We start from the raw sequence: 57,671 nt of genomic DNA, 5'->3' as shown, positions 1-57,671 counted from the left end.
TGAAGTTTTGCTGGCAGATGTGGAGAAACGAGAACTTTTTTATGAGTATCTTTGTGGTTTCGGCAAACATCTTGCCATTGCGCTGGAGTCGGAACAGATTTACCATGCGCTCAAGACCGGTGAACTTGAACGTTATAAAAGAGATATGAAGTTTTGGCAAGAGTTGCGCAAGTCGGTCAAGCTGCGCTATTCCGCTAGTATCGATCACAAAGAGTATGAACCGAAAATGCAGAAGTTGATGGATCAGTATATTGCTGCTGAAGAAGTGATCCGCATTACCCATCCTGTGGATATCTTGGATGAACAACACTTTGAAGAAGAGCTCAAGCGCCTTGGTTCGGATCGAGCCAAAGCCGATGCCATCATGACGCGCATCTCCAAACGCATCAATGCCAAGTGGGATGAAAACCCGTCGTACTATAAGAAGTTTTCTGAGCGCATTGAAGCAACGATTCAGGAATATAAGGACAAACGCATTTCGGAAGCGGAATATCTCAAGCGCATGATGGAGATCAAGCAGGATTTCCGGCGAGGCTACACGGGGGTGGAGTATCCCGAGTGCATCCGTCAAAACTCCCATGCCCAGGCCTTTTATGGCGTTATCTGTGAAGAAGCGGACGAATACAGTGTTGACGATGGTCGGACGGAAATCCTAGCACTGCTGGCCATGGACATCACGAGCATCATTGAAAAACATTCCAAAGTGGATTGGCACAATAACCCAGAGGTGCACAACAAAATTGCCCAGGAAATCGATGATCTGATGTACCGCTATGAAAAGCAGCATGGGTTGCATCTTTCCTATGATCAAATTGATAAAATCATCGAAAATGTGAAAATGGTTGCACGTACACGATACTAGGGGATGCATGATGGAAAAACAAGAAGTTTGCTGGCATGGCCGGACGATCACCTTTGAAGTACAGCGCAAAAAAGTGCGCAATATCAATCTGAATGTAAAGCCGGATATGACCATCATGGTGTCGGCCAATGAACGAGTACCGCTGGAGGTTTTACAGGCATTTGTCCACAGCAAGGCCGCATGGATTTTCAATAAAACCGCTTATTTTCATGATGCTCAGCCGGAAACGATCCGGGAAAAAGCGTATGTAAGCGGTGAGTCGTTCAAATATCTGGGCAAACAGTTGCGGTTGAAGGTAGCGGAAGGGGCGCCGGAGGGGATGGCTATCGCCGGGGCTACCTGCAACTCACCGTGCAAGACAAGCAGGCTGTCGACCGAAAAGCCTTGCTTGTCCAGCAATGGTTTCGAGAAAAAGAAGAGAAGGTTTTTCTGGAAGTATTGATGCGGATCTTTCCGGTGGTTGAGAAATATGGGGTAAAGAAACCAGCAATTATGATTCGAACGATGAAGGCCCGGTGGGGTTCCTGTATTAAGGATAAGGGAATCATTGTGCTTAATTCGGAACTGATTAAGGCACCTAAGTATTGTATTGAATATGTGGTGCTTCATGAACTGGTGCATTTTATCCATCGAGATCATAATGCGGATTTTTATGATTTTTTGACGAGTCTCATGCCCGATTGGAGAGAGCGGAAGCGGATCCTGGATGAAGAGGTTATACGGAGTTTGTGAGAAGTGAAGGGGGGAGACGGATGGCCATTGGCGGGACGGCATCTTTAGGGCATATGGAATATCAAGACCTGGAGATTTTGCGGAAGAAAAATCCCGCTTGGCGTTTGTTAGTTTCGCACCAGGCGGCTTTTGTTATCGCTTTTCTTTATAAAGAGTTTATTTTGAGTAACCGACGCGCTGTCGCTGAGACAGAACTAATCGGTCAGTTGGATAGTTTTATTTATTTTCTTAATCAAGGACGAAAAGAGCCGTTGTTCCCGCGCTCGGGACGTGATTACCTTGATGAATGGGCAAATGATGACCATGGGTGGTTGCGAAAATTTTACCCTACAGGGCAAGATGAACCTCATTTTGATTTGACATCAGTAGCTCAACGAGCGATTGATTGGATCATTAGTCTAGGTCAGCAACAAGCGTTTATTGGAACAGAATCACGGCTTATTACCGTTTTTAATCTTTTGCATCAAATCGTTGAAGGGGCAGAAACAGATCCAGAACGAAGGATCGCTGAACTGGAGCGGCGTAAAGCAGAGATCGAAGCAGAAATCAATCGTGTAAAAAATGGACAGATCGATGTAATGGATGAGACTAAGATTAAAGAGCGCTTCTGGCAGGCAACAAAGACTGCACGGGAAATACTTGCGGATTTTAGGGCTGTAGAGCAAAACTTCAGGGATCTGGATCGAGGTATGCGTGAACGCATCGCTACTTGGGATCGAGGCAAAGGAGAACTTCTGGAAACGATTTTTCAGGAACGTGATGGTATTTCCAATTCGGAACAGGGAAAGAGTTTTAGAGCTTTTTGGAATTTCTTGATGTCAACTTCTTATCAAGACGATTTTAGGGATACTCTTGATAAGGTATTACATTTAAAGCCTGTTCAAGAATTAAAAATAGCATCTGAAATTATTGATATCAACAACGAATGGATGGATGCTGGGGCTTATGTTCAAGAAACTGTTGCCGCGCTGTCACAACAATTACGACGGTATGTTGATGAGAACTACTTGGCCGAAGAACGGCGGATTATTCAGTTGGTTCGTGAAATAGAAAACCACGCTTTAGAGATTCGCAATGATCCGCCCCGGGAATATTTCATAAATATCGATGGGTTGAAGCCGGAATTTAACTTGCCTATGGACAGGCCATTGTTCATACCGCACCAGCGACCGGAAATCAAAGATGACAGTCTTAATATCGGGCTAGGGGACATTTCAGCAGAAGCGCTTTTCTCTCAGATTTACGTAGATAAACAAAAATTAGCTGAGCAAATTCAACGCCTTTTATTGGAGCGGGATTCCGTTAGCCTGGCTCAAGTGATTGCCAAGTTCCCTTTAGATTTAGGTCTCGCGGAACTGGTTACGTATTTTGTCATTGCGAGCGAAAGCCAACAAAGTTTTATTGAGGATGAAACAGAGGAAATCTCGTGGGAAGATGAAACCGGTAAGGTGCGGATAGCACGACTTCCAAGGATTAATTTTGTTCGATCATTGATGAAAATATAGTTGCAGGAGGGCATGGATAAGAATGAGTCATTCAGATACTGTGGCCTTTTCTCGTGCTTTAGTGGCACTCTGCAAAAACGTGGTATATAAGGAAACGGAACCACGACACTGGGAAGTGATCTTATCACAACGACATAAACTCGAAGACTATGTAAGTAAGCTTGGTTTGACCTTGATCGTTGATGAGATGGATGGATATGGGTTCCTGAAACAACGTTCATATGGATCTGATGAAGAAGAAATACCACGATTGATTCCACGGCATCCTTTGAGCTATCCCGTTAGTTTGCTATTGGTTCTCTTGCGTAAACGATTGGTAGAGTTTGATTCGGCCCATGGTGACCAGCGACTGGTTGTGAAAAAAGAAGAAATTGTTGAACAAATGCGGCTTTTTTTGCGAGATACTACGAATGAAGCAAAACTCGTCCAGGAGATTGAAAAACTTATTGAACGGGTTGAGAGGATGGGTTTTTTGCGGCACTTAAAAGGCGGTAATGATGGGGTTTATGAGGTTCAGCGCATTTTACGGAGTGCCGCCGATGCACAGTGGCTAAGTAATTTTAAGGATCGGCTTGAAGAATACAAGCGTTATGCAGAGGGAGGAGCGGCAACGCCGGAAGGAGACGATTAGATGAACTTGTTTGACTTTGTAGACGAAAAGCAGGGTCTGTTATTTGATACAGCGCCTCAGGGGTTCCGTTTGCAAAAGTTAGAAGTATACAACTGGGGCACCTTTGATAAAGAAGTCTGGACACTGTCTCCAAATGGAGAAACAGCGTTATTAACAGGGGATGTAGGGTCGGGGAAGTCAACATTAGTTGATGCCTTGACTACTCTTTTGGTGGCTCCGAAGAAAGTTACCTACAACAAAGCTGCTGACTCCAGTGCTAAAGAAAGAACGGTGAACTCCTATGTCAGGGGTTATTTTGGGCAGAAACGAAGTGAAGAAGGAACAGGGAAGGCGGACGCATTGCGGGATGTGAATAATTATTCCGTCTTGCTGGCTACGTTTCAAGATCGGGGACTACACCGGTATGTAACTTTGGCTCAAGTTTTTTGGTTTCAGGATGCACAGAAAGCACCTGCGCGTTTTTATGTTGTAGCCGAAAAAGAGATGCAGATTGCCGAAGATTTTGCCAAGTTTGGCCGGGACATTAAGGATCTAAAAAAGCGCTTGCGAAAAACTGAGCTTGTTCAAGTTTTTGAAGACTATTCTGCATATGCAGCTGTCTTCCGGCGAAACTTTGGTATAGAGCAGGAACAAGCATTAGATCTGTTTCAACAAACAATTTCGATGAAAAAAGTAGAAGCGCTCACGGGATTTGTCCGGACGAATATGTTAGAACCCCCTGGAACAGAAGAAGAGGTACAAAAGCTTATTTCTCACTTTCATGATCTGGATCGTGCGCATGATGCAGTTTGTAAGGCTAGAACACAGATTGAATTGGTTAAACCAATTGTTGAGCTTGGTAAAGAGTATAGAGAACTGCAAGAACAGATAGAGTTTTTGGATAGGGTAAAAATGGCGGTTGTTCCATGGTTGGCTGAAAAGATTGTTCGTCTTTTATCTGAAGAAATTGTTGCGATTGAAAAAAAGTTAGCAGTAGCAACTGCGCAGCGTGAACAAGCAGACGCTAGGCTGCAAGAAACGGTAGATAACATAACGACAACTAAGGTGCAAATTCAGCTCAATGGTGGAAATGCGATTGAACAAATTAAAGAACAAATTAATCAAGAAAAAAAGATTTTAGAAAAAAGATATGAGACATTAAAACGATACTCTGTGCAAGCAGAGCAACTGCGGTTGGCTGTGCCCAGTAATATAAAGTTGTTTATTGAAAATAGTCGTGAACTTCTAAATATTAAGTTGCAGGAACAAAAAACACAAAAGATATTATATGACGAATTGATTGATTATGGAGGAAAGCTAAAAAAATCTAGAGAGGAATTAGACCAAGTATTATCAGAGTTAGCATCGTTGCGTTCTCGAAAGTCCAGCATTCCTCGTAAGCATATCGAAATACGTAAACAACTGTGCCAAAGTATTAATGTATCAGAGGATGAATTACCCTTTGCGGGTGAGCTTATAGAAGTAAAAACAGGTGAAGAAAATTGGGAAGGTGCTATAGAAAGACTTCTAAACAGTTTTGGACTATCTTTGCTAGTACCAGATAAGTATTATATGGACGTAGCAAAATGGGTGGAACAAACATCGTTGGGTATACGCCTCGTATATTATCGGATGCAACAGGAAAGTGTCCGGATTCACGCTGAAAAGCCTCGCCCATCGTCTGTGATTGAAAAGTTGATGATTAAGCCGGACTCATCTTATATATCTTGGCTTGTCAGTGAACTACGACAAAGATTTTCCCATGTCTGCTGTGAAGATATGAATGAGTTTCGCCGTGAAACTCAAGCCATTACTAAAGCCGGTCAAATCAAAACTAATGGAAAAAGGCATGAAAAAAACGATCGCCATGAACTAAATGATCGCCGGCGATTTATATTAGGCTTCTCCAATCAGAAGAAAATCGCTGTTTGGGAAGAGTTGGCGGTAAATTTAAGAGATGCAATTAAGCAAATTCAAAAAGACATTGATGAAACTGAGGAAAAACAGCGTGCTAGCCAAGTTCGATTAAATGCTGTTAATGAATTAGAGCAGCATAGAGATTTTTCCGATATAGATGTAGAATCCCAGATGAAACAAATAGATGAAAAGGAGCAAAAAAAGAAGGAGTTAGAAGAAGAAAACAATCTTTTGCATGCCCTACAAAAGCATTTAAAACTATTGGAAGTGCAAAGTATAAATCAGAAACAGGCATCTGAAGAAGCGCAAGGTAAGGTAATTTCCTTAAAACAAGATAAAGAGCGTTGTCTGGATATGTTGACGAGCGCAAATGAAACTGCTGAGAAGGCTTCAGTTGCTATGCGGCACAAAGAGTTTCCTTACCTGGACAAGCATAAGCAAATTGCTCTAGGGGAAAAACCGATCACTGTTAAGCACGTCAACTTGTTTGAACGGAGTTATCGGGATTGGTTGGAAGAAAAACGTAAAAGCTTATCGCAACGAAGCACTTCGATAACATTTAAAATAACCCGGTCAATGATGGATTATTGTAATAAATATCCAGATGAGGCCAAAGACCTCGATGCTACTATCAACTCCTTACCGGAATTTGAACGTATTTTGGGGCGACTTGAGAAAGATGGACTCCCAAAGTTCGAAAAACGTTTCAAAGAATTATTGCGCGAAAATACTATAAATCAAATTGCCTTGTTTCAAGGTAAATTGAAGCGGGAACAACAGACGATCCAAAAGCGTATTGAGCAGATCAATGCTTCGCTAAACAGCATTGACTATAATGATGGACGCTATATCCGGATTGAATATGAGGAAACCTATGATGTTGATATCAAGGAGTTTCGGGCGCAATTGAAAGCGTGTACGGAAGGCGCATTGACTGGATCCGAAGATGAACAATATGCCGAAGCTAAGTTTTTGCAGGTAAAGGCAATTATAGAACGATTTAAAGGGCGTCCCGGTGAAACGGAAGTTGATGCGCGTTGGACAAATAAAGTCATTGATGTGCGTAATTGGTTTACTTTTGCCGCATCTGAGCGGTGGCGCGAGACTGATGAAGAATATGAACACTATGCCGACTCTGGTGGCAAATCAGGGGGACAAAAAGAAAAGTTGGCCTATACGATTTTAGCGGCAAGTTTGGTCTACAACTTTGGCCTAGGGCTTCAAAAGGGAGGGCGCCGTTCTTTTCGATTTGTTGTAATTGATGAAGCTTTTTTAAAAAGTTCTGATGAGTCAGCCCGATTTGGATTGGAATTGTTCAAAAGACTGGATCTACAGCTTTTGATTGTCACGCCGTTACTGAAAATACCCACCATATCGAAATTCATTTCTCATGTGGGCTTTGTGCATCATGATGATCAGCAACATCGTTCCAAGCTACGTAATATTTCGATTGAAGAGTATGAGCAAGGACGGCAAGCGCAAGGGAGGTAATTTAATTTGTCCCACTGGTCAGATCCGAAGTGGATAAAAGATGAGGTCGCTCGGAAATGGGCATCAGGCCGTATTCTACGATATCTGCTGAAGGATGACGGATTATTTCCCATACGCATTCCTCTGAAAAGACCACAAAATTCAGATTTGAACGAGCGTTTTGTGGAAGTTTCTCAATGGATAGAACTGCTTAAGGAAAAAAGCAAGAAGATTAATAGCCTAGGCTATGAACTGGAAGAAAAAGAATTCAATCATCGACTGCTGGGGCGAAATCAATTACCGACACATGCAATAATCCCGACTGTAGACGATGCTTTGTATTTATTGAAGAAGCAAAACGAAGCGGCAAGATTTAGACACCTTGCAAAAGAAATCTTGGCTAAATGGCCTGTTTTGCATGAGTGGATTGAAAAATATCCGCACAAAGTTCTTACTGCTGGTGAGCAGTGGGACGGTATTCTAGCAGTGTTGAAATGGTTTTCAGAGCATCCATCGGGTGGTTTGTATTTAAGGCAAGTAGATATTTGTGGGATTGATACCAAATTTATTGAAAAGCGAAAAAATCTTTTGCAGGAATTACTCGATATCATCTTACCGGAGGATGCAATCGTAAAGACGGCTGGATCTTTTGAAAAGCGTTATGGGCTAAAAGAAAAACCAAAGCAGATTAGACTGCGCTTTTTAGATCCTGAACAGTATTTGCATGGTATTTCAGACATAGCTGTTCCTGTAGAACAATTGGCACAGTTTGATCTACCTTCATCCAGAATATTCATTACGGAAAATGAGATAAATGGACTGTGCTTTCCGGAGGTTAAAGATAGTGTGGTTATCTTTGGCCTGGGTTATGGAATTGATTTATTGAAGTCCGTACCATGGCTACGTACAAGAAGGATATATTACTGGGGTGACATCGATACTCACGGGTTAGCCATGCTTGATCAAGTTCGCAGTTTTCTGCCGCAAACAAAATCAATGTTGATGAATGAAAACGTTCTATTAGCACATCAAGAATTATGGAGTATAGAATCGAAACCTTTCATAGGGCGGTTAACTCGACTGACGGCAGAAGAGCAAATGGTGTTTTGCCAACTTCAAGATAATATATGGGGCAAGGGTGTTCGGTTAGAACAAGAACGAATTGCTTTTGGTCAGGTGCAAAAGGCGATACAAATGATATTGGATTGAGGCAATAAATCAGGATAGTGATGTGTAAAATCGTCTAATTATAAAAATATATGAAAATAGAAAGACCCTTCTGCATTAAAGCAAAAGGGCCATAAAACTAATCCAAGACTTTTTCTACGGAAAGCTTCGTGACTAGTTTTAATTTAGGTAAACTATTTTTAGAGTAGACTGATGCCGACCGCACGTATTTTGACAAGCCTTTTGGCATATCTTTTTGCTTTATGGCGTCATAACCGAATGGTTGTAGAACGACTTTAACCATTGTTCCTAATGCTTGTTTGGTAAAATCATCAGTTAAATCAAATGTATTTTGTTCACCAAACAGTTCTTCAATCTGCTGAATACATGCCGAAAGGGCGGGTTTATCTGCTTGGCTCGTTAAGATCATCTTGTTAACGTTTTCAAGATCAGAAAGTAATTCAAAGATCTTTTCTGCTATCACGTTGTTAGTGTACTTGGAGTACTTCGGGTAGGAATCGATAAAATCCCTAAAATCACTCATGCCATTGTCTTTCATGAAAAATCCTCCTTAAATCTTTTTTGATGCCCTGAATCAGATATGTGATTATAGACATCTGAAATCACATATCTGATTACAATTCTACCTTTGCCCTTGAATTCTATCAAGGGCAAACATCGGTCCGGGTAAATTTTTTATTAAAACCACGGGTTTTGTATAAGCCGTGAAGCAAGAGAAGGCGTCTCCTTGGCGCATTCTCGGCATGATGTTGGGCAGAATATCTGTACTAAGAAGCAACGGGAGGAAGTTCTATGCAAAACGCGGTATTTCTCAACTTGGCCAAGCTAGATTTTGATCAACAACTTGATTTCGCACCGCTGATGAAACTGGCCAAGGTCACCAGCTACAGCGACAGTCGTGCCGAGGAAATCATCGAACGGGTTGCGGATCAGCAGATTGTGATCACAAAAGAGCTGCCGGTCGGGCGGGACTTGATTGAAAAGTTCCCGCCTTCAGTAAAGCTGATCGTCGAAGCCGGCACCGGGTATAACAATATTGATATCAAAGCGGCCCGGGAAAAAGGCATCACCGTCTGCAATGTTCCCGGCTACAGCACCGAAGCGGTGGCCCAGTTGACGATTACGCTCATGCTCAGCCTCATGTCGTCGCTGCCCAAGCAGCAGCGCATGATTGAACGGAAGGATTACCGCAATTTTACAGAGCATTTGCAAGTGCCGCACCGAGAGAGCCTGGGTAAGATGTTGGGCGTGATCGGCAGTGGGACCATCGGGCGGCAAGTGATCAAGATCGCCTTGGCCCTAGGGATGGATGTTCTCACCTATAACCGGACGCCGCAAACGTGGGAGATGCCCCACGTTCGGCAGGTATCGTTGGGTGAACTGCTGGGTCAAAGTGATGTGGTGACGATTCATTGCCCGCTGACGCCCGATACCAAACACTTGATCAATGAGGAACGTTTAAAATGGATGAAGCCCACGGCCGTGCTGATCAATACGGCGCGAGGGCCCATCGTCAAAGAAGATGATCTGATCAAAGCGCTCCAAGAGGGCACGATTGCCGGTGCCGCTTTGGATGTGCAGAACCCGGAACCGCCGTCGCCGGACAACCCTTTGTTCGCCATGGACAACGTGATTCTTACGCCCCATATTGGGTGGAAGACGCTCGAGTCGCGGCAGCGCTTGATTGGGATGATGGCCGACATCATCGCCGGATTCCTGGCCGGTAAGCCGGTCAACGTCGTTAATTAAGTGCTTATTTTGGGGGCCGGTTGTAGCCCTGTTCACCGTAGGGCGCTAAAGCCGTCAGCCACTTGGCTTCCATGGCGTCGAGGGCATCGCGCCACTCCTCTTGGGGGATTTCTTCCGCTTTAAGCTGTTCCAGAATGTCAAAGGAAAAAGCCTCCTGACCGTAACGGTTCCAGTCTTGTTGCAGGTCACGATCGCGGTGGCATTGCATTTGCAACTGAAAGCGGTGGCTGTTGAATTTGCCGGGCAGGTTTGTGGAACTGCCCACCAAGATTTTGCCGGTGACGCCGTTTTTGATCTGGTAAACGCCCATCGGCCGGGGCGTTTCTTTATAGAGGCGCTTCAGTTCTTTACGTCGGTTCATTAGAACGGTCTCCTTTCGCGGTCGTTGCTCTGTTAAGATTTACGCCAGTAGGCGCTACCATCGGCGGTGCGGTCCAAAAAGCCGTATTCGATCAGGTAGCGCCGGAGCAGTACGTAATCGTGATAAAGCGGCTTGAGGATGTCGTTGACTTCTTTTTCTGTATAGGTTTGTTGCGGAGCAAAATGGGTGGCGAGTTGCCGGATGATGGCGACACGCTTTTTTTCTTTTTGGGGGAAATGATCGAGCGGGCCGTCGGCGCCGGCCTGGAAATAAGTCGCCAGGATCTTGGCGTTTTCCTGTTCCGTGATAGCAAAGCGTCTGTCGGGCGGCTGATGGCTGGGAGGAAGGTCGATGAAGCTTGGCTTTTTCGGTGGTTGTTCCGCCAGGAGTTCCATGATCGCGAGAAAGATCTTGGCTTGTTTCTGTTTTTCCCGCAAGGAAAAACGGTGGTTGCGGATGGTGGAGGTGCTACCGGCCTGCAAGGCCTGGGCGACGTCGCTGTCGCTGTGGCCGGCGTAAAAGAGTTCCAAGAGCGATTTTTGATGCTCGGTCAGCCCGATTAGTTTTTTATCAAGCTGAAGCAAGCTGTGAAAAGGGGAACCGTGGCTTTCGGCGATGTGGATCGCCATGTACTTTTTGGCTTCGTAGAGTTGATCGCCATGGCGATAGATGACGCCGTCAGCAATGCGGTGGCCGCAAAGGAGGCAGAGAAAAGTATCGCTGGTGCGATCATGACAAAAGCCTTGCTTGAGTTCCGCGAGGGAAGCTTGCCAAAACTGTTCCGGCAGGTTGCCCAAATCAAACAACTCCTTATTACATCTATCTATAATATAGACATTATAAAGTTATGTTTGTAATTTTACAAGACATCCTGACCGGGTGATTGTTGCCGTCGCTGCCTGCTTTTGGCTCGATGGTTGAGCGGCCCGATGGTTGATCGACTCGATGGTTCTTCGGCTCGATGGTTGAGCGGCCCGATGGTTGTTCAAAAAAAGTGATGATGGTCGGCTTACACTGTGGAATGATTAATTTTCCTGGAGAGCAGGGTTGCCGGAAGGAATATCGAAGAATATAGAGTCGATCATGCGCTGCTGTAGCAGGGAGAATGAGTTTAGACGGTAGGAAGAAGTTCGAGTTTAGAGGAGGCGCAAGAAGCTTGGTCATTCATGATTTAGCCTATCGCGGGGCGACGGAAGCGGTGGCGCTGCAATGCAAGGAACAGCGGATCACCTACGGGCAGATGCAAGCGCTGCTGATCCGGTATCGCAATTATTTTTATCATCGGGGCATCCGTCCGGGCGATAATGTCGGGCTTTTTTACAAGAACTCGCCGGAGTTTGTACTTAGCTATTTGGCCATTGTCAGTCTCGGTGCTGTTGTGGTGCCCTTGAATATTCAATTTACGGCGCGGGAAATCACTTATATCGTACAGGATGCAGAAATGAAGCACGTCGTCACGATGCGCCCGCTCGACTTGAATGAACTGGCTTCGTACAATGAGCTGCAAGTGGTTACGCAACTGGTCTTGCCGGAGCTTGCCGGGGAAATGGCTGATCCCGAGATCGCCGATGCGCCGGCGGTGGCGGTGGAACCGTCGAACCCCTGCGTGATTCTATATACTTCGGGAACAACAGGGCGACCAAAAGGGGCTGTGTTGTCGCACGCCAATCTGCTCAGCAATGCGCAGGCGGTGACCCACCTGGGAGCGGTGGAGGCTAAGGACAACGTGCTTTGTGTGTTGCCCATGTTCCACAGCTTTTCCTGGACTTGTGCCGTGCTGACACCGCTGCTCAATGGCGCCACGATCACGATCATGGAAGCTTTTCATCCCAAAGAAGCGATGGCCACGCTCCGTTCGGCTGGCGTGACGGTGGCTTTTTGTGTGCCGGCCATGTTCGGCTATTTTACTTCGCTTGGTACGCCGGAGGATTTTGCCGGGATGCGTGTCTTTGTTTCCGGCGGGGCGTCACTGCCGGTGGAGATTTATCACCAGTTCCAGCAAAAAGCCGGCGGAACGCTGATCGAGGGGTACGGTTTATCGGAGGCATCGCCGGTGGTGACGATGAATCCGATCGGCAAGGGCAAGCCCGGCTCTATCGGCACGGCGCTGCAGGGCGTAGAAGTGCGCATCGTCGATGGACAAGGCAACGATCTGCCGCCGGGCGAAGTCGGTGAGTTGATCACCCGTGGTCCCAACGTGATGAGCGGCTATTATCATCTGCCGGAAGAAACGGCCAAAGCGCTGCAGGGCGGCTGGCTGCACACCGGTGATATGGCCTACGCTGATGCCGAGGGTTATTACTATATCGTCGATCGCATCAAAGATCTGATCATCGTCGGCGGTTTGAATGTGTACCCGCGGGAAGTAGAAGAACTGCTTTACCAGTACCCGGCCATTGCCGAAGCGGCCGTCATCGGGATTCCCGATGCCTCGCGCGGGGAAGCCGTCGGCGCTTTTGTCGTTCTCCGCGAAGGCCACCACTTCAAGAAAAAAGATCTCATGGAGTTCTTGCGAGCCAACTTGGCCGTCTATAAGCTGCCCCGGGAGATCACGATCGTGCCGTCCTTGCCGAAAAATGCGACCGGCAAAATCCTGAAAAAAGAGCTGCGGGCGCAGGTGCAGGGGTAAGTGATGCGTACCGATGCCGGACTGCCGGAGGTGCGCAGTCGCTTAGGGAGCTTGGCGTAGGTCGTCCCGGCAGCAGCAAAAAAACCGTTCATCGCACTCCGCTGACGGAGGGATGAACGGCTTTTTTATGTTACGTTAGGTTTATAGGAACAAGGAAATGATGACCACGGCCAAAACCATCAGTAGCATCATCAAAAAGTCTCCCGCTTCCGGTGCTTCCAGTCGGTAGTGGGTTCGTCCCGGTAAGCCGAAGCCTCTTGTTTCCATGGCCATGGCCATGCGTTCGGCCCGCTTAAGGGAGATGCTGACCAGCGGCAGGGCCAGGGGGAAGAGGGAACGAACGCGGGAGAAAGCGCCGCCACTAAAATCATGGGCACGGGCTTCCTGAGCTTGCCGGATAAGATGAACTTCTTCGATGAAGGTGGGAATAAAGCGCAACGCCGTGATGAACAAAAAAGCGTAGTCGTAGGGAACCTTCAAGTATTCCACGAGGGAAAGAACGGTGCTGCGTGTGGGCGTCGTCATCAAAAAAAGCAAGAAACTGCTGACGATGACGAGCATGCGTAAAGCCATGGTCACGCCAAAGAGAATCCCCTGATCGGTGATAGCAAGACCGGCAAAAAGCGGTACCAGTGCCGTACCTTCCGAATAAAAAAGCACTTGCAGCACAATGAGTACGACGGCCACTTTCAGCAAGCCTTTCATCGCACCGAGCAGTTCCTGATGGACGTTGGCGACGGCGGCGATACCCAGTAAGGCCAGTTGCAGGATGACCAGCGGCACCGGCGTACCCATGAGCATGCTCAAGGTCAGCACGGTCAGCGCACCGGCCAATTTGGTCAGGGCATGCAGCTTGTGCACCGGTGAGGTGGCAGGGATGTATTCAATGCTTAGGGACATGCGGCATTCCTCCCCGGCGTTGGATCAACGTGGACCGATGGGCCTTGTTGGATGCGGCTAGCCAGCGCGGCGGCCAGGGACTCCGCTGTGGGTACTGATGCTGTCAGCCCGAGTTCTTCCAGGCGGTGCTGAAGATCGATGATCGGCGGGCGGCGCAGACCGGCGATCTGGAGCAACGACGCTTGCCGGAATAACTCATCGGGCGACCCATCGAGCAGCAGTTGGCCGTCACCGAGGACGAGGACACGCTGGGCCTGTTCCTGGACCAACTCCATATCGTGCGTGATCAGCAAGATCGTGTGCCCTTGCTGGTGCAGTTGCTGTAAGATCGCCATGATCTGGCGGGATTCTTGGTAGTCCTGGCCGCTTGTCGGTTCATCAAGAATGAGCACGGGCGTTTTCATGGCCAGTACGGAGGCGATGGTGGCACGTTTGCGCTGGCCACGGCTCAATTCCGCCGGGTCGCGATCGACGTAGGCGGCCAGATTGACGGCGTCCAAGGCGCTCGCCACCCGTTGATCGAGTTCCTTGCCGCTTAAGCCGAGGTTACGTGGGCCAAAAGCGACTTCGTCAAAAAGGCGTCCGTGAAAGATCTGATGATCGGGATTTTGAAAAACATAACTGACGGTGCGGGCCAGTTGAGCGACCGAAACACGGCGTGTATCTTGTCCGCCCACGAGGACGGTTCCTGCTGTCGGCTTCAAGAGCCCGTTAAAATGTTTGGTTAAGGTCGTTTTACCGGCACCGTTGCGGCCGATAATGGCGACCATTTCCCCAGCGTGAATGGTTACGTTGACCGATTGCAAAGCACACCGTCCGGTGCGGAAGGTGTGCTTGAGTTGCTGGGCTTGCAGAAGCGGGTGACCGGCGGGGAACACGTCCATCAAAGGACCTCCTTGCAGGGGTTAGAAGTTTTTCGCAGGTGAAATCGGCAGAGAGGGCGGCAAAGGGATCAGCAAAAGCGTGATCTTCACTGTTGTATTTTTCAGGGTGATCAGGAGCCAGTAAGTAAGGCTTGACTGAGGGTATACGCTTCGTCGACGGTCAAGGGGACCGGCGGCGCACCGGGAGAATCGAGCGGCGGCAACGCGCCTTCCTTGACCAGCGCGTGCATCAAGCGTGCCGGAACGGGCAGTTCAATGCCCAGTTGCGTAAAAACATCGGCTTGGCGCAAGACCTGCCGCGGCGGGCCTTCCAGAACGATGCGTCCTTGATCCATGAGGACAAGCCGGTCGCAAAGGGGGGCGAGCAAATTGATTTTTTGCTCGACGATGATCACCGTGATTCCCCGTTGCCGGTGCAGTTCGGAAAGCACATGCAGCACCGCTTCCGTACCATCAGGGTCAAGTTCCGATGTGGGTTCATCAAGGATGAGAATGGACGGGGCCAGGGCTAAAGCAGCGGCGATAGCGACCCGTTGTTTTTGACCACCGGAAAGACGGTTCGTAGGGTGCTGGCGCAAATGGGCGATGCCGCAATCGTCGAGAGCATGCTGGATGCGCTCATCCATCTGGGTCGGGTCGACACCGGTATTTTCTAAGGCGAAAGCGATTTCTTCTTCGACGATGGGCGAAACGATCTGCCCTTCCGGATCGTCGAAGACACTGCCGATGTAGCGGGCGAGGTGCGGGGTGCTGACGCGGCCCACCGCCGAGCGACCGGCGGACGTTTCCAGGTAGACCGCGCCTTGCAGTGTTCCCGGCTGAAAGTGCGGGATAATGCCGTTGATGCAGCGCAGCAAGGTGCTTTTACCGGCTCCGGTAGCGCCGGTGATGGCGACAAATTCACCGGGCTCGATCGTCAGTTGAATCTCTTTCAATGCCTCTGTGGAGGTGTCAGGGTAGGCAAAGGAAAGGTTGTCGATGGTGATCTTGGGCAAAGTGGCACCTCCCGAGGGTTAAGATTAATTACAGGCGCAGGAGTTTTTTCGCAGGAACAAAAATCGCTTGGGCGATGATCGCGTTGAAGAAGGTCACCGGCAGCACGACGCTGATAAACGCACCTTGGGCGACGGCCGGCGGCAGGCCTAAGGCGATTTTGTTGATGACGACGTAGAGGGTGCCGCTAACGAGAGTACCGATGACGGTCGCCGCCAGGGGCATGAAGTTGAAGGAGCCAAATTTCACACGAGCCATGGCAGCAACAGCGATGGCACAGGCGATGGCACCGGCCGGTTCGGTGATCAGGTTAATATAGGGGATGGGCGATTTGGATGAGATCATGCTGACAGCACCGCCGACGAGGCCGATGGCCAGCGCTTCACCCAGCTTAGGCCGGATCAAGATGATCGACAGGCAGTACATGGCGATGACAAAGTTGGGGGTGATGCCGAAGATCGACGGCGACACCATGCGGAGAACGGCGCCGATGGCGATCAGCATGGCCACAACGGCCAACTGTTTGCTGCGCCCGGCGTTCGGACGACTTACAGCGATCTCTTCCGGCAGCAGCGCCGGCTGTTGTTCTAAACTCATGATCATTTCCTCCTGTTTTTTGCATCATGGGGGGAATGGACGATACATGGGCGAATGAGCGATACATGGGGGAATGGACACGGAAAAAGGGTCAACAATGCAAAAAAGCCAGACCAACGAATTGGCCTGGCGTGAGTAAACAGTGCAATAACTCCCGCTATCCCTGCAAAAGGGGACCGGGGCTCAACTCAACTCGGCTCAACTCCTTCCCTATGCAATTGTCAGGAACCATGGGTATCGGGGTTCATACTTCTCTCAACTTAACTCTACTCGGGACACGGCTCATCGTACTCCCGCTGTTCTTCCTCGAAGAACACTAGCAAGAATATAACATAGGCTTCGGTGAAAAGCGATAGGGGCAGGAATTTTTTTCTGAAAAATTTTTTTGAAAATTCGGGCCTTGGCTTTGCCCGAGTTGCTTTCCCGGGTTGGCTTTCCCCAGTCTGTTATCCGGCGATCCGGTAGCGGCACGTAAGGCCGGCTTCGATGAAACCTTTGATCAAGCGGTTGAACTCTTCTGGCGCTTCCACAAAGGGCATGTGCCCCGTATCATCAAAAACGGCCAGCTTGGCGCCAGGAATGCGGTTGACCATATCGATGGCGCAGCATGTCGGTGTTACCCAATCGTGCTGGGCAGCGACGATCAAGGTGCTCGCCTGGATGTGATGAAGATGAGGCGTCAGATTGAAGTGAGGGATTTCGTGACGAAACATGTACTGGCACACTTCGAAGGAACCTTGGCAACGGGCGCACATTTCCTGCATGGTTTGCCGGGAGGTGCGGTGAAAGTATAAGGGCAAGCACTGTTCCCACCAGTATTCATATTCCGTTTCACTGTTGAGATGGCCGGCAAAAAGCAAGGGCAGGAGATTGCGCTGGGTAGGGTTTGCTACGGATGCGGCGGATTCGGCAACACGGCGCAAGCAGTCGGCGTTGGCCGTTGTATTGGCTAAGATCAGGTGGGTGGCATGGCGCGGATAGCGAAGGGCATATTCCATGGCGACCATGCCGCCGAAGGAGTGGCCTAAGAGCATAATGTCGTCGAGACCTAAGTATTGGCGCAAGGCTTCCACATCATCGGCCATCTGGGCAATGGTATAGGTGGAGGGGTGGCAGCGTTCGGAACGACCGTTGCCGCGATGATCGATGTACACCAGTTGCATGTCCTCGGCAAGCGGTGACAACCACGGCTTAAAATCGCTGTGATCGCTGCCCGGCCCGCCATGGAGGAGAAAGCAAACCGGCTTGCGCCGCATCGATGGGCCTTGGACAACATGGGAACTTCCTTCGATATCAAAAAATAAACGGATGCCATTGACTTGTGCAAACATCGATAACCGCCTCCTTCATAAAAAAAAGCAGAGGTAACCAAGGGGAGAAAGAGCCCCGTTGATCGCCTCCGGTGTTTCCGGTGAGCTTCATATTACCGCTATTCTATATAACCATATCAACATTGTCAACAAATAATCTTGTCGAGAAATAAGTTACCGCAAAAAGGGGCAACGGGAAGCCTTGGCGAAAAACGATGAGGAAGATGAAAAAGGTGAGGTTGATGAAAAGGGTGCAAGGAAGGTGGGGAAGTTTTGAAGTTGCTGATCGATGCCGATGCTTGTCCCAAAAAGGTGCTGCAGATTTGCCGGGACGTCGGTAAAAAATACGCCATCCCGGTGTGGACGGTGGCCAGCTTTAATCACCAAATTATATCCGATCACCATGTCATCGTCGGTAACGGTCCGCAGGAAGCCGATATGAAGATCATCAACTTGACCGATAAGGGGGATGTGATCGTCACGCAGGACTGGGGCCTGGCGGCGATGGTTCTGGGCAAGCAGGCGGCTTGTATCAGCCCGGTAGGCCGAGAATACCGGGCCGATACGATCGAGTTTATGATGGAGGAACGGGAGATCAAAGCCAAGTTTCGCCGCGGCGGTGGCCGAACGCGCGGGCCGAAAGCGCGTTCGGACGAAGATGATCAGCGCTTTGCGGCCCAGTTGGAAGCGATCCTCAACCGTTAGGCAGCATTTTACCCAGCGGCCCTTGCTCGTCGATGATGTTTTCCAGGGCATATACGGAAATGGGGAATGCCGGTAGGCCATAGGGGCGCGGAGTGATCTCATACATCTGAAAGTAAATGACCAGGGCTTTATCGGCGATATAATAGTCTTGGTCCGGACGAATCGTCGTGAACTCGGTAGTTAACTGGATCTGGCGCTCTTTGATTTGTGCTTGGATATCGGCGGAGATGGGCGTGATATAGTCGCTGCCCTCTTTGAACAAACTCTGTAATGAATAGGTTTCACCAGTGTGGGTATCGAAGGTCAACGAGCGGATGATCGTCAGGCCGTTGGCGGCCGGATAAAAGTAGGTATAATTCGTGAAACTCATGCTGAGGATGCCGCGCTCATTGGTTTTGACCTCATAGGAACCGACCATCTGAGCCCGTGTGGGGTTTTCGTAATAGCCTTGCTGATAGATGATGGCATATACTTGGCGAAAGATCGTTTGATTGATCTTTTGCTGTACCGTGGGATTAGGCAATCCGATCACCTGGGGATAATGAAGTTGAACGTTGGCCGTCATGATCGGTACGGTGATGAGGGAGACCGGGAGTTCCATGGGCGCCACCTCGATTGCATATTTTGCACCAGTCTATTCGAGGTGGTGTCCGATGGTGATGCGCTTACTGTTTGGTCTTTGGTGTCGATTATGATAAAATGTCCTATAATCCACAGTAATGCTTGGCAATAAGACGAAAAAAGCCCGGACAGATCGTGAGAACGCACTTCAAGCGTGAAACATAAGAATCAACGGTTAGCGAAGGGTGTCGGGGAGGGAACCGGATGTCAATCGGATCGAATTTTATTAAGAACATTATCATTGATGATCTGGAAGCAGGCCGGGTCAAGGAAGTAGTCACACGGTTTCCGCCGGAACCAAACGGCTATTTGCACATTGGCCACGCCAAATCGATTTGCCTTAACTTTGAAATGGCCGATGCTTTTAACGGCAAAACACATTTGCGCTTTGATGACACGAACCCGGTGAAAGAAGACACAGAGTATGTTGAATCGATCAAAGAAGATGTGCGCTGGCTCGGGTTTGAGTGGGATGCTCTTTTCTTTGCTTCGGACTACTTTGAAGAAATGTATAACCGGGCTGTCCTGCTGATCAAAAAAGGCAAAGCCTATGTCTGTGACCTCTCGGCCGAAGAGATCCGCGCCACGCGGGGAACCTTGTCCGAGCCCGGTACGGAAAGCCCCTATCGGGGTCGGTCGGTGGAAGAAAACCTGGATCTTTTTGAGCGCATGCGGGCCGGCGAATTCCGCGACGGTGAGAAGGTACTGCGCGCCAAGATCGACATGGCCTCGCCTAACATCAACATGCGTGACCCTGTCATCTACCGCATCGCCCATGCATCCCATCACAACACCGGCGACAAGTGGTGCATCTATCCGATGTATGATTTTGCTCATCCGTTGGAAGATGCCGTGGAAGGGATTACCCACTCGATTTGCACACTTGAGTTTGAAGATCACCGGCCCCTTTATGACTGGGTGATCGAGGAGTGTGAAATGCCCTGTCAGCCGCACCAGTATGAATTTGCCCGTCTCAACCTGACCAATACGGTGATGAGCAAGCGCTGGCTGAAAAAGCTGGTCGACGAAGGCGTCGTCGACGGCTGGGATGATCCGCGGATGCCGACAATCAGCGGCCTCCGCCGTCGTGGCTACACACCGGAGTCGATCCGGGCCTTTGCCCGGGAAATCGGCGTAGCCAAAAGCAACAGCGTCGTCGATGACAAGATGCTGGAGTTTTTTATCCGGGAAGATCTGAAGCTTAAAGCACCTCGCACGATGGGTGTGCTGCGCCCGCTCAAAGTGGTGATCACCAACTACCCGGAAGGGCAAGTGGAGTGGTTGGAGACGGAAGTCAATCCGGAAAATCCGGAGATGGGCATGCGCCAGATTCCTTTTTCCCGGGAGATCTACATTGAGCAAGACGATTTTATGGAAAACCCGCCGAAAAAGTATCACCGCCTCTTCCCGGGCAATGAAGTGCGCTTGAAAAGCGCCTACTTTATCCGCTGCGAAGAAGTGATCAAGGACGCCGACGGTCAGGTCGTGGAGCTGCGCTGCACCTATGATCCGGCGACGAAGAGCGGGCTCGATTTTACAGAGCGCAAGGTCAAAGGGACGATTCACTGGGTCGAAGCGACCCATGCGGTGGCGGCGGAGTTTCGCTTGTTTGAGCCGCTGATTCTCGATGAGGAAGCCGGCGGGGAGACGGCGTCCTTCTTGGAGCGGGTCAATCCGGCGTCCTTGGAAGTCGTGCAAGGGTTTATTGAGCCCAATATGCGCGATGTGCAGGGGCAGGATAAGTTTCAATTTTTCCGGCATGGCTATTTTAATGTGGATAACAAATACTCGACAGCGGAGCGGAAGGTCTTTAACCGTATCGTTTCACTGAAGAGTTCTTTCCAGTTGCCGAAGTAAGCTGTCTTTCATTTCAATTTCATAACGGTGACATGAAAAAAATGCTGTCCTTGCTTATCAAGGGCAGCATTTTTAGATTACAACTCTTCAAGGAGCTTCTTGGCTTCCACGTACATGACGATACCAGCGGCCACTTTTTTAGCTGCTTTCATGGCCAGAACGACGGTGGCCGGCTCGTGGACGACGTCGCCGCCGGCAAAGACGCCTTTGCGGGTGGTCATGCCGTAAGGCTTTTCGCGGGTGATCACATAGCCGTGCGGGTTGACTTCGATGCCGCCGGTGGTGGAGATGATGCGGGCGGCCGGCCGCTGACCAATGGCCAAGATGATTTTATCGGCGCGCAGGGTTTCTTTTTGGCCGGTAGCGATGAGGCGGCGCCGGTCATCATTGGTGAATTCCATCGTTTCCAGTTCGATGCCGGTCAGCATGTCGTCGCCGATGCATTGCGTCGGCGATGACATCCAGCGAAATTGCACGCCTTCGCTTTGGGCCGATTCGTATTCGCTTTGCAGGGCCGTCATGTCGGCTTCACTCCGGCGATAGATGACGGTCACGCGGGCGGCACCAACGCGCACTGCTGTACGGGCGGCGTCCATGGCCACATTGCCGGCACCGACGACAAAGACGTGATCGCCGATGGAGACGGGGATCTCACGATGACTGACTTTGCCGGCGTTGGCGAGGGCGACGATGCGCAGGAAGTAGGCCGCTTGCATGACGCCGGGCAGTTCATTGCCGGGAACATCGAGCGTTTTGGGCACGGCGGTACCGGTGCCGATAAACACTGCGTCATAGCCGTCGGCAAAAAGATCGTCGATCGTCAGATCCTGGCCGATGAGGACACCGGTGCGAAAGGTAACGCCCAGGTTTTCGATCTTGCGGATTTCCCGGCGAACTACTTCTTTATTGAGGCGAAAATCGGGAATACCATACATCAGCACACCGCCGGGCTCTTCCAGGGCGTCAAAGACGGTGACGGCAAAGCACTGCTTGGCCAGATCGCCGGCTACAGTTAAGCCGGCCGGGCCGGAGCCGATGACAGCCACTTTGCCTTTGTTGAGGACAGGACAGGCCGTCGGCTGAGTGATGGCCATCTCGGCGTCAAAGTCCGCAATAAAGCGCTCCAGCTTGCCAATATGAATGGGTTGGCCTTTTTTGTGCAGGATGCAGCGGCCCTCGCATTGCTTTTCATGGGGACAGACGCGGCCGCAAACGGCGGGGAGGTTGCTGCGGCGAGCGATGATGGCACTGGCTTCACCGATGTTGCCGAGGGCCAGGGCGCGAATAAACTGGGGAATGTCATTTTCAACGGGACAGCCCTGGCGGCAGGCCGGCTTGGCACATTGGAGGCAGCGTTTGGCTTCGGCAATGGCTTGGCGGGGTGTATATCCCTGGTCGAGTTCCTCAAAGGATAATTCGACGCGATCAAAATCGCTTTGCTGGTCGATGATCATCTCGCTCACTCGCTTTCTGTTGGCGTTTATGCCGGTGGTCGGTACTCACCGGTGGCTGTTGAGATTGAGTATTCCCGCTGATGGTGACGATTCCTGCCGGGAGCGGGGATCAAATTAGACAGGAATCCATTTTGGATTGGGGTGTATTGGATTGTATTTTAGGTAGGGGAATGATAGGATCGATCTAAACATCGATAAGGACATCAAAGGGGAGGGGCCAGGATGGTACAGGAGCGCAAGTATCAGTTCTCGTGGGATTTGCTCGGGGACATCGAAAAGGGGCGCCCTAATCTAGGCAGGATGGTCCCGGTGGAAGTCTACCGGTTGATGCAGTTTACTTTTCGTGATGTGATGGAACAGCATGTGGGGACGGAGCAAACGGACCAGATGTTTTTTGAAGCCGGTAAGTTGGCCGGACGGGAGTTTTGCCGAAAACAATTGGGCACAATCACCGATTTTCATGAATTTATTCAACAGGTGCAGCGATCTTTGCGGGAGATGGGCATTGGGATTTTTCGTGTGGAAAAGGCCGATCTGGTGCGCAGGGAATTTGAGCTCACCGTGGCGGAAGACCTGGATTGTTCCGGTTTGCCCGAGTTGGATTACGAGATCTGTAAATATGATGAGGGCTTCATCGCCGGGGTGCTGGAAAGCTATGGCGGAAAATCTTACACTGTCAAAGAAAGCGATTGCTGGTGTACCGGGGAACGGGTTTGCCGTTTTATGGCGAAAGAAGAAGGGTAATGTAGGTAGCCGATGGATGAATGGGATGTAGAAAAAGGAGAATGGCTTGACCTGGTTGTGAAAACCTTGCGCCGCGCTTTTTTTGAGACCAAAGCGACGGAAGCGATGCCGCCAGAGTTGCAAGCCCATGAAGAATTTCAACGTCTTTACCGAGATTTACAGACGATTTGCCATTTTGCCACGTCCCTGGCCGGTGGTGAATTGTCCGAAAGTCTCCGCCTGCGGGGCTCACTGGCAGGGTCGCTGAAGATGCTGCAGGGCAATTTGCGGCACTTGACGTGGCAGACGCAAATGATCGCCAAGGGGGACTTTTCCCAACGGGTCGATTTTATGGGGGCCTTTTCGCAAGCCTTTAACTCGATGGTGGAAGCACTGGCGCAATCGCAAAAGGCATTGCGGGAAAGTCGGCAGCAATACCGGCACATGGTGGCAGTCGCGCCGTTTCCGTTGGTCGTTACCAGCATGATCGATCATCGCATCATTTTTATCAATGACAAAGCGGCCCAACTGTACGGTGTGACTGCCGAGGAAGCCATCGGCAAGAACGCCCGCGATTATTACCGAGAATCGGCGGATATGCAGTTGATCCTGGAGGAATTGGCGCTGCATGGCGCGGTGGAGAACCGAATTATCCAGATGCGCAATGATCGCGATGAAGTTTATTTTGGGCTGTTATCGGCCGTGGTGTCCACCTTTGCCGGGGAGCCGGTGCGGTTGGTGGCCATCAATGACATTACGGCGCGTCACAAGATGGAAAACGAACTGCGTCGCATGGCAACAACCGATGAATTGACGGGCTGTTTTAATCGCCGTTATTTTATGGAATTGGCGGAGCAAACGTGGCAAACGTGGCAAACGCAGCGGGCCGATTTCTCGCTGGCCTTGCTGATGCTGGATCTGGATCATTTTAAGAGTATCAATGATCGCTTTGGCCATGCCGGTGGGGATCAAGTATTGCGTACTGCCTGCCAGCGACTCCGGTCGGTCTTGCGTGATGGTGATATCCTCGGACGGATCGGTGGGGAGGAGTTTGCTGTTCTTTTGCCCGGTTGCGGGCGTGACGGAGCTTGGATGGTGGCGGAGCGGCTACGCCGGGCGATGGTCGAAGGCGAAATGGTATTAGAGTCTGGTGAACGCCCAGTGGTTACGGTCAGTGTGGGCGTGGCCGTGCCGGAAGATGCGGGCCAAACCTTCAGCGATCTCTTGCGCTGTGCCGACGTAGCCTTATACCGGGCCAAGGATAGGGGGCGCAATTGTGTCCAGGTGTGGTCCCCCGCGCATAGCGATGATGCTCAGTAAGGGGGCGGCGATCCGGTGAAGGGGAAGTGGCCCTGGCGCGAACGGTGGGCGATGGCGACGCTTTTTGTTACGCTGTTTTTGGTGATGGTTGGATTTGGGATTCTGCTGCCGATCATGCCCTACTTTGTGCTCAAACTGAACGGTGATGCTGTTGCCTTTGGTTTTTTTACGGCATCGTACTCGATCATGCAGTTTTTCTTTGCGCCGATCTGGGGACGGTTGTCGGACCGGCTGGGACGGCGCCCGCTTTTGCTGATGGGCCTCGGCGGCTATGGGATTTCCTTTATCTTGTTTGGTTTATCGACGGAACTGTGGATGCTCTTTGTGGTGCGGTCCTTTTCCGGCATGATCTCTTCGGCTACCTTGCCGACGGCCATGGCCTATGCGGCGGACTGTACACCGCCGGAACGGCGCGCCGGTGCCATGGGGATGTTGGGGGCGGCGATGGGCTTAGGGATGATTTTGGGACCGGCGCTGGGTGGTTGGTTGGGCGGGTACAGTTTTGCGCTGCCTTTTTTTGTGTCCGGTGCGCTGGCGTTAATCACGGTGCCCTTTGCTTTTTGGCTGTTACCGGAGTCGCTGCCGGAGGGGGCGGCGATCCAGGAGCCGCAGCGATGGCATAACGTTCTGCGGATCGGCCGGCACCGGCAGTTCACGCTTTTTTTGCTTTCCTTTGCGGTCAGCTTTACGATGGCGCTTTTTGAAGGAACCTTTGCGATTTTTGCCTTCGAACGCTTTGCCTTTGCGACGCAGCACTTGGGGATGATGTTTGCCGGCTTAGGTACGCTGGGGGTGATCGTGCAAGCGGGCTTGGTCAACCGGTTGGCCCGGCGCTTTGGCTGTGTGCGCTTGGTGGCGGCGGGGCTGGCGATGGCCATGACGGGGTTGGCGCTGATGGCGGTCGTGCCGACGTTGCCGGCCATGGTGGCCATGACGGCGCTTTACAGTGCCGGTGCAGCGCTCCTTCGGCCGAATATTTCGACCTTGGTTTCGCAAACCAGTGACGATGGGCAGGGCGCTTCGCTGGGCTGGATGCAATCGTTCGATAGTTTAGGACGGGCTGCCGGGCCGATGGCCGGCGGAATCCTCTATGAGGTGGCGGCGGCCCTGCCCTACTGGACGGGAGCGCTGGCGTTGCTGCTGATTCTGGTGCTTTCCTGGAAGCAGTTACAACGGTATCAACAGGTCGGCGATGCCCTATAAATGACGCAAGCCGCCGCAGGTTTAATCATTAAAATTGTTGATTGTTCATCTTTTCACGATACAGGAAACTAACCATTGATGTAGAATATTTGGTATACTAGAAGGCGAGTTCTCGCTTGCAGGTTTTTTCTGTGGCGGAGTGCTTGACGAACATAGCAAAGTAGGAGGTGAATAAGGATGGAAATGTACAGCCCGACCTTTAATTTCGCCCATGTATTAGCAATTATGTTTCTTTTAGTTCATCTTCCTTATTGGTTTGTCACCAAAGACTAATCGTTTGTTGGATGCCCACACAATCGGCCATAGGGTGCCCATGGAGGTACCTATGGAGGAAGTCAGGGGGAAACCCCTGATTTTTTTTGTTAACCATACCTTTCCTCTTTACAAATAAGAGGGGATCCGATATACTGACATCTGCATGTAGAGCAACCGTTCCGGAGAGGTGGCTGAGTTGGTCGAAGGCGCGCGACTGGAAATCGCGTAGGCGGGCTTAAACCTGTCTCGAGGGTTCGAATCCCTCTCTCTCCGCCAGTGAGTCAGTTCCAAACTAGTAATCGTAGATGTGACGAACGGTTACTAGTTTTTTCTTCTGCTAGATTTGGTCGTGCTAAGCGGGGCGTTAGCGGTGCCTTGTAACCTGCAATCCGCTGTAGCAGGGTGGAAGCTCGCATTGAGGGCCGATCTTGTGGGGTCTGCCCCTGGTAAGTGGTGTTGACAATTGGGTCTTGCGCAACGAAAACCTATAAACCCCGCCAGGTCCGGAAGGAAGCAACGGTAAGTAGGCCCTTTCGTGTGCCGCAGGGTAGCCTGGTTCGAGCTAACTGCCAGGGTAACGCTCGGAAGATTGTGTTCGAAGGCGAGTGCACGGCCATTTAATATCATAATCCCATACATTGCAGGCGGCGCCTATGGATTGGCGCGATGCTGAAATGGTAAGGAATAAAGATGGTGAAGGCCATCTTTTTTCTGTATTTGCGGCGTTTTACTGATGCGTGGATGAGGGAGGAAGCAACCGATGGCCTATCTGGCGCTGTACCGGGAGTGGCGACCGCGGGGCTTTGATGATCTGGTTGGACAAGAGCATGTGAGCCGGACCTTACAAAATGCGTTGCGCTTTCAGCGGGTAGCCCATGCCTACCTTTTTTGCGGTCCCCGTGGCACGGGCAAGACCTCGACGGCCAAGATCTTGGCAAAAGCGCTGAATTGCATCGGTACCGATGATCCCCGTCAAAAGCCCTGCGACCGGTGCAGCAATTGCCAGGCGGTCAACAGCGGGATCGCCCATGATGTCCTGGAGATCGATGCGGCGTCCAACCGTGGCGTCGATGAAATCCGGGAACTGCGGGAGCAGGTGAAGTATGCGCCGCAAGAGGGCACCTTTAAGGTATATATTATCGATGAGGTGCACATGTTGACGACGGAAGCGTTCAATGCGCTGTTGAAGACGCTGGAAGAGCCGCCGGCCAATGTGGTGTTTGTCCTGGCTACGACGGAAGCACACAAAGTGCCGGCGACGATCTTGTCGCGGTGCCAGCGCTTTGATTTTCGCCGGTTAGGCACGGAGGAGATCGTCGATCGGCTGGCCAAGATCTGTGCCCACCATCAGATCGAAGCGCCTGGTGATACGCTGCGCTTTATTGCCCGCAAGGCCGAAGGTGGGATGCGGGATGCCTTGGGGATTTTGGATCAGACCGTTTCCTTTGCCGGGCAGACGATCACCGTGCAGGATGTGACGGCGATTTTAGGTGCGGTGGACGATGAGGTGCTGGTCAGCATCAGCCAGATGCTGGGGGAAGGCCGGTTGGCCGAAGCGCTGGTGGCCGTCAATGGTTTGATCGGCCGTGGCAAGGAAGTGCGGCCGCTGCTGCGCGATCTGATGGAACACTATCGTGATCGCTTGATCTTGCGAACGCTGCCGGAAGCACAGGACTTGGTAGCGGTGGCACCGGAACAAGGGCAGGCGCTGCTCGCGCAAGCCGGGCTGTATTCGCCGGAAGAGCTGCAGGCGTGCATTGCTTTGCTCAGCCAGTTTGAGAATGATATGCGCTGGACGACCCATCCGCGGATTCTTCTGGAAGTGGCTTTTGTGCGCATTGCCCGCCGGGAATGGGGACGGACGGCATGGGAAAGTGTGCCGGAAGCAGCCAAACCGCAGGCACCGCAACCGGCGCCGATCGCCACCAGTGCCTTTGCGCCGGGCGTCGGGACAACCCCGGTGACCACGTCGGATATGGAATTGAACGCGCTGCGGCGCCGCGTGGAAAGCTTGGAAAGCCGGCTCCGGCAAATGGAGCAGGCCATGGAGCAACCGGTACCGGCCGCCGGGCGACCGTCCGTCGGACCGCCGGTGGGCAAGGCACCGGTGACGGCGCCGGTCAAGCCGCAAGCAGCGCCGCCCGCTGCCGCTTCGCCGGCCATACCGAGCCCGATCCACTGGCCCGACGTGGAAGCCTGCTGGCCCAAAGTGATTGCGGCCGCTACGGAGAAGCTTCATCCCCGGTTGGCCTCGATCGTACGGAACCAGTTGCGCCTGGGGGCACCGGACGGAACGCGCATCTTGCTTGTTCATGACAATCCACTGCACCGCCAGACCGATGACCCGAAGCTGCAGGAGATCAATCAGGTGTTGCAAGCCGAGTTTACCGATTGCTTGCGCCAGGCGGTGACGGTGTCCGTCTATCACTCATCCGCATGGCCGCCGGCAGAAGCGGCGTTGCTACGCAGCGGGGCCGTAGCGGGGGAGCCGTCATCGGGCGGAAATCGTGAGCGCGGCGGCGTCGCCAATGCGGCGGGCAGTGAGCCGAAGGAACCCTACTTATCCGATCCGGAGTATATCCGGCAGGTCTTTGGTGATCCCCGGTTGCCGGTGACTTTTGTGGATGATGAGGGCGGGGCCAACGAAAAAGGCCGATGAGCAAATATTGCCCATCGACCAGGGAACTAGCGGAGCAAGTGACGGTTGCGCAGTGCCCATCGAATACCCATGCGAGCGCCGGTGTACATCAAAAAGCCACGAACACCGTAGGGTAAGAGACGCGCGATCATGCGAAGCATGTTACCACCACCTCCAGGATTAGAATGCCCGTTTTACGTAAAATCAACGGGAACTTTATCTCCCATTTAAACTATGGTACACTACTGTCGGTAAGAAAAGGGGGGCACGCAATGTTTGGTAATGGCGGAAATATGAAGAACATGATGAAGCAAGTCCAAAAAATGCAAGCCGATATGGCGAAGATGCAGGAAGAGGTTGCTCAACGTACGGTGGAAGCAACGGCCGGCGGCGGCGCTATCAAGGTTGTGGCTAATGGTAAATATGATGTGCTTTCGATCACGATCGCACCGGAAGCCGTTGATCCGGAAGACGTGGAAATGCTGCAAGATCTGGTTGTGACGGCCGTGAATGAAGCTTTGCAACAAGCACAAGCGATGGTCGCGTCGGAAATGGCGAAGATTACCGGCGGCATGAAAATTCCTGGCTTGTTCTAATCATGTACTACTATGCGGAGCCGGTGGGCCGGTTGATCGAGGCGTTAAATAAATTGCCCGGTGTGGGTCCGAAAACGGCCCAGCGCTTAGCGTTTCACCTGTTGCGGGTGCCGCGAAGTGAAGCGGTCACCCTGGCCAAAGCAATCGTCGATGCGCGCGATCAAACGAGCGACTGTTCGATCTGCGGCAATATGACCGATCGCGATCCTTGTCGGATCTGCGCTGATGAAGCCCGTGACCAAGCGGTCATCTGCGTGGTGGAAGATGCGCGCGATGTGGTGGCCATTGAAAAAACACGGGAATATCATGGGCTGTACCATGTCTTGCGCGGTGTGCTTTCACCGATGGAAGGCATTGGGCCGGAGCAATTGCGCATCCGGGAGCTTGTGGCCCGGTTAGAGGGTTCGCCGGTACAAGAAGTGATTCTCGCCACCAACCCGACGGTGGAAGGTGAAGCCACCGCCAATTATTTGGCCCGGCAAATTAAAGCCCAGGGAATTAAAGTCACTCGTATCGCCCACGGGTTGCCGATTGGCGGCGACTTGGAATATGCCGATCAAGTGACCTTATGGCGGGCGATGGAAGGGCGCCGGGAATTGTAAGGGAGCGTGTGTTGCCCGATGAGGCAACGCCGCTTTTTTTTTCGTATTTTTTTCCTCTCTTGCATACAGTGATAAGGAAGACAACCCTTCAGGGTGATGTGCTTACGGTATGGGCAGGGGGGGAACAAAATGACATCGGAAGCGATGGTCGTAACGGGCTTAGCGGGACTGGCCCTGTTGGCAGCGATTCACTTTTTCTGGCGTCCGTTGCGCTGGTTGTTTGTGGTGGCCTTTCGATCTTTGTTCGGCTTGTTGATTCTGGGCGGTACGAATGTGCTCGGCGGACTGGCCGGGCTCAGTTTGCCCCTAAATCCGGTCAGTGCTTTGATCGCCGGGTTTCTTGGTTTGCCAGGATTAACCCTTTTGATTCTTCTGAAATATTGGATATTCGCTTGAACGCTTGACCGTAGGGTCTAAAGTTAAGTATAATCCTACTTGTGGACTTTTTTTTACAGGTGCTGCGATCCTTAGGAAGATCATTAGACGCAATCGCAAGCAAAATATCTGATTATTTTGTCTAATGTTTGTTGAGGAAATGCCACACCCTTTTTCCGTGAGGAAGCAGGCTTGGTAAACAGGAAGCCCAGCGAGGGCCGGCCAAAACGGAGGTGGAGATCCCATCGCAACCCCGAAATCCTCACGGTGCGTGGAAGCGTACATCGGTGAGTATGCCAGCGGCAAAAGTGAAAATGCAGTCAACCGCGCCTTGGCGTTACATGCCGATGGGCGAGACGTAACCTTGGTGGATTTAGATACAGTGGAGCCTTTTTATACCCTGCGGCCGATCAAACGTTCCTTAGAAGCGCAGGGGTTGCATGTCATTGCCTGGGAAACCGTCGACACAGTCGGCTTAGGTGAAGCCGGCTCATTGTTGCGTGCGGATATGCGTTGGGCCCTGCATCAACAGGGGGATGTGATTCTGGACATTGGCTACGGCGTGGACGGAGCAAAGACATTGCAGTTGCTCCAAGGACGTGAGGCTTGTCCGGAATTACGGATCATTGCGGTGATCAATACTTCGCGGCCGATGACGGCGTCGGTTGAGGACATCGTCGAATACGTCGGGGAACTGGGTCCCGTCGATGCCTTGCTGAACAATACTCACCTTGGTGATGAGACGAATCTGACCGTGATTCGTGAGGGTGCACGCCTGGTGGAGGAAGCAAGCCGAAGACTGGGCCTGCCGGTGGAAGCGACGGCTGTCGATGAAAGGTTTCGCCATCTACTTGATGCCAGTGATGTGATGAATCATTCGATCCGGTACCTACAACGATGGATGGCCAAGGCCTACTGGTGATGGCCTGATGGCCCCTCATGGTGACCGGATGAAGGTCTCCATGGCGAGTTAAGAATTTAAGAAACCGAGCATAAGTAGGGAGATGACAAGATGGCAAAAGCCATGAAAACAATGGACGGCAACAAAGCGGCCGCCTATGTATCCTATGCCTTCACGGAATGTGCAGCCATTTATCCGATTACTCCTTCTTCGCCGATGGCCGAATATACCGATGAGTGGAGTGCTCAGGGCCAAAAAAATATTTTTGGTCAAACGGTAAAGCTTGCAGAGTTACAGTCGGAAGCAGGCGCGGCAGCGGCCGTTCATGGCTCGTTGCAAGCCGGCGCGCTGACGACTACATATACGGCTTCTCAAGGTCTCTTGCTGATGATCCCCAATATGTACAAGATTGCCGGCGAATTGTTGCCCGGTGTGATGCATGTGACGGCACGGGCCGTAGCCGGACATGCCTTGAGCATTTTCGGTGATCATTCCGACGTTATGGCCGTTCGCCAGACCGGTTGGGCCATGCTGGCTTCGGGCAGCGTGCAGGAAGTCATGGATCTGGGCGGCGTGGCGCACTTAGCAGCGCTCAAGTCGCGGGTGCCCTTTGTTCACTTCTTTGACGGCTTCCGTACGTCCCATGAAATGCAAAAGATCGAAACGATCGATTATGATGATCTGGCCAAACTGGTCGATCAAGAGGCGCTCAGCGCGTTCCGCGCCCGCAGCTTGAATCCGGAGCGCCCGGTCGTGCGCGGTACAGCGCAAAACCCGGATATTTTCTTCCAAGCCAAAGAATCGGCGAACCGCTACTATGAAGCGGTGCCGGAAGTTGTCTTGTCCTATATGCAAGAGATCAGCAAGCTGACCGGTCGCAGCTATCGGCCCTTTGATTACTACGGTGCCCCTGATGCGGAGCGCATCATCGTCGCGATGGGCTCGGTCAACGAAGTCATTGAAGAAACGATCAACGCCTTGGTCGCGGCCGGAGAAAAAGTCGGCTTGATCAAAGTGCGTCTCTATCGCCCCTTCTCGGCCAAACATTTCTTTGATGTCCTGCCGCAAACAGTCAAGAAAATCGCCGTTCTCGATCGCACCAAAGAACCGGGTGCACTGGGTGAGCCGCTGCTCCTCGATGTGCGGGCCATGTTCTACGAGTCCGATCGGAAACCGGTGATCGTTGGCGGCCGCTATGGCCTGGGCTCCAAGGACGTTGTCCCGGCCGACATCAACGCTGTCTTTGAAAACTTGAAAGCCGATCAGCCGAAAAGTGGCTTTACCATCTCCATCGTCGACGATCTGACCTTCAAATCGCTGGCACCGCAGCCCCTGGGTGACACGACACCGAAAGGCACGATCCAGTGTAAGTTCTGGGGCCTTGGCTCCGATGGTACGGTGGGCGCCAACAAAAGCGCCGTGGAAATTATCGGTACCTACACACCCATGTATGCCCAAGCCTACTTTGCCTATGATTCCAAAAAATCCGGCGGTGTCACGATCTCGCACCTCCGCTTCGGCCATCAGCCGATCAAATCGCCCTACCTGATCAAAACAGCCGACTTTGTTTCTTGCTCGAACCAAGCCTACTGCTATACTTACGACCTGCTGGAAGGCTTGAAACCGGGTGGCACCTTCTTGCTCAATACGGTTTGGAAACCGGAAGAACTCGAAGAAAAACTGCCGCCGGCCATGAAAGCCTACCTGGCCCAAAACAACATCAAGGTCTTCATCATCGATGCCGTGAGCATTGCCGAAAACTTAGGTCTTGGCAACCGCACCAACATGGTTATGCAAGCAGCCTTCTTCAAACTGGCCAAAGTGATTCCCATCGAAGAAGCCGTTGGCTACATGAAAGACGGCATCCAAAAGACCTATGGCCGCAAAGGTGAAAAAATCGTCGCTATGAACTGCGCTGCCGTCGATGCCGGTGTGAACTCGCTGGTGGCGGTGGAAGTACCGGCATCCTGGGCCGGTGCTGTGGTAGAAGCAGCGGCCACCGTCGATGAACCTGCTTATGTGACCAATATTCAGCGCCCCGTTAACCGTCAACAAGGTGACAAACTGCCTGTCAGCGCTTTTGCCGAGTTGGCTGACGGCACCATGCCAGTAGCCACATCGAAGTATGAAAAACGCGGTGTTGCTTCGCAAGTGCCGGAATTCCTCATCGACAATTGCATTCAGTGCAACCGCTGCTCCTATGTTTGCCCGCACGCAGCGATCCGTCCTTTCCTGGTCAACAGCGAAGAAGCGGCCAAGGCACCGGAAGCATTCGCGATGAAAAAAGCCGTCGGCAAGCAACTGGAAGGCTTACAGTTCCGTGTGCAAGTGAGCCCCATGGACTGCATGGGTTGCGGTAGTTGCGCCCAAGTTTGCCCGTCCAAAACCAAAGCGCTCGTCATGCGCGACTTTGGATCGCAAGTGGAAGCGCAAACGGGCAACTGGAACTTTGCTACGACCTTGTCGATCAAAGATAACTTGCTGTCCAAAGACACCGTCAAGGGAAGTCAATTTGCGCAACCGCTCTTTGAATTCTCCGGTGCCTGCGCCGGTTGCGGTGAAACGCCTTACATCAAGCTGATCACCCAACTCTACGGTGACCGCATGATGATCGCCAATGCCACTGGTTGTACCTCCATCTACGGTGCCAGCGCACCGACCGTGCCGTACTGCACCAACAGCGAGGGCAAAGGACCGGCCTGGGCCAACTCCCTCTTTGAAGATCCGGCTGAGTTTGGCTACGGCATGCTGATGGGCGTCAATCAACTGCGCGATAAACTGGCCGGACTCGTTGCTGAAGCTGTGCAAGCCGGTGTTACGCCGGAACTGGCCGAAGCCTTCAACGAATGGCTGGCCGGCAAAGACGATGGCGACGCATCGAAAGCAGCGACGGCGAAAATCCTGCCGCTCCTGGCAGCTTCCAATGATGCGGCACTTCAGCCGATCGTGGAATTGAAAGATCACTTCATCAAAAAATCGCAGTGGATCATCGGCGGCGACGGTTGGGCCTATGATATCGGCTACGGCGGCCTTGACCACGTGCTGGCATCGGGTGAAGATGTGAACATCATCGTTCTCGATACGGAAGTGTACTCCAACACCGGTGGTCAGTCGTCGAAAGCAACACCGGCAGCGGCGATCGCCAAGTTTGCCGCAGCCGGAAAGCGGACGAAGAAAAAAGACCTGGGCATGATGGCCATGTCCTACGGCTACGTCTATGTGGCCCAGATCGCCATGGGCGCTGATTACAATCAAACGCTCCAAGCGATCCGCGAAGCCGAAGCGTACAAAGGACCGTCGCTGATCATCGCTTATTCTTCCTGCATCAGCCATGGCCTCAAGTCGGGCATGAATAACAGCCAGACAGAAATGGAAAAAGCGGTCAAGTCGGGCTACTGGCACCTCTACCGCTTCAACCCGGACCGCAAAGAGCAAGGCTTGAATCCCTTTGTCCTTGACTCCAAAGAGCCCACGGCACCGTTCAAAGACTTCTTGCTTGGCGAAGTGCGCTATGCATCGCTGCAGCAACTGTTCCCGGACGTAGCGGCCGAGTTCTTTGTCAAAGCGGAAAACGATGCTAAGGAACGCTACGAAACGTACAAACGGTTGGCCAACTAGCCTGTACGAGTGGTAAACTGACCTTTACAGTAATCAATCAGCTTTACATCAGTAATGTCAAAATTAATATCAAGAACGTCATATCGGTAACGCGAGAGCGGAGGACTTTGAGCCTCCGCTCTTTTTTGTGCGCCCGGCAAAAAGAGCATCGCTCAGCAGAGCCTTGATGAATGATTTAAACAACAGATGCAAAAGATGTATGATGCAACGAAGTAGTTCGTGGCTCATCAAGGGGTATCTCTTCGAAGGGGGCACAGCGAGACCAATGACCGATCAAACGATCAACCAACAAAAACCGGTACAAGGCGAAAAGCGCATGTTTATGACCGGCAATGAAGTCATCGCCTATGCGGCACTGGCGGCCGGTGCGGAGATGATGTGCGGCTATCCGATCACGCCGCAAAATGAGATCATGCATTATTGGACACGGTTGGCACCCAAGTACGAGCGCCGTTTTTTACAGACTGAAGACGAACTCTCGGCCGGCTTTTCGACGCTCGGCGGGGTGTTGGCGGGACGGCGAGCCTTTACGGCGACGGCCGGGCCGGGGAACGTGTTGATGCAAGAACCGCTGTCGATGGCGGAAATGATGCGCATTCCCATTGTCTTGATTGTTCAGCAACGGGGCGGCCCGTCGACGGCCACCGTAATCTACTCGCAGCAAGAAGTAACGCTGACTTGTTACGGTGGGAACGGTGAGGGGGCGCGGATCGTCTATTCCCCATCGAACCATCAAGAACTCTATGACTATACGCTGAAAGCTTTTAATACGGCATGGACATATCGATTCCCCACGTTTATTTTAGGCGACGGCTACCAAGCCAAGATGCGGGAATCCTTAACGATCTACGATCCAGCCGTACGTGGTGTGCAGATGGTCCCGACGGAGCCGATCATCGGCGGGCCTGGTGCTCCGGGCACTGAGCGTGAGGCGGTGCACCTGCGCAATACCTTCAACACGGAAGAAGAGCTTTATGAAATCATCACGGCCATGATGGGCGAATACGATCGCATCGCCCCGTCGATCGTCGAGCATGAGGCGATCCAAACGGATGATGCGGAAATCTTGATTCTTTCCCATGGTGTGGTTTCCCGGGCCACGGCTGCGGCCGTGCGGGAACTGCGTGAAGCCGGAATAAAGGTGGGCAGTTTCCGGCCGATCACCTTACGGCCCTTCCCGGTCGAGGCGCTGCGTAACGCCCTCAAGCCGGTAAAGAAAATGCTCATCGTGGAATCGGCGCAAGGTCAATTGGCGAAGCTTTGTAAAGAGGCGATCTATGGCGAGACAACGCCGATAGAGTACATCTTTAAGCCCGGCGTCGGCGTGACGGCGGAAGAAGTAGTCGCCAAAGTCAAAGCCATGGCTTGAGGAGAGGGTGAAGAAGATGAGTGAATGCATGGAAGTTACTGCGACAACGCTGCTGGAACCGAAGATGCCCAGAAGCTGGCGCCGGGCGTCCAAACCGCACAAGTTTTGCCCGGGCTGCGGCCATGGTGATGTGCTCAAAGCGCTGGGCACAGCGATCGATGACCTGGGTATCCAGGACCGCGTTGTCTTTGGCTGTGATATTGGCTGCTCACTGCTAGCATGGGATTTTTTTGAGTGTGATACGGTGCAGGCGCACCATGGCCGGACCACACCGGTGATCACCGGTATCAAACGGGCGCGGCCCGATCGGATCTGCATTGCTTACATGGGCGATGGCGGCGGCTACGCTATCGGTGCCCAGCATTTGGTCAACGCGGCGACGCGCAATGAACGGATTACGGTCATTTTGGCCAACAACACCAATTATGCGATGACCGGCGGGCAGATGGCGCCGACGACTTTGCCGGGGCAAAAAACGGAGACTTGTCCGTATGGGCGGGATATTGAAGCCATGGGTAATCCCACCTTAGGTCCCGAGATGGTCGCAGCGATCACCAAGGAAAATGCTTATGTGGCGCGCGGGACCATGGCTAACATGCGGCAATTGACGACGATGCTGAAAAAAGCGCTGCAAAATCAGATTGACGGACGCGGTTTTTCCTTTGTGGAAGCACTGGCATCATGCCCGACGAACTGGCGCATGAATGCCAAGTCGACGTGGGACTTTGTGGAGAAAGAAATGCCCAATTATTTTAAGGTCGGTGAACTGAAAGTGCCGGCGCCGAAGGAGGGGTGACCATGGCCAACGAAGTCAAGATCGCCTTGGCCGGTGAAGGTGGACAGGGTGTGCAATCGGTGGCGGAGATCATTACGGAAGCGGCCAACGAAGAAGGCAAAGAGGCGCTTTATATCCCCAATTTCGGTGTGGAGCAGCGGGGCGGTGTGTCGATCGCCTTTGTGCAGATTGCCGAAAAGCAAAAGATTGGTTCGCCGAAATTTGAAAAGGCCGATATCGTCATCGCGCTTTCGGACCGTGCGGTACTGCGGTCCCGACAATATGTGGACGAGCGGACGGTCTTTGTCTACGACAAGTCGATTCAGGGCGTGGAGGATGATCTGCCGAAAAACGCCAAACAGGTGCTGGCCATTCCGGCCATCGAAGTGGCCAAAAATGAGCTGCATCCGCGAGTATTTAATATCGTCATTATGGGCGCCGTGCTTCATGCGACCCGCGTGGTCAGTGAAGAACAGGCTAAGCAGGCCTTGGAGAATAAGCTGGGCTACAAGTTTGAGCAAAACCCGGAGCTGCGAGAGATGAACCATAAGGCGTTGGCCCGGGGGATGGAACTGGTGGCGGGGCTGGCGCAGGGCTGACGGGGAAACCGTGTAAGTTAAGCAAAGGACAACGTCAGTGCGTACGACAAAGCCGGCGATGAAAAGCAGGGAAGTGAGCGGAATGAAAACGTGGAAAGCCTATGTGATCGAAAGCGGCAAGGGAAAGCATCATGTCTTTCCGGGGTTATGTAAAGGTTGCGGGTTATGCATCGAAAAGTGTCCCACTAAAACGATCCGGTGGTCCTATAACCTAGGAGTGTACGGGACACCGATCGTGGAAGTGCAACAGGATCCGGAGTGCATCGCCTGCGGGATCTGCCAAAACGTTTGCCCCGATACGGCGATTGTCGTGGAGCGACTGGCAAAGGCGAAGGAGCAGGGCAAAGAAAAGGAAAAACAGGTGAATTGATAGGTCCATTGGTGGGTGCTGGGCATCTTGCCAATAACAAACGGGTCGGCGTGCTTGCACTTCGGCCCGTTTTATCCTATAATTGTTTATGTGATTTGACGTGGGGGTGTAGCTCAGCTGGGAGAGCGCTTGCTTCGCATGTAAGAGGTCAGGGGTTCGATCCCCCTCATCTCCACCATTCAAAAATCCAGTAAAATCAAGGCTTGCGGGTTTTTTCGGCGACGGTTTTAGCTGATGCCCAAACGGGGTTGATGCCAACGATTGATTTTACGGTGAAATTAAGAAAGGCCGGGCGTGCATCCCGACCATCCTAAGAGCTTAAGTCCATCGTCTTTACGGTGGGCTTTTTTATTTTTTATTGATGAGTGACTGGAGCCTATCCGAAATCTGAGCCATCTTTTGTACATTTTTTACTTTCTCGCCTGACTAAATAAGCAGGACGGCTACAGTGTGTCGAAGCACATGGAATGAACTTTGGGCTGAGACCTGATGGAGGCATTTGCCGATTGATATGTTCCCGCATACCGCGTAAACCCTAAAAAATAGTTGTTCTGTTCCCAAGAACGCCGACATCAATAATGACAACGCGGGGCATATTGAGACAGTAGTATTGATGTTAAAGGCATCGCAGGCGAAACCCATGAATATAAGGATATGTACCCCGAAAATATAGCATCTGGTTTTTTGGGGATGAATTCATCAAGTATGAATATCGTGACTGGGGGGTGGTTCTAATGGATAAAACGAAAAAAGCATGGGTCAATGCATTATTTTTGGTAGTAACTTTGGCCATCAATACCTTTGGCGCCTTAGGACGAATCAATGGGCTCTCACAAAAGCAAATTTCTGATATGTATGCTACCCTGATCACACCGAGCCCGGCTACCTTCAGTATATGGAGTATTATCTATTCCTTGCTGCTGATCTCTGTGATTGTGATGATCGTCAAAAAAGATGACCCCTATTATGAGCGCGCAATAAAGCAAATTTCCAACCTTTTTATCATTTCTTGCATGCTTAATATTGCGTGGGTTGTTGCTTTCTCTTATTTACAGATTGAACTTTCCGTGCTCTTTATTTTCGGATTCGTCATTACCTTGTCCTTGATTTGCTGGGAACTCTTGAAGATTAACGACGGAAAGCACGGGCTGTTGCCTTTGAGTTTTGGAATCTATACCGGCTGGTTATTCATAGCCACTGTTGTTAATATAGCTGCGATGCTGGTCAAGTTAGAATGGAATGGCTTTGGAATTGCCGATGAGATCTGGGCGATGATGATCCTGATTATCTCAATTCTTTTGGTCGCTGTGGTACTCTCAAAAATTCGCAATGCTGCATTCCCATTACCGATTGCCTGGGCTTATTTCGGAATCTATCAACATTTAAACTCACCGGAAGGGTTTAATGGGCAATATAGTCTGCTGCAGAGCATCGCCCTCGTGGGAGCGGTAGTTCTGATCGGTATGGCCGCGATCCAGTTTTATCGAAACGATTTATCACTACTTCGGCCAACGAAGCCATAGACATCACACTCCAGATGCAACGGCCGATTTTACACGAAATTAAAAAGGTCGAGCGTAGCCCGACCATACCATTAAGTCTAGTAGTCCATCGTTTTTACGATGGGCTTTTTTATAAATACTAACCCGTAATGATAGGGCGGGAGTTCGACTTGCTTCTCCAAAGTAAATCCTGTTTTGGCCGCCCAGTCAATAATCATCGTAGGAGTCGGTCGTATATCCATGGAAGGTCCCCGCGGTGTTTTTTCGTATTTCCAGTGGATTACTCCGATTCTGCCGTAATCGCTAAGCAGATCAAAAGCATTTTTAAGGAGGGCCATCGGTTCTTCGCAGTGGAGAATATTAAATAAGGTTATGTAATCAATTTTATCTTTGTACTCTTCTAAAGCTTTTCTTGTAGCATCAGCAGAGATATCACCATGAACTAAAAGAATTTTCTCATCGGTACGCCCTTTGATCTTATCCTTGCAAATATTGAGTATTTGATCGTCAATATCAATGCCGATTACTTTTTGACTGACAATTTCGGCAATCGGTAGTAGAAAAGTACCGTAACCGCATCCGATATCCAGTAACGTTTTTACCTGTTCGCCGATGCCGATTTTCTGAATGATTTCGGTCGGATGAAAGAAAGTATTCCACGTCTGCTCATCAGGCATTCCCGACTCTCGATATTTCGCCATTTGTCTTCTCCTTTTGATAGAAGCTATACTTATGTTTTCCGATTGAATTATATTATATTTGTGGTGCGACAAGCAAGGGGATTCTCCGGCGTCCGCGCTAGGCGAAGTAGTGATACGATTCAGAGAGCTGGATATAAATTCGGCAAATGGCTTGACTTAAGTTTTTATCAGTACCAACTTCAAGGACCCGAAACAGCGATAGAGGAATAAAAAGAAGCAGGGAATCCCCCCTGCTTCTTCCGATTAAATAACTCGAACGAGACCCGGCTCCCGGAGCTTGACAAATCGTTTCGCGAAATAAGTTGCCAATAATTGTTCCCGCTTTTCTCCAACTTTCGCACGGATAGCGTCGGCCTTCTCCAGAATTTCACCGAGCGTGGTTCCTTCCAATACGCAGATGTAGCAAAAATAAGTGAATTCCGGATGAGTGGTATCTACGAGGATGGAAGCAGTGTCGGGAAAACTATCCACTGCTTCGCGCGTTTTTTGCATATACAGCGATAACCCGACGTCATGAGACCAGTACTTGCGTATATGTTGGATATGAAATTCAACAATCACACGTTGATTTGTATGTTGCAGTACGACCGTTTCAAGGGAATGGTTTTCCGAAAGGAAGCGCCGGTAAACATCATAGGTGAACCCCGCTTAGCGGACAGTAAAACAAAAACACCTCTTAGGATAGAATTATAAAAAACTATCATAGGAGGTGCTTACATTTTGCCCGGCAAAAGAGGTGCCAAACATTTTGACAAAGCGAACATAGTCAATTATACTTCCATAGCCCAATTAACTTTTCCTTGTCGATGTTTTGGACAATTGGCAAGTATTTTCGCTACCCTGGATAACAAGTCTACCGGAGATATCGGTTTGAGAATAAACCCGTTTACACCTAACGCCATGGTCTCGATCACATCCGACTTCTCGGCCGTGCCGGAAACCACAATGATCGGGATTTTTGACGTACTGGAATTTCCTTTTAATCTTTTGATGGTCGATTTCCCGTCCAATATGGGCATGTAGAGATCCAGGATGATCACGTCAATCTTATATTTGTTCGTAGCAGCCAGCGCTTCCACACCGTTGGCTGCATGAATCGTGACATGCCCGAGCTGATGGATCAGTTTGGATACCAATAAAATACTTGATTTATTATCATCACAAATTAAAATTGTTGCCACAGTAACCCTTCCCGTTCATTGTATTAAAACTTGACCTCGTAGCGATAAACGCCAGAGAAAACATTGACCACCCTGTTATCAAATCAGCGATGCTGACGTTAACTAGACAACAGCAAAGTCAAGTATTGTATACGATGATTAAGGTGAACATATCTAAGCATATCAAAAATCCGCCCATTAAGGAATGGTAATCAATCCGCAAAATCGCAAAAATCCCGGGCTGTCGTGGCGATTTTGTTTAGCACAGGCTTATACAATGCCTTTTTTATTACCGCTCGTGCATGGTATAATTAGATGAAAATTATATGCTAAGGGAACTTCTACCATGTTAAGGGAGCCCCTGCCAACACCAATGGTAAACACGGTCACCTTTGGGCATGGGGCCCTCGGAGAAAAACAACGGACATACTACTGCAATTTCATGGAGGGATAATACCAATGTTGACTTTTCACCAACTATTTAATTCCTCGCCGATTGCAGTTGCGATCATTCAACACCATCGCTTTCAGCTAACCAACCCGCAGTTTACGCAACTGATGGGTTATTCAGCAAACGAATTGTTGAACATGCATACAGCCGATCTTGTCCATCCTGATGACCGCCTAGGGTTATTTCAGAGTGCCCTCCGCTGGGTCAACGGTGAAGACGGACCAGCGGTGTATGAGTTTCGTACAGTTGCCAAAAATGGTGATATCAAATATCTATCCGGCTATTTCAGTCCTGTGGAATACAATGGCGAAAAAGCCTTGCTCGGGCAATATGTTGATCTGACCGACAAAAAACGCATGGAGGAGCAAAGCCAAAAAAAGCGCCAAGAGTTTGAACAGTGCTTGCAGCGTGAATACAATGGTCTGGAAAGCCATGTGCAAGAACGAACGGAGCAGCTGCTACTAGCCAATCAACGCTTACAGGCGGAAATCTGTGAGCGTTGCAAAATGGAAAAAGAACTGCGTATCAGTGAAGCGCGCTATCGCGGAATTGTGGAAGATCAAGCTGATCTGATTGTTCGGTTTCTCCCGGACGGAACGTTGACCTTTGTCAATGATGCCTGCTGTACCTTTTACAACCGGACCTGCGAAGAGTTACTAGGAACCAATATACACAGCTTGCTGATGGAAAAAAATCGGGATCGCATACGGGCGGCAGTTGCGCAGACCAATCAACAACGTATGATCCATGTAATAGAATTTGAAACCCTCCGTGGTGACGGGGAAGAACGCTGGCTGCACTGGACGAACCGCGGTATCTTCGATGAAGCCGGTCAACTCACCGAATATCAAGCGGTTGGTCGCGATATCACCGCACGAAAAAAAGCGGAAGAGAACTTACAAAGCGCCAACGACGAACTGGAACGTCGGGTCCAACAGCGAACGCGCCAGTTAGAACAAGCTAAAGAAGCGGCGGAAGCGGCATCGCGCGCCAAAAGCAGCTTTTTAGCCAATATGAGCCATGAGTTACGGACACCGCTCAACGGAATTATCGGCATGGTTGAATATCTGTTGGAAACTGACTTGCCCAGTGAAGAAAAGCAATGTTTACATTCCATTCTCTATTCGGGGAATGTGCTGGGGCGACTGATTAGTGATGTGCTTGATTATTCTCGATGTGAAACGGAACGAGTTCAACTGAAAAACATCCCCTTTTATCTAGGGGCGCTGTTAGACGATACAACCAAAACGATCAAAGAGGTTGCTGCGAAAAAAGGACTTTTATTCGAAGAGGACTACGCGATCGGCGATGATCTCATCTATACCGGCGATCCGCGATTGCTGCGACAAATTTTGCTTAGCTTGCTGAGCAATGCCGTAAAATTTACGGATCAAGGAACGATCACCCTGCGATGTACCATGGAAGCCGATCAGGAACAGCACGCCCAATGGCGGTTTGAGGTTACCGATACCGGGATCGGCATTGCCGATGAAGCCCTTGATACGGTTTTTGACATATTTGTCCAGGCGGACAGTTCCATGACACGACGGTTTGGCGGCATCGGGTTGGGGTTAGCCTTAGCCAAGCGCTTGGTTACGTTGATGGGCGGTTTCATCGGTGTGCAGTCGAAACTCGGGCAGGGCTCTACTTTTTGGGTCACCCTGCCGCTGGAGAAAAGCACCTTGCCGCCGGCAAACCGGCGCCATGCGCCCTGGGACGGTCATATTGATTTTGGCCTACCGATCTTACTCGTCGACGACAGCATATCGACGCAAAAATCAATTATTGCCCAACTGAAAAATGCCGGTGTTACCAATGTGAATGTGGTCAATAACGGCCTGGAAGCAGTCAGGGCCGTTGCCGAAAAGGATTATGGACTGATCGTCATGGATTGCCAAATGCCGTTACTCGATGGCTTTAAAGCAACACGGGCGATCCGGGCGCTGGAAGCGCATAAAGAAGTCTACAGTACCATTGTGGCTGTAACGGCCCATCTGGATGAGCATGTCCGGGCGCTTTGCTTGGAAGCCGGTATGGACGGATATCTGGAAAAGCCCTTTAAGTTTCAAAACATCATGAAATTCATGAATGCTCTATTTTAAAAGCAAATCCCCCATCCTCAGATGGGGGATTTTTTTTATTTAGCATAAGGAGAAAATCCCTTGTAGGAAACGAAATGAGTTCGAAATCCAAGGTATCGATGTACTTTTAATTAATAAAGAAATCATCATCAAGATAAAACTTGAATTATAAAAAAACAAAATCCAATATAAATAATAACAATATCTTGAAGAATCTCCTTGTCTTTATTATAATTTAGTCGAAAATCAAGGGCACTAATAGCGCAGCGATGAGCGGGAGGTGGACATCCGATGTTCACAATCAAGGCGCAAGAATCTCTTGGTATTTAGTAGGAGGGAAAGCGATGCTTACATTTCAAGATCTCTTCGATTCTTCGCCAATTCCCATGGGGATTATTCAACAAGGTTGTTTTCAGCTTACAAGCCCGAAAGCTTATGAACTTACCGGTTATACAACCGATGAGTTATGGGGAATGCCCTTGGAAAAAGTCCTTCATCCTGATGATCGCCCGCAGGTGTTACAATCGGCTAAGCGCCGCTTGACCGGTGAAGCCGTCCCCGAGGCCTATGAATTCCGAATGATTACTAAAAAAGGTCAAGTTAAATATTTATTAGGCTACTTTCATATCGTTACCTACCGTGATGAAAAAGCTATCTTAGCGCAGTTTGTTGATCGTACCGAAAAAAAAAGTTTAGAAGATGAGATCGAAAAAAATTGGTTGATCTTCAAAAACATGTTCCAGCAATCGCCGACAGGGATCGAATTATATGATCAGCATGGCCATTTAGTGATTATGAATCAAGCTTGTTGCAACATCTTTGGCATTTCCGACCAGAATGATGTGGTCGGCATCGATTTGTTTTCGCTGATTGACTTGACGGACGAGATGAAAGACAAGTTACAGCGCGGTGAGGCGCTCCAACTTTCCCGGACGGTTGATTTCGATGAGATCCGGCGCAGTAACCGCTATGGCACGACGAACAGGGGGATCCGTTTTCTGGAATGCCGCTTAGCGCCGTTGCGGGCCCAGTCGGAAGGATTGCTGGGCTATTTGCTCCAAATCGAAGACGTAACCAAGCGCAAAGCAGCGGAAGAGCAGTTGTATCAAGCGTACAGTGAAATGGAGCAGCGTGTAGAAGAGCGAACAGCGCAATTGTTCGCAATGAATCAGCAATTGCAGGCGGAAATTCAAGAACGAATTGCGATCGAGGAATCATTGCGCATCAGCAAGATCTACTATCGCGGCATTGTCGATGATCAACCCGATTTGATCGCGCGTTATAAACCAGATGGAACGTTGGTATTTGTCAATAACGCCCATTGCCGGTTTTTCGGTAAGAGCCGCGAGGAACTAGTAGGGACGAACATGTACCCGTTGATGGCGGAACGCCACCGGGAGACCGTCCGGAATATCATTGCATCGTTCGATCAAGATAACGAAGTTCATGTGATGGAGAATGAGATCACCCGGGGCGACGGCATGGAACGCTGGTTCCATTGGACCAATCGCGCCATTTTTGATGCTGACGGGAAGGTCAAAGAAATCCAATGCGTAGGCCGTGATCTGACAGAGCGCAAGCAAGCGGAAGAAAAGTTACAGCTCGCCAATGACGGATTGGAGCGAAGAGTCCGCGAACGAACGCGCCAACTAGAAAAAGCCAAACTAACGGCGGAAGCGGCGCTGCGGGCGAAAAGCAGTTTTTTGGCCAACATGAGCCATGAATTAAAAACACCGTTGCATGGCATTATCGGCATGGGCGAATATTTGCTGGAAGCTGACTTGGGCGAGATCGAAAAGAATTGTGTGCGCTCGATGCTTAATTCGGGCCATTTATTGAGCAAGCTCATTAATGATGTGCTTGATTATTCAAAGTTTGAAACTGAGCGTGTGCAATTACGGCAAATACCCTTCCGCTTAGATAAGGTATTAGATGAAACGACCAAGATCATCGCAACGATGGCCGTCGAAAAAGGCCTGGAGTTTGAACGCAGCTATGCGTTGCCGGATGATCCTACCTATGTTGGTGATCCGGAGTTGTTGCAACAGGTATTGACGAGTTTGCTGGGCAACGCCGTAAAATTTACCGATCAAGGCTGGGTTCGTCTCAAATGTTTCATTGAAGCGGAGCAGAATGCTCAAACGCACTGGCGCTTTGAAGTCAGCGATACCGGGGTAGGTATCGCCGAAGAGAATTATGACCATATCTTTGAACTTTTTGTGCAAGGGGATAATTCCTTAACACGGCGCTTTGGCGGCTTGGGCTTAGGATTAGCCCTGGCGAAGCGACTGATCACCTTGATGGGCGGCCAAATCGGTGTTTCTTCCAAGCTGGGGCAAGGGTCAATTTTTTGGGTGTCCATTCCTTTGTTGTCATGCATGGATGTAACCCAGCAAGAGGTGGTACCCAATCGAGAAGTAAAACGAGGTCTGACCTCCGGGTTGCCCATCTTGCTCGTGGAAGACAGTGTGGCGACGCAGAAGGTCATCAAAGCGCAACTCCAAAAACTCGGCATTACCAATATTGATATCGCCAATAATGGACTGGAAGCGATCAAAGCGGTAGCGGAAAAAGAATATGGACTCATCTTAATGGACTGTCAGATGCCGATGCTCGACGGGTACAAAGCAACCCAAGCGATTCGTGCGCTGGAATCCCAGAAAGAAGGGTACACGACGATTGTCGCCGTCACCGCTCACACGACTGAACAGGCGCAAGAGATGTGTTACCAAGCCGGCATGGACGGCTATATACCGAAACCGTTTAATTACGAAGTCTTGATTAAGTTTATGAATGATGAGCCCGAAGAGCATACCGAGTATTACCCGCAAGAACTGTAGCTGTGGCCATGACCGTAGATGCCGCGGTCGATAGGATGAAAAAGGAGGTACAGGAATGGCTCCTGTGCCTCCTTTTGATCAGGGAAGTACGGTATCTTTCTCTAGGGGAAAGCGAGCAAAAAAAGTCGTACCTTCGCTTTCCGATACGGAAAAGGCGATGGTACCCCGGAGATAGCGTTCCGTCAATAACTTCATACTATAGGTACCGATACCGCGGTTCGTACCTTTGGTGGAGAAGGAGCGCTTAAAGATTTGCAGTTGAACATTGCGAGGCATGACGGCCGGGTTGTTTACCCAGAATTCGACGATGCTTTCGCTGTGGCGGCAACCGATTTGGACGATATCACCTATTTTGGATGCTTCCAGTGCGTTTTTTAGCATATTGACGAGAACGCGACGTACGAGACTGATATCACTGATAAAAAGCACATCAACGCTGTCGGGAGAAATGATGATTTTTTGCCCGGCCGCCACTGGATGGGCCGACATCTGGGTTACCGCTTCCCGCAAGATGTCCGACGAAGACATCCAGGTCAGCACCGGTTGAAATTCGTTGGTTTCAGCTTGCAGGAGGTCACGCTGTTCTTGAATGTCCTGAACCAGTTGTTTGGCAACCGTCTGCAAGGCGTCGAGGATGCTTTGGGCTTCCGCGGAAGAATTATACTCCCGGAGGAGTTCGGTGAATCCGTTGAGACCGGAGGCGGCATTGATGATATCATGAAAAAAAACCCGTTCCAGTACACGCCGGCGTTTGACATCGCTAATGTCATTTAAGGAGATGATCGTAAAATGATAACCGTCAACGGTCAGCGGTGACGCTGTGATCCCAAACTCCAACGTATTGCCCTGATGGTTTTCTTCCACGGTGATCGAGCATTCACCCTTGACGGTTTGCCCGGACCGGCTTCGGAGAACCGTGTTGATCAACCCGCAGGTGCGGCAATGTTCGGTGGTACCACAGCCACCGGGCATGGTCTTAGGATGAACACAGCAAAGCAGTTCCCCAGGGCGTAGACCGGCAAGTGGCGTGTTTTCCGGGATATTCAGCAGAACGTAGAGCGCTTGATTGCAAAACACCGTTTGCAAATATTCGTTGACGATAATTACAATGTGAGGGAGAGCATCGAAAAAAGCCTGGACACCTTGGAGGTTAGCGATGATCTTGGCTTGCTGTTCGATCCGTTCTTGGGGATCACGCTCTCCAGGAGCATAAAAAGTCGGCACGGCATGATTGCTCATCGATATCCCCCCCTTTAGTTCAATGCTTCCTTAATTCGACAGCATCGCACAAAATCCTGTATAGGGGAGAAGATGAGGAGGAATAGCAGGAAAGCGCAGGAACAGCGCGAATTTATGGAGGATGATCTTTTGTCATAGAAGCATAAGCACGTCAATCCCAAGATGCAGAAGGGTGGAGCAATGATGGCGACGATAGCTGGAGTCAATCAGATCGAAGACATTTATCCCCATTATCAGGAAACACCGATTGGGCGGTTGCTGGAATATCATAATTTGAACCGGCCTTTTGATCGCTACGTCGAAGCGCAATTGCTTGTAGGTATGTGCATGGATAATCGCAAGCAGTTGCACATTCCGGATAACTTTGCCTATATCCTGCGTACCGGCGGTGGGAACTTGCGCTCCAGTGAGTTTAAGGTTTCTTATGCGATCGGCGTTGGGCGGGTGCGCGCGATTGCCTTAATTGCGCATAACCATTGCGGCATGGTCCATTTAATGACCAAAAAAGATGATTTTATCCAGGGTCTTGTCGATATTGGTTGGGATGCAACGATGGCGGCCGATCACTTTAACAGCTTTGCCAGCATGTTTGAGATCGGCAACGAAGTGGATTTTGTGCTTAGCGAAGCCGGGCGGTTGCGGGCGCGCTACCCCGGGGTGCTTGTTGCGCCGATGCTGTATCGTTTGGAAGATAACCGGCTTTATTTGTTGGGGCAATAAAAAAACGGCTCAGGGAATCAATGGTTCTCTGAGCCGTTTTTTTAGATTTCCTAGGGAGCTCCTGTTACCGGTAAATCAATGGAAAAAACGCTGCCTTTGCCAAGCCGGCTGTCAACACCGATGGAACCGTTCATCAGGTGAACGAGTTTTTGCGTAATGCTCAAGCCTAGGCCGGAACCGGGTATCGTTGTTTTTTCGGCACCTAGGCGTTCAAAGGGGCGAAACAAGTTGGGCATTTGGGCAGGGTCGATTCCCGGGCCCGTATCTTCCACAAGGATACGGACGAGCGTGGGGTCGGGGCGCTCACACCGCAAGGTGACCGTACCGCCGGGGCGGTTATATTTGATCGCGTTGGAACCAAGATTGACCAGGACTTGTTTCAGACGGGTCATGTCGGCAAAGACTTGCTGATCCGGTCCCGGTGGGATGAGTTGCACGTCCACGTTGTGGCTGTTAGGTTGGGCTGCTAACATCGAAAGTACTTCGTTAAGCAGCGATTCCAGGGGGATATGGGTAAGCTGGATCGGCAGTTTGCCCGCTTCAATCCGGGCTAAATCAAGTATATCATCGATCAGGGAAAGCAAGTGCCAACTGGATTTTAAAATATGCTGGGTAAACAGGCGCTGCTCTTCCGATGCAGGGGGAACATCCAGGGTGGAGTCCAATAACTGGGTGTAGCCTAAGATAGCGTTGAGCGGTGTGCGCAATTCGTGATTCATATGGGAAAGGAATTCTGATTTAAAGCGGTTGGCCCGTTCGGCATCTTCTTTGGCGGTTTGTAATGCTTGTTCCATTTGTTTACGATCGGAGATATCGAGGACAAAGGTGGCTTTTTGCGGTTGCCCGTCCACATCGTGGATCAAGGCCGCCTCGGCTAAGACGGTCAGTTGTTTACCCGATTTGCTCATTACGGTCCATTCGCCGCGAATTTCCGAACCATAATGCATAAAACGTTCATGCAGATCGCACAAGAGTTGCCTTGATTCCGGGGGCACAACGACGGTAAAGTGCTGGCCGATCAATTCTTCGGGGCTGTACCCGTAAATGCGGCAATAGGCCGGATTGACCGAGCGGAAAAAGCCTTTTTCATCGGTAACGCAGACACCGACCGGCGTGTGGTCAATAATTCGTTTTAAACGGATTTCCCCGGAAGAAGAGGGCGAATGCTTGACTGAAGAATTCACGCCACTGCTCCTTTCTGGTTTGGTATGGTATGGTGTAGGGAAGGAGAGCCACGCTACAGGGTCTGAATAATGGATTGCTTTGGGTCAATTATATCACCAATTTGTTAAGAGGAGGTGGTCATTTGATGACGGTCAGACGAATTGGCGTGGCGTGAAATGCCGGCAACTGTCGGCGATGCCGAGCGGCCGATGTGGGCGGATGTGGTGTTTGCGGTACGGTTCCGGGAATAATGACGGTAGTCACTGGAAGCGGGACTGTGTATAATAAGGATGTTAATTCTACCCAAGCAACATCGATCGAGCAACTTTGCGGGCATCGGTCTTTTTTTATGGGATGTTGGGGCACGATGGAGATAGGTGGCGGTTGAGCCGCCACGATGGTTGCTAGCCGATCGCTGAAGGAGGTTAACTTGTTGAGTAAAGAAAGAACCGTGGTGACGAAAGAGAAGCCAGAAGGAACGCTGCAAGGAACGCCGCAAGGAACCGACGCTGCTACGGCGGAAGCTGCAGTGCTGGATCGTTATCTGGCGGGACTTGTCGATAATGCCTACCGAGCACTCGATGCCATGATGCAACTCAATCAGGAGCAGGTGGATACCATCGTTAAAGCGATGGCCATGGCCGGCCTGGAAGCGCATCGGCACCTGGCGCACATGGCCATTGAAGAAACGGGGCGCGGCGTCTATGAGGACAAGGTCACCAAAAACATGTTCGCTTCGGAGTATGTGTACCACAGCATCAAATATGATAAGACCGTCGGCGTGATCCAGGAAAACCGTTTTGACGGCTATGTGGAAGTGGCCGAACCGGTCGGTGTGATCGCCGGGATTACGCCGGTGACTAACCCTACCTCGACGACGCTGTTTAAGTCGATCATCGCCATGAAGACCCGTAACCCGATCATCTTTGGTTTTCATCCTTCGTCGCAGCGCTGCAGTGTGGAAGCGGCGCGCATCGTCCGCGATGCGGCCATTGCCGCCGGCGCACCGCAAGACTGTATTCAGTGGATTGAACAGCCGTCGCAGGCGGCGACGCAGGCGCTGATGAACCACCGGGGCATTTCGCTGGTCCTGGCGACCGGCGGCTCCGGCATGGTCCGGGCGGCCTACAGCACCGGTAAACCGGCGCTGGGCGTCGGTCCCGGCAACGTGCCTTGTTACATTGAAAAGACGGCCAACTTGGAGCGGGCGATTACTGATCTGATCATGTCCAAGACCTTTGATAACGGGATGATCTGCGCATCGGAGCAGGCTGTGATCGTCGATCGGGTCCTGGCTGAAGCGTTTGAAGCGTCGATGCAAGCCCATGGCTGTTATTTTCTTTCGCCGGAGGAGCAAGCCAAGTTAGAGCAACTGGTGCATGACCCGACGCGGGGCCAGATCAATTCGCGCATTGTCGGTCAAGCGGCGACGACGATTGCCGAATGGGCGGGGATCAAGGTGCCGGAGGGGACGAAAATCTTGCTGGCCCGGTTGGAAGGGGTCGGCCCGGAATACCCCTTATCGCGGGAAAAATTAAGCCCCATCTTGGCCTACTATGTGGTCGATGGCGCTGTGGATGGAATCCGCCGCGCCGAGGAGATGGTCGAGTTCGGCGGCATGGGTCATTCGGCCGTCATTCACTCGCAAGATCAAGCGGTGATCGACGAGTTCTCGCGGCGGATTAAGACGGGGCGGATCATGATCAATTCGCCGGCCACTCACGGTGCCATCGGCGATATTTACAACACCAACATGCCGTCGCTGACACTGGGCTGCGGTTCTTTTGGCAGCAACTCGACGACGGCCAATGTCTCGGCAGTCAATCTCATCAACCGCAAACGTATGACCGCAAGGAAGGCGCAGATGCAGTGGTTTAAGATTCCTGAAAAAATTTATTTCCGCTTTGGCTCGACAGAGTACTTGGAGGATATGCCGGAGATCAGCCGGGCCTTTATCGTCTCGGACCCGTACATGGCCAAGGCCGGCATGATTGACAAGGTGCTTTACTACCTGCGTAAGCGCAAGCAGTATGTCCATTGTGAAATTTTTGCCGACGTCGAGCCCGATCCGTCGCTGGAAACGGTCCAAAAAGGCGCCGCCATGATGGCGCAGTTTCAGCCGGACGTGATCATCGCCCTCGGCGGTGGGTCGGCCATGGATGCGGCTAAGGGGATGTGGCTGTTTTACGAGCATCCCGATGTGGACTTTGATGCGCTGCGGCTGAAGTTCATGGACATTCGCAAGCGCGTCTTTAAGTTTCCCAAACTGGGGCTCAAAGCCAAGATGGTGGCCATTCCGACGACGTCCGGCACCGGCTCGGAAGTGACTTCCTTTACGGTGATCAGTGACCGGCGGCAAAATCTCAAGTTCCCTTTGGCCGATTACCAGTTGACGCCCGATGTGGCCATTCTCGATCCGGAGTTTGTCATGACGGTGCCGCCGGCGGTGACGGCCGATACGGGCATGGATGTGCTCACCCATGCCATCGAAGCCTATGTGTCGGTCTTGGCGTCAGACTTTACCGATGCGCTGGCCGCTAAGGCAATCCAGATGACCTTTGATTACCTGCCGCGGGCTTTTGCCCATGGCGACGATCGTCTGGCTCGGGAAAAGATGCATCACGCCTCGACGATGGCCGGCATGGCCTTTACCAATGCCTTTTTGGGGATCAACCACAGCTTGGCTCATGCGCTCGGTGCGGAGTTTCATCTGCCCCATGGGCGGGCCAATGCCGTGCTCCTGCCCTATGTGATCGCCTATAATGCCGGCAAGCCGAAGAAGTTTGTTTCTTATCCGAACTACGAGACCTTTGTGGCCGATCAAAAGTATGCCGAACTGGCGCGTAGCCTGGGGCTGCCGGCGTCATCGGTAGAAGAAGGCGTACAGAGCCTAATCCAAGCGGTGCGCAAGTTGATGCAACAGTTGCATTTGCCCATGAACTTGGCTGCTTGCGGGATCGATCGGCAGGCGTTCTTGAATAGGCTGCCGGCGCTGGCCGAGACGGCTTTTGATGATCAATGTACGGGCAGCAACCCGCAAATGCCGCTGGTCAAGGATCTGGAAGGGATCCTGCTGCGCGCCTACGAGGGCTAACGTTAGCGAATGGGGACAGAGGAGCCTGGAATCATGACGGAAACGGTAGCGGTAAAAAAAACGGTCAATATCTATACGGACGGCGCTTGTTCGGGCAATCCCGGTCCCGGCGGCTTCGGTGTGGTTTTGGAGTTCCAAGGTCAGCGCCGGGAGTTGTCTGGCGGTTATCGCGACACGACCAACAACCGCATGGAGATCATGGCGGCCATTGTGGGACTGGAAACGCTGAAAGAACCGTGCCGGGTACACCTGTACAGTGATTCGCGCTATCTGGTCGATGCGATGACCAAAGGTTGGGTGCAGCGCTGGCGCGCCAAGGGCTGGACCCGTGACGGCAAGCAGCCGGCCATGAACCCCGATCTTTGGGTGCGCCTTTTAAAGCAGACCGAGCGCCACGAGGTGGCGTTTCACTGGGTCCGCGGCCATGCCGGGCACCCGGAAAATGAGCGCTGTGACCAATTAGCCACGGCGGCGATTCGCGGCGGCAATCTGGCCGTCGATGAGCGTGGGCTGGTGCGCTGAGGTGGTTGGGAAGCCACGGGGAACGAAGGAAACGAACCAGCGATCGGCAAATGATGTTTAAGAAGCTCCGGTGGGCCAAAGGCTTGCCGGAGCTTCTTTTATACCAGTCACGTTGGTGATTTGTCACCATCCCTATTGACGATGGGCAAGGGGTCGAGTACAATCTTTCAATGACTGACTTCAGTCAGTCGTTGAATCTGTTGGGGTTAACATCAGGAGGGAATGCATTGAAAAGGCTCACGAAAAAAGTCATGCCCATCGTTCTGGTTTTTGGTATCTTGGCCGCCGGTTGTACCCAGCAAGAACCTCCCGCCAAAGAAGAAATACCGCCGGTGCGCACCAAAGTGGTTGCCAGCAATACGGAAGGCACACCCATCGTTTATGCCGGTGAAGTGATCGGCCGCAATGAAAGCCGCCTTAGCTTTCAGGTGGGCGGCAAAATTACCAAGCGTTATGTGGAAGTCGGCGATGTGGTCCAGGCCGGGGACCTCCTGATGGAAATCGATACCACCGATTTGCAGCAAGACGTAGTCACTCAAGAAGCCAACATCGCGGCCATTCAATCGAACTTGCAACTGGCCGAAGAGAATCTGCAGCGGTATCAATTGTTGCTCCAAAGCGGTGCGGTCAGCAATGTGGAAGTGGACTCCTTACAGACAGCACGGGATATTACGGCTGAACAACTGAAACAAGCCCAATCAGGGTTGGAGCGAACGAAGAATCAAGTCCATTACGGACGCTTAGTGGCTCCGGCGAGCGGCATTGTCTCGGCGATCCGCGGGGAAGTGGGCCAGGTGATCAACCCCAATCACCCCGGTTCCGATGTGCTTACGCTGGTGTTGGACAATGAACGGGAAGTGGCCATCGATGTGCCGGAACGGCAATTAGCCGACATGCAAAATGCCGGGAAGATCAAAATCAAATTTTGGGCCTTACCGGACGTGACGGTTGATGGCGTGATCCGCGATATTTCCCCCGTGGCAGACAAGGCCACCCGTACATATCAAGTGAAAATCAGCAGCCCTAACTTGCCGCAAGCAGTGAAATACGGCATGTCGGCCACCGTGGAGGTTTATCCGGCCAATCCGTCTTCGACGATCACTGTCCCCTTATCATCGATCTACCAGACAGGCAATGATTCGTCCGTTTGGGTGGTCCAAGACAATGTGGTCCATCTGCGGCCGATTAAGGTAGGCACGGTCATGGACAACAAGGTGGAAGTTCTCGAGGGCCTGAACGATGGCGAGACTGTCGTTACGGCCGGTGTGCATAAGTTGCAGCCCGGCCAAGCCGTTCGCGTGACTACGGGAGGCGGGCAATGAACAGGTTCAAAGGCTTTAACCTCAGTGAATGGGCACTGAAACACCGCCAGATGGTCTATTTTCTCATGATCGTCCTGTTCGCGATGGGGATCATCTCCTACAACCAGTTGGGCCGCTCCGAATTTCCCGACTTTGTGATCCGTGAGATGGTCGTCGTCACCGTTTGGCCCGGTGCATCGGCGAAGGAAGTGGAGCAACAGGTCACTGATAAAATCGAAAAAAAGCTGCAAGATACACCTAACGTGGATGTGATTCGCAGCAATTCCAAGCCGGGGCAGTCGGTCATCTACCTCCGGCTTAAAGACACGGTCATGGAAAAGGATGTCCGGCCGATTTGGATCGAAGTGCGCAATATTGTCAATGATATGGCCGGCACCCTCCCGCAAGGCGTTTACCCCCCGATGTTTAATGATCGCTTCGGTGATGTGTTCGGAACGATCTACGCCCTGACCTCCGATGGTTTTACCATGGAAGAAGTCCGGCAAAAGGCGGAGCAAATCCGGCAGACGCTTTTACAAGTCGATGCGGTTGGTAAGGTCGAACTGATCGGGGTGCAGCGCGAAGCCATCTATATTGAGGTGGAAAATACGAAGCTGGCGCAGCTGGGAATCGATCCGGCGCTGATCGCCTACAGCTTGCGCAACCAGAACTCGGTGGACGCCGCCGGGATGATTGAAACGACCACCGATAATGTCAACTTGCGCATCAGTGGCTATTTTGAAGATATCGACAGTATCCGCAACCTGATGATTCGCACCAATGATCGCATTTTCCGTCTTGGCGATATCGCCACGGTCGAGCGCAGTTATGTCGAGCCGTCCGATCCCAAGATGTATTACAACGGCGAACCGGCCATCGGCTTAACGGTCTCCATGGAAACCGGCGGTAACGTCCTGACGCTCGGTGAAGAACTGGACAAAACAGTCGCCAAGATCAAACGTGACTTGCCGGTGGGATTGGAAATCCATAAAGTGGCCGACCAACCAGAGGTCGTCAAAGAGTCGATCAATGAGTTTGTCGATACCTTGGTGGAAGCCCTCGTCATCGTGCTTGTCGTTTGTTTTATCAGCTTAGGTCTACGCGCCGGCATGATTGTCGCGTTGAGTATCCCCATGGTCGTCGCGGCGCTGATTGTCGTTATGAAGCTGACCGGGATTCAGTTGCACAATATCTCCTTGGGCGCACTGATCATCGCCCTCGGTTTGCTGGTCGATGATGCGATCATTACCATCGAAACGATGCATGTGAAACTGGAACAAGGCATGGAAAAAGCCAAAGCGGCAAGTTATTCCTTCACAGCCACCGCTTTTCCGCGGCTCATCGGTGCCCTGGTCACTTGTGCCGGCTTTATGCCGGTCGGTTTTTCCACCGGCTCGGCGTCGGAGTTCGTCGGCAGCATTTTTTGGGTGGTTACGGCATCGCTGATCTTATCGTGGCTGGTGGCCGGAACGGTGACCCCGTTGCTCGGGTACAAGTGGCTTAATTTTCATAAAAAAGAACAGGATTATGATCAGGTTTATAATACGCCCTTTTACCGGGCTTTTCGCCGAATCCTGGAATGGACACTCTTGCGCCGTTGGAGCGTCATCGGCGCCACGGTGATCGTTTTTGGCAGTTCGATTTATCTCATGGGGTTTGTGAAGTCGGAATTTTTTCCGAACTCTACGCGCCCGGAATTGATCGTCGATATGACCTTGCCGCAAGGAGCATCCCTGCAAGCGACGGAACAAGCGGTGCTCAAGCTCAATGACCACATCAAAGATCATCCCAACGTGGTTAACTTTACGAGCTATGTCGGTAAAGGGGCGCCGCGCTTTGTACTGGTCGCCGATCCGGTCTTGGATGCGTCCAATGTGGCGCAGTTCGTGATCGTGACGAAGGATCTGGCGGCTCGTGATCAGCTGCAGCAAGAGATTACCGAACTGAGCCGGAAGGACTTTGAAAATGTCCGGATCAATACGAAAGTGATTGCGCTAGGACCGCCTTCGCCCTATCCGGTGATGATGCGCGTCTCCGGACCGGACCACGCCAAAGTGCGTGAGATGGCGGAACATGTTCGCACGGTGATGCAAGAAAATCCGTATATCTACGATGTCAATTTTAACTGGTATGAGAAAAACAAAGTTCTTCGTCTTCAGGTGGATCCGCAAAAAGCCCGGATGCTGGGCATCGACAAGCAGCAGTTAGCCCAATCCTTACAAGCGCAGCTATCGGGAATGCCTGTTTCCGAGTTCCGGGAAGGCGATCAAAAGTTTGCGATCATCTTCCGCACCGATGAACCGTACCGCATGGATCTATCGCGGATGGAGCAATTAAATATCTATATCGGTGGCGGGAAAACGGTTCCCCTGGGGCAGATCGCCAAGATCACCTATGAAGCCGAAGACGGTTTGATCTGGCGCTATAATCTGCAGCCGACGATCACCGTACAAGCGCTGATTCTCCCGGGCACGACCGGCAACGATGCGACGCTCCAGGTTTATGAACGTTTAAAAGAATACCGGGAGAACCTGCCGGCAGGGTACACTGTGGAACTGGCCGGGGGGGCCGAGGATAGCGCCAAAGCATCGAAAACGTTAGGCAGTACGATTCCGATGATGATCGTGGTGATCATGTTCTTATTGATGTTCCAACTGCAGAATATGTCCAAGATGGTCATGGTGCTGTTGACGGCGCCCTTAGGGCTGATTGGGGTCAGCCTGTCGTTGCTGGCTACCGGCAAGCCCCTTGGCTTCGTGGCGCAGTTAGGCATTCTTGCGCTGGCCGGCATCATCATGCGCAACTCGGTGATTTTGATCGATCAGATTGAAACCCTCGTTCATAACGGTGTATCGCCCTGGGTGGCCATCATCGAAGCGACGATCATGCGGTTTCGACCGATCATGCTGACGGCGGCGGCGGCCATATTAGCCATGGTGCCCTTGGCCTCCAGTATCTTCTGGGGCCCCATGGCCGTGGCGATTGCCGGTGGCCTCATCGTGGCGACGGTGTTGACTTTGATCGTGTTGCCGGCCATGTATGCGGCATTGGCGAAAGTAAAACCGAATTATGATCCCAAGGCCCATGAAGATCTACCGATCGTTTGATCACGATGGGCAACGTAGCGTTTCTGGTGGTGGATGGCGAAAGTCTGTTGATGGATGGCGATAGTAGGAGGCAATGGGTTGGCGAGAATAACCAAAAAGCC

The 57,671-nt window shown here is 51.4% G+C and carries 48 protein-coding genes, 2 tRNA genes and 1 other RNA gene (2 of these 51 running past the window's edge); 36 read left to right on the top strand and 15 right to left on the bottom strand.

Annotated elements, in window-relative coordinates; all coding sequences use genetic code 11:
- The 7 genes in view from EDD73_RS15400 to EDD73_RS02495 are tightly spaced (at most 22 nt apart) and all read left to right on the top strand, a layout consistent with a single transcriptional unit that may run on beyond the window.
- A protein-coding gene (locus tag EDD73_RS15400; protein WP_279222067.1) for a type I restriction enzyme endonuclease domain-containing protein crosses the window boundary here: on the top strand, positions 1–862 show its 3' portion. The gene continues 92 nt to the left of window position 1, outside the view; the window shows 862 of its 954 coding nt (coding positions 93–954); the start codon falls outside the window, past its left edge; it ends in the stop codon at positions 860–862.
- 10 nt (positions 863–872) lie between these two features.
- Positions 873–1,304, top strand: a complete 432-nt coding sequence (locus EDD73_RS15395; protein ID WP_207668786.1) for a YgjP-like metallopeptidase domain-containing protein — start codon at positions 873–875, stop codon at positions 1,302–1,304.
- Positions 1,214–1,594 (top strand): YgjP-like metallopeptidase domain-containing protein, encoded by a 381-nt coding sequence (locus EDD73_RS15565; protein ID WP_207668785.1) that lies wholly within the window; start codon positions 1,214–1,216, stop codon positions 1,592–1,594. The genes EDD73_RS15395 and EDD73_RS15565 overlap by 91 nt, the downstream gene beginning before the upstream one ends.
- Positions 1,595–1,614: 20 nt before the next feature.
- Positions 1,615–3,099: a DUF3375 domain-containing protein gene (locus EDD73_RS02510; RefSeq protein WP_131918117.1), complete on the top strand. Its 1,485-nt coding sequence runs from the start codon at positions 1,615–1,617 to the stop codon at positions 3,097–3,099.
- A 22-nt stretch (positions 3,100–3,121) separates the two neighbouring features.
- The gene (locus EDD73_RS02505; protein ID WP_131918116.1) at positions 3,122–3,730 is read left to right on the top strand and encodes a DUF4194 domain-containing protein; all 609 of its coding nucleotides are present in this window, start codon (positions 3,122–3,124) and stop codon (positions 3,728–3,730) included.
- Positions 3,731–7,117 carry an ATP-binding protein gene (locus EDD73_RS02500; protein WP_131918115.1) on the top strand — a complete coding sequence of 1,129 codons (3,387 nt, stop codon included), beginning with the start codon at positions 3,731–3,733 and terminating at the stop codon, positions 7,115–7,117.
- A 6-nt stretch (positions 7,118–7,123) separates the two neighbouring features.
- Positions 7,124–8,305, top strand: a complete 1,182-nt coding sequence (locus tag EDD73_RS02495) for a DUF3322 domain-containing protein (protein ID WP_131918114.1) — start codon at positions 7,124–7,126, stop codon at positions 8,303–8,305.
- A gap of 97 nt (positions 8,306–8,402) precedes the next feature.
- Here the strand turns inward: EDD73_RS02495 and EDD73_RS02490 are convergent, their stop codons facing one another.
- The gene (locus EDD73_RS02490) at positions 8,403–8,822 is read right to left on the bottom strand and encodes a hypothetical protein (protein ID WP_131918113.1); all 420 of its coding nucleotides are present in this window, start codon (positions 8,820–8,822) and stop codon (positions 8,403–8,405) included.
- Between the two features lie 254 nt (positions 8,823–9,076).
- On the opposite strand from EDD73_RS02490, the gene EDD73_RS02485 reads away from it, so the two are divergent.
- On the top strand, positions 9,077–10,033 hold the full coding sequence (locus EDD73_RS02485) for an NAD(P)-dependent oxidoreductase (protein WP_131918112.1): 957 nt from the start codon (positions 9,077–9,079) through the stop codon (positions 10,031–10,033).
- A gap of 4 nt (positions 10,034–10,037) precedes the next feature.
- Here the strand turns inward: EDD73_RS02485 and EDD73_RS02480 are convergent, their stop codons facing one another.
- Together EDD73_RS02480 and EDD73_RS02475 are read right to left on the bottom strand one after the other, a co-directional pair.
- A complete protein-coding gene (locus EDD73_RS02480; protein ID WP_131918111.1) occupies positions 10,038–10,394 on the bottom strand; it encodes a GIY-YIG nuclease family protein in 357 nt (118 codons plus the stop codon).
- A gap of 32 nt (positions 10,395–10,426) precedes the next feature.
- A complete protein-coding gene (locus tag EDD73_RS02475) occupies positions 10,427–11,191 on the bottom strand; it encodes a DUF2087 domain-containing protein (RefSeq protein WP_131918110.1) in 765 nt (254 codons plus the stop codon).
- A gap of 359 nt (positions 11,192–11,550) precedes the next feature.
- Between EDD73_RS02475 and EDD73_RS02470 the strand changes: the two genes are divergently transcribed.
- The gene (locus tag EDD73_RS02470; protein WP_165876271.1) at positions 11,551–13,023 is read left to right on the top strand and encodes a long-chain-fatty-acid--CoA ligase; all 1,473 of its coding nucleotides are present in this window, start codon (positions 11,551–11,553) and stop codon (positions 13,021–13,023) included.
- Between the two features lie 141 nt (positions 13,024–13,164).
- Here the strand turns inward: EDD73_RS02470 and EDD73_RS02465 are convergent, their stop codons facing one another.
- From EDD73_RS02465 to EDD73_RS02445, 5 genes are all read right to left on the bottom strand, one after another.
- A complete protein-coding gene (locus EDD73_RS02465; protein ID WP_131918108.1) occupies positions 13,165–13,923 on the bottom strand; it encodes an energy-coupling factor transporter transmembrane component T family protein in 759 nt (252 codons plus the stop codon).
- Positions 13,914–14,807, bottom strand: coding sequence for an energy-coupling factor ABC transporter ATP-binding protein (locus EDD73_RS02460; protein WP_131918107.1), 894 nt, complete (start codon positions 14,805–14,807; stop codon positions 13,914–13,916). Before EDD73_RS02460 ends, EDD73_RS02465 begins: the two co-directional genes overlap by 10 nt.
- 110 nt (positions 14,808–14,917) lie before the next feature.
- Positions 14,918–15,802, bottom strand: a complete 885-nt coding sequence (locus EDD73_RS02455) for an energy-coupling factor ABC transporter ATP-binding protein (protein ID WP_131918106.1) — start codon at positions 15,800–15,802, stop codon at positions 14,918–14,920.
- 28 nt (positions 15,803–15,830) lie between these two features.
- Entirely contained in the window at positions 15,831–16,397 is a 567-nt protein-coding gene (locus tag EDD73_RS02450; RefSeq protein ID WP_131918105.1) for a tryptophan transporter, read from the bottom strand.
- A 446-nt stretch (positions 16,398–16,843) separates the two neighbouring features.
- Entirely contained in the window at positions 16,844–17,728 is an 885-nt protein-coding gene (locus EDD73_RS02445) for an alpha/beta fold hydrolase (RefSeq protein WP_131918104.1), read from the bottom strand.
- A 252-nt stretch (positions 17,729–17,980) separates the two neighbouring features.
- Here EDD73_RS02445 and EDD73_RS02440 point away from each other — a divergent pair, with 252 nt between their 5' ends.
- Positions 17,981–18,412, top strand: a complete 432-nt coding sequence (locus EDD73_RS02440; RefSeq protein WP_131918103.1) for a YaiI/YqxD family protein — start codon at positions 17,981–17,983, stop codon at positions 18,410–18,412.
- On the opposite strand, the gene EDD73_RS02435 is transcribed toward EDD73_RS02440, so the two are convergent.
- Entirely contained in the window at positions 18,402–19,013 is a 612-nt protein-coding gene (locus EDD73_RS02435) for a DUF3298 and DUF4163 domain-containing protein (protein WP_131918102.1), read from the bottom strand. The genes EDD73_RS02440 and EDD73_RS02435 overlap by 11 nt on opposite strands.
- A 224-nt stretch (positions 19,014–19,237) precedes the next feature.
- Between EDD73_RS02435 and EDD73_RS02430 the strand changes: the two genes are divergently transcribed.
- Complete coding sequence (locus tag EDD73_RS02430; protein ID WP_131918101.1) at positions 19,238–20,890, top strand: glutamine--tRNA ligase/YqeY domain fusion protein; 1,653 nt, start codon at positions 19,238–19,240, stop codon at positions 20,888–20,890.
- Positions 20,891–20,967: 77 nt separating this feature from the next.
- On the opposite strand, the gene EDD73_RS02425 is transcribed toward EDD73_RS02430, so the two are convergent.
- On the bottom strand, positions 20,968–22,344 hold the full coding sequence (locus EDD73_RS02425; RefSeq protein WP_131918100.1) for an NAD(P)-dependent oxidoreductase: 1,377 nt from the start codon (positions 22,342–22,344) through the stop codon (positions 20,968–20,970).
- Between the two features lie 222 nt (positions 22,345–22,566).
- Here EDD73_RS02425 and EDD73_RS02420 point away from each other — a divergent pair, with 222 nt between their 5' ends.
- The 17 genes from EDD73_RS02420 to EDD73_RS02340 all read left to right on the top strand — a co-directional run bounded on the left by EDD73_RS02420 (position 22,567) and on the right by EDD73_RS02340 (position 39,211).
- Positions 22,567–23,088 (top strand): V4R domain-containing protein, encoded by a 522-nt coding sequence (locus EDD73_RS02420; protein ID WP_131918099.1) that lies wholly within the window; start codon positions 22,567–22,569, stop codon positions 23,086–23,088.
- A gap of 12 nt (positions 23,089–23,100) precedes the next feature.
- A complete protein-coding gene (locus EDD73_RS02415; protein WP_131918098.1) occupies positions 23,101–24,387 on the top strand; it encodes a sensor domain-containing diguanylate cyclase in 1,287 nt (428 codons plus the stop codon).
- 15 nt (positions 24,388–24,402) lie between these two features.
- Complete coding sequence (locus EDD73_RS02410) at positions 24,403–25,590, top strand: MFS transporter (RefSeq protein ID WP_243116763.1); 1,188 nt, start codon at positions 24,403–24,405, stop codon at positions 25,588–25,590.
- A 436-nt stretch (positions 25,591–26,026) separates the two neighbouring features.
- Positions 26,027–26,121 (top strand) — tRNA-Ser (locus EDD73_RS02405).
- 71 nt (positions 26,122–26,192) lie between these two features.
- Positions 26,193–26,458, top strand: an RNA gene (gene ffs, locus EDD73_RS02400) — signal recognition particle sRNA large type.
- A 147-nt stretch (positions 26,459–26,605) separates the two neighbouring features.
- Positions 26,606–28,504 (top strand): DNA polymerase III subunit gamma/tau, encoded by a 1,899-nt coding sequence (dnaX, locus tag EDD73_RS02395; protein WP_131918097.1) that lies wholly within the window; start codon positions 26,606–26,608, stop codon positions 28,502–28,504.
- A 251-nt stretch (positions 28,505–28,755) separates the two neighbouring features.
- Positions 28,756–29,079, top strand: a complete 324-nt coding sequence (locus EDD73_RS02390) for a YbaB/EbfC family nucleoid-associated protein (RefSeq protein WP_243116762.1) — start codon at positions 28,756–28,758, stop codon at positions 29,077–29,079.
- Between the two features lie 2 nt (positions 29,080–29,081).
- Complete coding sequence (gene recR, locus EDD73_RS02385; RefSeq protein WP_131918095.1) at positions 29,082–29,681, top strand: recombination mediator RecR; 600 nt, start codon at positions 29,082–29,084, stop codon at positions 29,679–29,681.
- A gap of 129 nt (positions 29,682–29,810) precedes the next feature.
- Positions 29,811–30,077 (top strand): pro-sigmaK processing inhibitor BofA family protein, encoded by a 267-nt coding sequence (locus EDD73_RS02380; RefSeq protein ID WP_131918094.1) that lies wholly within the window; start codon positions 29,811–29,813, stop codon positions 30,075–30,077.
- A 250-nt stretch (positions 30,078–30,327) separates the two neighbouring features.
- Positions 30,328–30,978 (top strand): P-loop NTPase family protein, encoded by a 651-nt coding sequence (locus EDD73_RS02375; protein ID WP_131918093.1) that lies wholly within the window; start codon positions 30,328–30,330, stop codon positions 30,976–30,978.
- Positions 30,979–31,068: 90 nt separating this feature from the next.
- Entirely contained in the window at positions 31,069–34,575 is a 3,507-nt protein-coding gene (gene nifJ / locus EDD73_RS02370) for a pyruvate:ferredoxin (flavodoxin) oxidoreductase (protein WP_131918092.1), read from the top strand.
- A gap of 265 nt (positions 34,576–34,840) precedes the next feature.
- A complete protein-coding gene (locus EDD73_RS02365) occupies positions 34,841–35,944 on the top strand; it encodes a ferredoxin oxidoreductase (RefSeq protein ID WP_131918091.1) in 1,104 nt (367 codons plus the stop codon).
- 16 nt (positions 35,945–35,960) lie between these two features.
- Positions 35,961–36,740: a thiamine pyrophosphate-dependent enzyme gene (locus EDD73_RS02360; protein WP_243116761.1), complete on the top strand. Its 780-nt coding sequence runs from the start codon at positions 35,961–35,963 to the stop codon at positions 36,738–36,740.
- Between the two features lie 2 nt (positions 36,741–36,742).
- Complete coding sequence (locus tag EDD73_RS02355; RefSeq protein ID WP_131918090.1) at positions 36,743–37,318, top strand: 2-oxoacid:acceptor oxidoreductase family protein; 576 nt, start codon at positions 36,743–36,745, stop codon at positions 37,316–37,318.
- 82 nt (positions 37,319–37,400) lie between these two features.
- Positions 37,401–37,688, top strand: coding sequence for a 4Fe-4S dicluster domain-containing protein (locus EDD73_RS02350; protein ID WP_131918089.1), 288 nt, complete (start codon positions 37,401–37,403; stop codon positions 37,686–37,688).
- A 102-nt stretch (positions 37,689–37,790) separates the two neighbouring features.
- Positions 37,791–37,866, top strand: a tRNA-Ala gene (locus tag EDD73_RS02345).
- 556 nt (positions 37,867–38,422) lie between these two features.
- Positions 38,423–39,211: a TspO/MBR family protein gene (locus tag EDD73_RS02340; protein WP_131918088.1), complete on the top strand. Its 789-nt coding sequence runs from the start codon at positions 38,423–38,425 to the stop codon at positions 39,209–39,211.
- 77 nt (positions 39,212–39,288) lie between these two features.
- Here the strand turns inward: EDD73_RS02340 and EDD73_RS02335 are convergent, their stop codons facing one another.
- From EDD73_RS02335 to EDD73_RS02320, 3 genes are all read right to left on the bottom strand, one after another.
- Positions 39,289–39,891: a class I SAM-dependent methyltransferase gene (locus EDD73_RS02335; RefSeq protein ID WP_131918087.1), complete on the bottom strand. Its 603-nt coding sequence runs from the start codon at positions 39,889–39,891 to the stop codon at positions 39,289–39,291.
- Positions 39,892–40,134: 243 nt separating this feature from the next.
- Positions 40,135–40,383, bottom strand: coding sequence for a hypothetical protein (locus tag EDD73_RS02325; protein WP_131918086.1), 249 nt, complete (start codon positions 40,381–40,383; stop codon positions 40,135–40,137).
- A 278-nt stretch (positions 40,384–40,661) separates the two neighbouring features.
- Positions 40,662–41,072 (bottom strand): response regulator, encoded by a 411-nt coding sequence (locus EDD73_RS02320; RefSeq protein WP_131918085.1) that lies wholly within the window; start codon positions 41,070–41,072, stop codon positions 40,662–40,664.
- A 438-nt stretch (positions 41,073–41,510) separates the two neighbouring features.
- Between EDD73_RS02320 and EDD73_RS02315 the strand changes: the two genes are divergently transcribed.
- Together EDD73_RS02315 and EDD73_RS02310 are read left to right on the top strand one after the other, a co-directional pair.
- Positions 41,511–43,604, top strand: a complete 2,094-nt coding sequence (locus EDD73_RS02315) for a PAS domain-containing hybrid sensor histidine kinase/response regulator (RefSeq protein ID WP_131918084.1) — start codon at positions 41,511–41,513, stop codon at positions 43,602–43,604.
- A 323-nt stretch (positions 43,605–43,927) separates the two neighbouring features.
- Positions 43,928–46,423: a PAS domain S-box protein gene (locus EDD73_RS02310; RefSeq protein WP_165876270.1), complete on the top strand. Its 2,496-nt coding sequence runs from the start codon at positions 43,928–43,930 to the stop codon at positions 46,421–46,423.
- A gap of 78 nt (positions 46,424–46,501) precedes the next feature.
- On the opposite strand, the gene EDD73_RS02305 is transcribed toward EDD73_RS02310, so the two are convergent.
- Complete coding sequence (locus EDD73_RS02305) at positions 46,502–47,662, bottom strand: sensor histidine kinase (protein ID WP_131918082.1); 1,161 nt, start codon at positions 47,660–47,662, stop codon at positions 46,502–46,504.
- 183 nt (positions 47,663–47,845) lie between these two features.
- On the opposite strand from EDD73_RS02305, the gene EDD73_RS02300 reads away from it, so the two are divergent.
- Positions 47,846–48,382, top strand: coding sequence for a carbonic anhydrase (locus tag EDD73_RS02300; RefSeq protein ID WP_131918081.1), 537 nt, complete (start codon positions 47,846–47,848; stop codon positions 48,380–48,382).
- A gap of 50 nt (positions 48,383–48,432) precedes the next feature.
- Here the strand turns inward: EDD73_RS02300 and EDD73_RS02295 are convergent, their stop codons facing one another.
- The gene (locus EDD73_RS02295; RefSeq protein WP_131918080.1) at positions 48,433–49,566 is read right to left on the bottom strand and encodes a PAS domain-containing sensor histidine kinase; all 1,134 of its coding nucleotides are present in this window, start codon (positions 49,564–49,566) and stop codon (positions 48,433–48,435) included.
- Positions 49,567–50,075: 509 nt separating this feature from the next.
- Between EDD73_RS02295 and adhE the strand changes: the two genes are divergently transcribed.
- The 5 genes from adhE to EDD73_RS02270 all read left to right on the top strand — a co-directional run.
- Positions 50,076–52,640, top strand: coding sequence for a bifunctional acetaldehyde-CoA/alcohol dehydrogenase (gene adhE, locus EDD73_RS02290; RefSeq protein WP_406567178.1), 2,565 nt, complete (start codon positions 50,076–50,078; stop codon positions 52,638–52,640).
- Between the two features lie 33 nt (positions 52,641–52,673).
- Positions 52,674–53,162, top strand: coding sequence for a ribonuclease HI (gene rnhA / locus EDD73_RS02285; RefSeq protein ID WP_131918078.1), 489 nt, complete (start codon positions 52,674–52,676; stop codon positions 53,160–53,162).
- Positions 53,163–53,389: 227 nt separating this feature from the next.
- Positions 53,390–54,484: an efflux RND transporter periplasmic adaptor subunit gene (locus tag EDD73_RS02280; RefSeq protein WP_165876269.1), complete on the top strand. Its 1,095-nt coding sequence runs from the start codon at positions 53,390–53,392 to the stop codon at positions 54,482–54,484.
- Complete coding sequence (locus tag EDD73_RS02275) at positions 54,481–57,570, top strand: efflux RND transporter permease subunit (RefSeq protein WP_131918076.1); 3,090 nt, start codon at positions 54,481–54,483, stop codon at positions 57,568–57,570. The genes EDD73_RS02280 and EDD73_RS02275 overlap by 4 nt, the downstream gene beginning before the upstream one ends.
- A gap of 78 nt (positions 57,571–57,648) precedes the next feature.
- Positions 57,649–57,671, top strand: partial view of a TetR/AcrR family transcriptional regulator gene (locus EDD73_RS02270; protein WP_131918075.1) — the start only. The gene runs 637 nt beyond the window's last position; only the first 23 of its 660 coding nucleotides appear in the window; its start codon is at positions 57,649–57,651; its stop codon lies beyond the right edge, outside the window.

This window comes from Heliophilum fasciatum (genome assembly GCF_004341395.1).
GTDB lineage: Bacteria > Bacillota > Desulfitobacteriia > Heliobacteriales > Heliobacteriaceae > Heliophilum > Heliophilum fasciatum.
Note: the sequence above shows the minus strand (reverse complement) of the source record. Positions and strands in the feature narration are given on the sequence as shown.

Bases quoted from the DNA above. Each gene is read 5' to 3' on its own strand.
- EDD73_RS15395 (WP_207668786.1), top strand. From the start codon at position 873: ATGGAAAAACAAGAAGTTTGCTGGCATGGCCGGACGATCACCTTTGAA.
- EDD73_RS02510 (WP_131918117.1), top strand. From the start codon at position 1,615: ATGGCCATTGGCGGGACGGCATCTTTAGGGCATATGGAATATCAAGAC.
- EDD73_RS02505 (WP_131918116.1), top strand. From the start codon at position 3,122: ATGAGTCATTCAGATACTGTGGCCTTTTCTCGTGCTTTAGTGGCACTC.
- EDD73_RS02500 (WP_131918115.1), top strand. From the start codon at position 3,731: ATGAACTTGTTTGACTTTGTAGACGAAAAGCAGGGTCTGTTATTTGAT.
- EDD73_RS02490 (WP_131918113.1), bottom strand. From the start codon at position 8,822: ATGAAAGACAATGGCATGAGTGATTTTAGGGATTTTATCGATTCCTAC.
- EDD73_RS02485 (WP_131918112.1), top strand. From the start codon at position 9,077: ATGCAAAACGCGGTATTTCTCAACTTGGCCAAGCTAGATTTTGATCAA.
- EDD73_RS02480 (WP_131918111.1), bottom strand. From the start codon at position 10,394: ATGAACCGACGTAAAGAACTGAAGCGCCTCTATAAAGAAACGCCCCGG.
- EDD73_RS02465 (WP_131918108.1), bottom strand. From the start codon at position 13,923: ATGTCCCTAAGCATTGAATACATCCCTGCCACCTCACCGGTGCACAAG.
- EDD73_RS02460 (WP_131918107.1), bottom strand. From the start codon at position 14,807: ATGGACGTGTTCCCCGCCGGTCACCCGCTTCTGCAAGCCCAGCAACTC.
- EDD73_RS02450 (WP_131918105.1), bottom strand. From the start codon at position 16,397: ATGAGTTTAGAACAACAGCCGGCGCTGCTGCCGGAAGAGATCGCTGTA.
- EDD73_RS02445 (WP_131918104.1), bottom strand. From the start codon at position 17,728: ATGTTTGCACAAGTCAATGGCATCCGTTTATTTTTTGATATCGAAGGA.
- EDD73_RS02435 (WP_131918102.1), bottom strand. From the start codon at position 19,013: ATGGAACTCCCGGTCTCCCTCATCACCGTACCGATCATGACGGCCAAC.
- EDD73_RS02430 (WP_131918101.1), top strand. From the start codon at position 19,238: ATGTCAATCGGATCGAATTTTATTAAGAACATTATCATTGATGATCTG.
- EDD73_RS02425 (WP_131918100.1), bottom strand. From the start codon at position 22,344: ATGATCATCGACCAGCAAAGCGATTTTGATCGCGTCGAATTATCCTTT.
- EDD73_RS02420 (WP_131918099.1), top strand. From the start codon at position 22,567: ATGGTACAGGAGCGCAAGTATCAGTTCTCGTGGGATTTGCTCGGGGAC.
- EDD73_RS02415 (WP_131918098.1), top strand. From the start codon at position 23,101: ATGGATGAATGGGATGTAGAAAAAGGAGAATGGCTTGACCTGGTTGTG.
- dnaX (WP_131918097.1), top strand. From the start codon at position 26,606: ATGGCCTATCTGGCGCTGTACCGGGAGTGGCGACCGCGGGGCTTTGAT.
- EDD73_RS02390 (WP_243116762.1), top strand. From the start codon at position 28,756: ATGTTTGGTAATGGCGGAAATATGAAGAACATGATGAAGCAAGTCCAA.
- recR (WP_131918095.1), top strand. From the start codon at position 29,082: ATGTACTACTATGCGGAGCCGGTGGGCCGGTTGATCGAGGCGTTAAAT.
- EDD73_RS02380 (WP_131918094.1), top strand. From the start codon at position 29,811: ATGACATCGGAAGCGATGGTCGTAACGGGCTTAGCGGGACTGGCCCTG.
- nifJ (WP_131918092.1), top strand. From the start codon at position 31,069: ATGGCAAAAGCCATGAAAACAATGGACGGCAACAAAGCGGCCGCCTAT.
- EDD73_RS02365 (WP_131918091.1), top strand. From the start codon at position 34,841: ATGACCGATCAAACGATCAACCAACAAAAACCGGTACAAGGCGAAAAG.
- EDD73_RS02360 (WP_243116761.1), top strand. From the start codon at position 35,961: ATGAGTGAATGCATGGAAGTTACTGCGACAACGCTGCTGGAACCGAAG.
- EDD73_RS02355 (WP_131918090.1), top strand. From the start codon at position 36,743: ATGGCCAACGAAGTCAAGATCGCCTTGGCCGGTGAAGGTGGACAGGGT.
- EDD73_RS02350 (WP_131918089.1), top strand. From the start codon at position 37,401: ATGAAAACGTGGAAAGCCTATGTGATCGAAAGCGGCAAGGGAAAGCAT.
- EDD73_RS02340 (WP_131918088.1), top strand. From the start codon at position 38,423: ATGGATAAAACGAAAAAAGCATGGGTCAATGCATTATTTTTGGTAGTA.
- EDD73_RS02335 (WP_131918087.1), bottom strand. From the start codon at position 39,891: ATGGCGAAATATCGAGAGTCGGGAATGCCTGATGAGCAGACGTGGAAT.
- EDD73_RS02325 (WP_131918086.1), bottom strand. From the start codon at position 40,383: ATGCAAAAAACGCGCGAAGCAGTGGATAGTTTTCCCGACACTGCTTCC.
- EDD73_RS02315 (WP_131918084.1), top strand. From the start codon at position 41,511: ATGTTGACTTTTCACCAACTATTTAATTCCTCGCCGATTGCAGTTGCG.
- EDD73_RS02310 (WP_165876270.1), top strand. From the start codon at position 43,928: ATGCTTACATTTCAAGATCTCTTCGATTCTTCGCCAATTCCCATGGGG.
- EDD73_RS02305 (WP_131918082.1), bottom strand. From the start codon at position 47,662: ATGAGCAATCATGCCGTGCCGACTTTTTATGCTCCTGGAGAGCGTGAT.
- EDD73_RS02300 (WP_131918081.1), top strand. From the start codon at position 47,846: ATGGCGACGATAGCTGGAGTCAATCAGATCGAAGACATTTATCCCCAT.
- rnhA (WP_131918078.1), top strand. From the start codon at position 52,674: ATGACGGAAACGGTAGCGGTAAAAAAAACGGTCAATATCTATACGGAC.
- EDD73_RS02275 (WP_131918076.1), top strand. From the start codon at position 54,481: ATGAACAGGTTCAAAGGCTTTAACCTCAGTGAATGGGCACTGAAACAC.